Raw genomic sequence first — 57,671 nt, 5'->3', positions numbered from 1 at the left:
AAACATATGCTTAATTCAGGAGGCCAAAAAACGTTTTAGATGTACTATTTTTAAAAATTCACAAATAATTGTTAAATTAAAACATAAAAGACTACATTTGCACTCGAAATATAACAATAAATAAAACACAGTATCATGTCAATTCAACCAAACTACGATCTTTTAGAAGGATTTTTTCCGGCTAATGACTTTGGATGTGATAGTATTTTTATAGAATTGAAATGTAAATTATAGTTTTAACTCAGCATAAAAACAAAAAAGCGTCCTCGAAATAGGACGCTTTTTTGTTTTACGGTATTTGGATTTAGATAAATAGGATCAAAAAAACACTCGGAATTGGGTCAGTATGGTACCAAAAAGAATTAAAATAAAACGCTAAATTAAAAATAAACAAAAAATAAATGATCAAATGTTTAATGCATAACCTAAATATTGAAATATAATCTTGAAAAGTAATCTGATGAGAGACAGTCATTTGATACAAACAGAATCTGCCAAAGGAAGCGGACAGGATTTTTTATGTTTAATATTTAATTGTAAGTGATTGATGGTTAGTGAAATAAGTCTTAAAAAGATTTGGATAAGTGATTTTTTAGACTTTATCTTTGCCGAAGAAAATCTGAAAAAGATTTTCAGATAAGAATGATTTCAAAATATAATACAGCATATAAAATGAATTTCAATTATAAAATATATAACGCAGTAATGCAAACACCGGGTTTCGATCACGGGTGTTTAACCAAGGTGCATAACTATAGGGATTAGGATACTTATGCGGTATCAAATCTTATGGAGCACCTTTAAACGGGTGCTTTTTTTATGCCAAAAAAGAAAATGATTTTGTAGCTCAATTGGCAGAGCAATTGGATACTACCCAGGAGGCTAAAGGTTCGAACCCTTTCAAAATCAAAGAAATGTTCTCTAGAAGGAACTGGCTTATTGGGGTTACTGGCTAACCTTCCCGACTGTCTCTCGGGAGAAACGGGTTCGATTCCCGTATGAGCCGCTTTTGGGAGGTTCTAAGTTGCAGAGGTAAAAAGCTTCAAAACTTAAAAAAAACTTAGTGACTTAGAATATTAACCTCTTCAAATGAAGTTAATTAAAAAATGAAAATATAGAAATCATGGTATTATATGATAAAATTATAGTGATTGATATTGAAGCAACTTGTTGGGAAACTAAGGAGGAAACAATATTAAATCAGAGGGAAATTATCGAGATAGGAGTATGCAAGTTAATCTTATCATCTGGAAAAATTGAAAATAAACAAAGTTTTTATATCAAACCAGAAGTTTCTCAAGTTTCTTCTTTTTGTAGCCAATTAACCGGAATTACAAATGAAAAGCTGCAGTTAGAAGGAACTTCTCTTGAGAAAGCATTGAAGAAAATTAATTCCAGGTATTCAGCAAAGTATAGAATATTTGCTGGTTATGGTGATTTTGATCAGGAAATATTAGAAAAAGAATGTGAAGCAAAAGCAATTGAAAACCCATTTAGAAATGACTATTTGAATATAAAGACACTTTTTAATTTAGTTTACCTTCAGGAGAAACCTCAGGGATTATTGAAAGAACTAGAGCTGGTAGGAGAATCTTTTGAAGGAAAGAATCATAACGGAGCTGATGATGCTTACAATGCAGCCAAACTACTGTATAAAGTTTTAAAAAAATAAAAACTGCGCAAAATAATAGCGTAGTCGTTTTAAAATCTTTGTCAAGGAAATAAAAGAACTTCTATAAAAGAGTTATTGAAAATGAATTGAAGGAGGAAGACAAAATTTTATTTTAGAAATTGAAAAAGATGAGTTTTAAAAATCGCTGATTTTGGGGGATCATGATTAAAAACACATATTATCAGTCAGCTAAAAGAGATTTCGTTAAATGAGAAAAACCGCCAGTTTTAGGGCTGGTGGTTTTAGAATTAAAAAAAAAATAAAATTAAAATGAATCAAAAAATATTTTTTACGTCTGATCATCATTTTGGTCATACGAATATAATCAGGTTTAGTGAGCGTCCGTTTGCTACAGTAGAAGAAATGGATCAGGAGCTCATTAAGCGTTGGAATGAAAAGGTAAGTCCGCGGGATATTGTCTATCACTTAGGAGACATTTCGCTGGCAAGACCGGAACGAACAAAAGAAATTTTAGACCAGTTACACGGTTCTGTTTTTCTGGTAAAAGGCAATCACGATAAGTCGGCTTTGAGCTATGCAAAACGATTTGAATGGATCAAAGATTACTATGAATTAAGTGTACCTGATGAAGAAGCGACAAATGGAAGGCAAAAGATTATTCTTTTTCACTACGCCATGAAAGTGTGGAGAAGTTCTTTTAGAGGAACCTGGCACTTGTATGGGCACTCACATGGTAACTTGTTTGATGACGAAACATCACGTTCGTTTGATGTTGGCGTAGATTGCCATAATTACGCACCGCTTTCTTATGATGAAGTAAAAAGCATCATTTTAAAGAAAGACTGGAAAACTCCTTTTGGAGACAGAGAATTATAAATTTAAAAAATTAAGAAAATGAAAGCTACAAATAAAATTATTATTATCGATTTAGAAGCCACATGCTGGCAGGGAGCAGTCCCGAAGGGGCAGGAAAATGAAATTATAGAAATCGGTTTAGCGGTTTTAGATGCTGAAACAGGAAAAATTACCCAAAACAAAGGCATTCTCATAAAACCGCAACGCTCAAAGGTGAGTCCGTTTTGTACAGAACTTACGACTATTACTCAGGAGTTGTTAGATAATAATGGCGTTCTTTTTGAAGACGCCATTAATGAACTGATTGATGAGTATAGTCCCGATTTGTATACTTGGGCAAGTTACGGGCAATATGATTTAAACATGTTGAAAAAGCAATGCAAATCGTTTGGTGTTGCCTATCCAATGGGAGAAGAGCATATTAATGTAAAAGTACATTTTGCCGAAAAATTCGGTTTGCAGAAACCAACCGGAATGAATGGTGCGCTGCATCTCTTAAATATTCCGTTAGAAGGAATACATCACAGAGGCATTGATGATGCTAAAAATATTGCTAAAATATTGCATTGGTGCCTGAAAAATTAGAATTTAATTTGTTATCGCAGCAATCAGAAAAGATAGCTGTAGGAAACTGCAAATATTTTTTATTTGCAGTTTTTCGTATTTTAATAATTTTTGATACCAGGTTATTATATAAAAACGGCTGTTCTAATTAAAGACAGCCGTTTTGGGTTGGTTATATTATTTTGATTAATTATGATCGTAGATTTTAGCGTAAAGATTTTTGTATATCTCTCTGATGTTTTTACGTTTTAGTTTCAGGGTAGGAGTAAGTTGTCCGCCATCGATAGACCACACATCTGGAGTAAGCTCAAAACGCTTTATTTTTTCCCAGTTACCAAACTTTTCATTGATACTTTCAATTTCTTTGTCAATACGTTTGATAACCTCAGGATTTGAAGCAATTTCAGCAGTTGTATTACCCAAAGTAACTTTATTGATTTTAGCCCATTCTTTTACAAATTCAAAATTAGGCTGAATAAAAGCAGCCGGCATTTTTTCGCCATCGCCAATTACCATAATCTGTTCAATAAAACGGGATTGTTTCATGGCATTTTCAATAAGCTGGGGCGCAATGTACTTTCCGCCGGAAGTCTTGAACATTTCTTTTTTACGATCGGTAATTTTCAGGAAACCTTCGCTGTCTATTTCACCAATATCTCCCGTATGGAAATATCCATTCTGTAAAGCTTCTGCCGTTTTTTCTTCATCTTTATAGTAGCCCAGCATTACGTTTGGGCCTTTGCAGAGAATTTCACCGTCTTCAGCAATTTTTACTTCAATATTACGGATTGGTTTTCCAACAGTTCCGATCTTGAAACCTTTATTTCTTTGGTCATTTACGGCAATTACAGGCGAAGTTTCAGATAAGCCGTAACCTTCCATCACAGGAATTTCGGCGGCGGCAAAAACTCTTGATAAACGCGGTTGTAAAGCAGCACTTCCTGATACCATAAGGTCTAGTCTTCCGCCCAAACCTTCTTTCCATTTGCTGAAAATTAGTTTGCGGGCAATTTTTAACTGAAATTCATACCAGAAACCATTAGCTCCGTACGGTTCATATCGCAATCCTAAATCAATAGCCCAGAAGAATAATTTTTTCTTGATTCCGGTTAGTTCAGCACCTTTAGCGTAAATTTTATCATAAACTTTTTCCAAAAGCCTTGGAACAGCTGTAATGACAGTTGGTCTAACTTCTTTTAGATTGTCGCTGATTTTTTCAATTGATTCCCCAAAATAAACAGAAACACCATAATATTGATAGATGTATAAAATCATTCTCTCAAAAATATGGCAGATAGGCAGGAAACTCAAAGCAGTACTTTTTCCGGCATCAAACGGAATTCTCGGGGCACTGTCTAAAACATTCGAGACAATATTTTTATGGGAAAGCATAACCCCTTTAGGTCTTCCGGTAGTTCCGGAAGTATAAATTATAGTAGCTAAATCGTCCTCTTTGATGCTGTCTTTTCTGGCTTCAACTTCTTGCTGATTACTTTCGTCAGCGCCCAGACTCAATAATTCTGTCCAGTGCTTGCAGCCTGAAATTTCATTGAAGGAATAGACATCTTTTAATGTTGGAACATTAGCTTTTATGGCATTTACTTTCTGAAGTACTTCTTCATCAGAAACAAAACAATAAATGCTGCCACTATGGTTTAAAATATATTCGTAATCTTCTTCAGAAATAGTGGGGTAGACCGGTACGTTCTGTGCGCCGGTTTGCTGGATACCAATATCCATGATATTCCACTCAGTACGATTATTAGAAGTGATTAAGGCAATTTTATCATCTTTTTGAACACCCAGGCGTAATAATGCCCTTGAAACCGCATTTGCTTTAGCAATATATTCACTGCTGGATGTTTTTTCCCAAACCCCATTTTTTTTGGTAGCCAATGCAACCGGAAGATTGTATGTTTCTTGTTGATAATAAGGAAAATCAAAAAGACGTGTGATTGTAACCATTTATATGATATATTGAAGTTTACTGCAAATTAAATAAAAATAAGGTATGATTTTTAATTTCATGAAATAAAAAACGAAATTTTTAGGCAGATTTATAAAACCAGCGAAAACGTTTCATTTTTGCTTAAACTTCAACTAAAAACGATAGTTAATTTGATTCAGTGTCCTTGACTTCTGTTTCCCCATAATTTTTTACACGATCACCCATAAGGTACATTTTTTTCTTTCCGGGAATAATCAAAAACTGCGTATAAAGCCATTCACCGCTTCCTTTTAATTTGTACCAGAATGTATAAGAAGAGCTGTCGTACCCTTCTTTAAATATAGGAATACCCTCATCACTACATTTGATTCCCCAGACCATCTCTTTTTTAGACAGGTTATCTAATTGATAAATACCTGTGCCATCAGCATTAATCTGGATAATAGGTTTGGTTGTTCCTTCAATTAAATAAGTACCGGCAACAGGCTGACCTATGTCTGTAGTCATAAAATGTTCGTGGAATTTGTAGATAATAGAAGTAACTTTAGCTTGTGCATGTATCTGCGTTGCTCCCATAAAAAGGGTAAGAAAGAGTAATTTTAAGATCTTCATAAATGTTGGGATTTAATATTTTGGCTACAATATTTTTTGGTATTATTTTTTTGCGAATATAGTTTAAATTGGAAAAGTTATTCTATAAATTGTAAAGCTTTTTAAAAAAATATTATATTTTTTAAAGTGTTTAATTTTGAGCTTTTTACGATCTTTTGTATGTTAAGTAAAAATGTTTCTCTTTAATGGTTATACATTTGCAATACTAAAAGGCAATATTTGTTGTTGTATAGAAAAAGAAAATATGAAAAATTTTTTGATTTTGTTTTTAATAAGCGCCACATGTTTTGCGCAGGATTTTAATAAAGTGGATGCCAACGGAAAAAAAGATGGTGTCTGGAAAGGTATTTATGAAGTTTCTAAGAGACCCCGCTATGAAGGTACATTCAGTCACGGAAAGGAAGTTGGAATTTTTAAGTTTTTTGATGATACTAAAAAAGGAGATGTAATAGCAACCCGTGATTTTAGTGCAAATGACGGTAGCGCCTATACTATTTTTTATGACCAGAAGAAAAATATAGTAAGCGAAGGGAAAGTTGTTGGAAAAAAGTATGAAGGGGAATGGAAATATTACCACAAGGCTTCTAAAGTTTTAATGACTGTTGAAAATTATAAAAACGGAAAGCTAGAAGGTAAAAGAACTGTTTATTATCCAAATGCAAAAGTCGCTGAAGAAATGACGTATAAAAATGGTCTGAAAGAAGGAGTTTATAAGAAGTTTGGACAAAACGGAATTATTTTAGAACAAACAACATATGCCAATAACCAGTTTAATGGTGATGCCGTTTTTTATGATTCAGATGGCGCGGTAGCTTCTAAAGGTAAATTTTTAAATGGTAAAAAAGTCGGAATGTGGCAATTTTACCTGAAAGGCAAATTAACGAAAGAAGTGAATATGAGTGATCCTAAAAGCAGCTATCAAGCCGACTCAAAACCTAAAATGCAATAATTAAATACTTCATAAGTTTTATCTGTAGCAGGATTATATAAACTGATTAAAACTACCATAATTATCTATAATTTGATTTATCTTTGCACCCTTGTAAAAATAAAAACAATTTAGAATGAAACGTGTAGTTGTTGGACTTTCCGGTGGAGTGGATTCGAGTGTTGCAGCTTATTTATTGCAGCAGCAGGGATACGAAGTTATTGGCCTTTTTATGAAAAACTGGCACGATGACTCTGTAACTATTTCAAATGAATGTCCGTGGCTGGAAGACAGTAATGATGCACTTTTAGTAGCTGAAAAACTTGGAATACCGTTTCAGACTGTTGATTTAAGCGAAGAATACAAAGAAAAAATCGTGGACTATATGTTCAACGAATACGAAAAAGGGAGAACTCCGAATCCTGATGTACTTTGTAACCGCGAAATCAAATTTGATGTTTTCATGAAAATTGCCTTAAGTCTTGGTGCTGATTATGTAGCAACGGGACATTATTGTCAAAAAGGTAAAACTGAAGTTGATGGAAAAACTGTCTATCAATTGATTGCAGGAGCAGATAACAACAAAGATCAATCATATTTTTTATGTCAGTTATCCCAGGAACAATTATCTAAAGCCTTGTTCCCAATTGGAGCTTTGACTAAACCTGAAGTTCGCGAAATTGCAGCAGAAATGGAATTGGTTACTGCCGAAAAGAAAGATTCTCAGGGATTATGTTTTATTGGAAAAGTTCGTTTGCCGGAATTTTTGCAGCAAAAATTGCAGCCCAAAGAAGGAAAAATTGTTCAGATTGATAAAAATGATCCAATTTATACTGTTGAAGAACCAGCCGGATTATCTTTGGAAGATGAATTAAAAGCTGAAGCCCAAAAATTGAATTATCGTCCGGAAATGGGGAAATTTATGGGTAAACATCAGGGAGCTCATTATTTTACCGTTGGACAAAGAAAAGGGCTGAATGTTGGCGGAACTACTGATCCGTTATTTGTGATTGCAACAGACGTTGAAACCAACACGATTTATACAGGTCTTACAAGCAATCATCCGGGATTGTTTAAAAAAGCCTTGTTTATAGAAAAATCCGAAGTACACTGGATTCGTACTGATCTGACTTTAAATGTTGGGGAAACCATGGAAGTAATGGCAAGAATCCGTTATCGCCAGCCTTTACAAAAAGCAACTCTGCACCAGTTCGCAGACGGAATGTATGTTCGTTTTGAGGAGCCGCAATCAGCGATTACAGAAGGACAATTTGTTGCCTGGTATTTAGAAAATGAATTAGCTGGTTCGGGAGTAATTTCATAGCTTTATACTTTTATCAGGCTTTGGCCTTAAAAAAGTAATACAATGAAGATACATTACGCTGTTATATTCTTACTGATTTCGACTGTGATGTTTTCACAGGAAGAGGCATGGGTTTATTTTAATTCAAAACCTAATGCGCAGACTTATCTGAATTCTCCGCTTTTAATACTATCACAGCGAGCGATAGATCGCAGGACAAATCAAAATATTGCTTTAAATTTTACCGATGCTCCTTTAGAAACTGCTTATGTCAGTCAGATAAAAACAAGTTCAGGGATTACCGTTATGGCAAAGTCTAAGTGGCTTAATGCTCTTCATATCAGAGGGACTCAGGCAAGTATTTCAGCTTTGACTGCGTTCGCATTTGTTGATAAAGTAGTTTTTGCAAATAAATCACTTAATTTAACCGGGAAAAAAGTTTTACAAAATAAAGTTTCCCAGACAAAAAATAAGCTTGAGACAGCGGTAAATTATAATTACGGAACTTCAGCAAACCAAATTCAGATGCTGAACGGGCATGTTTTGCATCAGCAAAATTATACAGGTTCGGGAAAAATAATTGCTGTTATGGATGCTGGCTTTCCGGGTGTTAATACAGCAGAACCTTTCAGGAAAATAAGAGATAATAATCAAATTTTGGGCGGATATGATTATGTTTCGCGAAATGCCAATTTTTATGCAGGTGGAAGTCACGGAACTATGGTGCTTTCTGCAATGGGTGGATATAAGGAAAATGCTTTGGTAGGAACAGCTCCAGATGCTTCTTATTATCTTTTTCGAACTGAAATTGATGCTCTGGAAAATCCTCTTGAAGAATCGCTTTGGGTAGAAGCAGCAGAAAAAGCAGATAGTTTAGGTGTTGATATTATTACCACTTCGTTAGGATATTTCGGTGACAGGAATAATCCGGATTACAATTACACTTATAGTGATATGAATGGAGTTACCACTTTTATTTCGCGTGGTGCAGAAATTGCATTTAGCAAAGGAATTATTGTAGTAGCTGCTGCAGGTAACGAAGGAGGCCAGACTGAAAAACATATAGGCGGACCTGCCGATGCAGTTTCTGTTATTGCAGTCGGTTCTGTTACGGGTACAAAAGTAAAATCATCTTTTAGTTCCATTGGCCCAAGTTATGATGGAAGGATAAAACCTGATATTATGGCGCAAGGTTCGTCTGCTGTGATTTCTGATATTTCGGGTAATATTGTTACCTCAGACGGGACTTCTTTTTCATGTCCAATTATGGCTGGAATGATTGCCTGTTTGTGGCAGGCTTATCCTGAAAAAACGAATCAGGAAATTAGAACTATGGTCATTCAGTCTGCTGATAAATATTTGACTCCTGATAATAACTATGGTTACGGAATTCCAAATTTTGGTGCTGCATTGGCAGTTGGTAATTTTGTAAATAATGATTTTGTTCTTTATCCGAATCCTGCTAAAACTAATGTTACATTTTTATTTTCAAATGAAGTACATAATGCTTCAGTCATTATTTATTCGATTTTAGGTGAAAAAGTACTTGAAAAAAAGATAACTGGGCAAAATCCTGATCTTTCAGTAGAATCATTAAAAAGCGGAATCTATTTTTATACTTTTGATGCAGATGGTTTGCATAAAACTGGAAAAATTATAAAACAATAATAATTCTTTAATGAATAAAATTACTCAGCTTTTTAATATAAAATACCCAATTATTCAGGGCGGCATGGTTTGGAACAGTGGTTATAAATTAGCTTCTGCTGTAAGCAATGCCGGTGGTTTAGGACTTATTGGAGCAGGTTCCATGTATCCTGAAGTCTTGCGGGAACATATTCAAAAATGCAAAAAAGCAACGGACAAACCGTTTGGTGTTAATATTCCGATGTTATATCCCAATATTGAAGAAATAATCAATATTGTGGTAGATGAAGGGGTAAAAATTATTTTCACTTCAGCAGGAAATCCTAAAACATGGACTTCATTTTTAAAATCAAAAGGAATTACAGTCGTTCATGTTGTCAGCAGCAGCATTTTTGCTTTAAAAGCCCAGGAATCCGGAGTTGATGCTATTGTTGCAGAAGGTTTTGAGGCAGGAGGACACAACGGACGTGATGAAACTACGACACTGACTTTGATTCCGATGGTAAAAGAAAAAATTCAGATTCCGATTATTGCAGCGGGTGGAATCGCAACCGGAAGAGGAATGCTGGCAGTGATGATTTTAGGTGCCGATGGTGTACAGGTTGGAAGCCGTTTTGCTGCATCAACAGAATCATCTTCACACAATAATTTTAAACAAAAAATAGTTGATACAAAAGAAGGAGATACTCAGTTGACATTGAAAGAATTAGCGCCTGTACGTTTAATTAAAAATAAATTTTATGAAGATGTTCAGGATCTTTACAAAAAATGTCCTTCAAAAGAAGATTTAGTACAGCTTTTGGGAAGAGCAAGGGCAAAAAAAGGAATGTTTGAAGGAGATCTTGAAGAAGGTGAACTTGAAATAGGACAAATAGCAGGGCTGATTCATGAAATTTTGCCTGCAGAAAAAATAATTAATGAAATAATAGCCGATTTTAAAGCTGCTTATCAGGAAAAAAGTAAATTTGAGTTTTAATAGCCGCTATAAAAACATTATGAAAATTTTACGAAACTATATAATACTTTTCTTTCTTGGATTAGGAATCCAGCAAGCTTACAGTCAGTCTTATCGTTTTAAAACATCAGGTTTTAGTATTTTAGAAAAAACCGATAAAGGAAAATGGGGCGAATGGTCAAAACTTGATCTGGTTAATCTTTCTGTTGTATTGGATACTGAGAAACATCGAATTGTAGTTTATTCTCAGGAAATACAGCTTTTTAATATCATTGAATATATTGAGCGGGAAGAAAATGATACCGATATAGTCTATTCATTTGTATGTAAAGATAATAGTGGTATTGACTGTAAAATTTCAATAATTACACGAAAAAAACAAGACTATCGTAAACAGCTTTATATTAATTATGATAAACACATTATTTTGTATAATATTTTTAATGTGTAGTTTAATCATGTACCTTATTCGATTTGAGATTTAAGAATCAATATCCTTGATAAACTCATCATATTCGAGATAAAACATTTCCAACGCATTCATTTTTTCGAAAAAGAAATCAAAAATTGTATCCCAGTTATTGCGGTTACTAAATCCGACTCCGAGTTTTTCAACCCAAATCCGACTGATGGTTTTGCCACTTTCAAGCGTGTAATTTTTTTCAAAAACTAAATCTTTAACGAATTCTTCTTCCAGGATGTTTTTTAGTGCTTCTAATTTTTCAAAATAAGCATTTCGTTTCTCATCACTTCGGTGTTCGATATCAATTAAAACCTGCGCTTTTTTATTATCTACATAAAATTTAAAAGAAAAGTCTTTGATCTTGGTATCATAAAGAACCCATTTTCTTGGGTATTTCCCGGCAAAAGCCACCCAGAATTCTCTTTTTAGTTTTTGTGATTCTTCTCTGCTGTACATTTTCAGGGTTTTGATTTTAGAAAACTTGTGCAACCGCGTTTTCTGGACTATATTTATATTTTATTTGAAAGTACAAAAATAAACTTTGATTATGGATTTTCAAGATTTTTTACGACATGTTCCTAATTTAATTCCGGTTGAACTCCCGGCAGAGAAAGCACATGTAAAAATGGCTCCTTTAGAAAGGATTCAGCTAATGAAAAACCTTGATATATCGACCAAAAGTCCAAGGATTGCTGCTGTTATGATGCTGTTGTATCCTAAAAATAAAACAACACATTTGGTTTTAATTGTTCGTAATGCTTATAACGGTGTACATTCCTCTCAGATTGCTTTTCCGGGCGGGAAGTATGAATTTTCAGATGCGGATTTTCAGGAAACTGCTTTGCGTGAAACGCATGAAGAAATTGGAATATCATCTGAAAAAGTAGAAATTATAAAGCAATTTACACCAATGTATATTCCGCCAAGTAATTTTTTAGTACATCCATTTTTAGGGATTTCAATGCAGGAATTGTCATTTTATCCGGATGTTAGGGAAGTAGCTGATATTATTGAACTTCCACTTTCCGTTTTTTTGAATGATGAAATTATAATTGAAGCCACTTTATCAACTTCTTATGCTGATAATATTTCGGTTCCCGCTTTTAACATTCAAAATCATGTCGTTTGGGGAGCAACTGCGATGATATTAAGCGAATTAAGAGAAGTTTTGAAAATTACTTTTGAAGAAAGGATTTAAAAACGTAAATTTAATGATTTGATATTCATTACGATAACTGTTTGTTTTTGGGATTGTATATAAAAAAAACCAAAAAAAATAATTTTTGTATGTTTGCGGCCTAACAAAAACAACATAATTCACTGCTATGGGATTGTTTAAGCGAAATCCTTTCGGACATATATTATTCATCAAAAAATGGCTGATCCGTATTCTGGGCGCCATAACACATAGACGATATAGGGGTTTTAATGAATTACAGATCGAAGGATCGGAAATCATTAAAACATTGCCGGATACCAATGTTTTATTTATATCCAATCATCAGACTTATTTTGCTGATGTGGTAGCTATGTTTCATGTTTTTAATGCAAGTTTAAGTGGCCGTCAGGATACAATTAAAAACATTGGGTATTTATGGCAGCCTAAAATGAATATTTATTATGTTGCTGCCAAAGAAACAATGCAGGCTGGTTTGCTGCCAAGAATTTTAGCATATGTAGGCGCTATTACAGTGGAAAGAACATGGAGATCTAAAGGTGTTGATATTGCAGAAAAGCGAGATGTTAATCCAAATGATACCGAAAATATCAAAATTGCCCTTAATGACGGCTGGGTCATTACTTTTCCTCAGGGTACTACAAAGTCCTTTAAACCTGTCCGTAAAGGAACTGCCCATATCATCAAACAACACAAACCAATCGTTATTCCAATTGTTATTGACGGTTTCCGCCGTTCATTTGATAAGAAAGGATTGCGGATGAAAAAGAAAAATATCCTGCAATCGTTTATTATCAAAGAACCTCTGGATGTTGATTATGAAAAAGATACAATAGAAGAAATTGTTGAAAAAGTAGAATATGCCATAGAGCAGCATCCATCATTTTTGAAAGTTATTCCGGCTGAAGAAATTAAGGCAGAAGAAGAGCTTAATGAAATGAGGAGATGGAGCTATAAACCTCCTGAAAATGAAAATTAGATTTGTAAATTATCAGTGTAGATTTTAGAACTTTGCTGTAACTTTCTTAGAAATCGATCTTCTTAAGTTCTTTATAATTGACATATAGACGACGTAATAAAGTTCCGTATAGTAGTCTGTAAAAGCACCAGAATATTCCGAGGAAACCTAATACAACCAAAATTAAAATGGCAATTGTAAGAAACATTGCTTTTCCGCTTTCAGCCAGTTTTTCCTTTAAAAAAGACATATCAGGATTATACACGAAGGCAGCAAAGATGCTCAATATTGTTGTTATTAAAATCATGCCTAAATTATACCAGACATAATACTGAACAGTTTTGCGGGTTCTTAAAATGGCACTCATTAGAGATTTAGTAGCTACTGTCGTTGAAATAGTTTTATAATTTTTATAAAATATAATTACAAAAATGAGGACCACAACATAATTAAAATAGGTTAGAAATTCTAAAGCAAATACAATTTCAGGATGATTCATCTTTTGTAAAACATCATCGGTATTGATAAATATATTTGAAAAAGTCCAAAACGAAATTTCTAAAATGCTTATAATCAAAATCCACTTCACAATAGAAGATGATTTTTTATGAATCATATTGTAAATTTCTATTTCTGAAATTTGTTGAAAAGAATTCGCATTCTTTTTCCAGTCTTTTTTTAATAAATCCAGTTCTTTCATAGTGGTATTTTAAGGATTTAATATTTTTTTAAGTTTACCTTTAATCCGGTTCATTTTCACGCGTGCATTCACTTCGCTGATTCCTAAGGTTTCGGCTATTTCCTGATAATCTTTATCTTCCAGATACATAAAAACCAAAGCTTTTTCAATATCGTTTAGCTGATACACTGCTTTGTACATCAGTTTAATCTGCTCTTCTTCTTCATAATTATAGTCAACATCTTTAACAAAATGCTGATGAGTTTCATATTCTACAGTCGATACGGTTCGTTTGGTTTTTCGGTATAAGGTAATGGCAGTATTTAAGGCAACACGATAGGCCCAGGTCGAAAATTTACTGTCACCTCTAAATTTAGGATATGCTTTCCAGAGCTGAATGGTTATTTCCTGAAACAAATCTTTATGTGCATCTTCGCCGGCAGTATATAATCTACAAATCTTGTGGATTATATTCTGATTTGCCTGCAATTGCGTAACAAATGACTGTTCTAGATTTTCGCTCATAATGTGTTAGTAGAGAGTAAAAGGATTTTGTTACAGTGTGAAAATAAAAATAATTTAGATTAAAATATAATTTTAGTAGTAATCTTAATAATTTTTAATTTTCTTTCCAACCTTTTAGCCGGATTCACACTCTATATATAAAAGCCAATTTTATGAAAACATTATTACTATTAGCCTTTGTTTTTTTTACTGCATCAGGATTTTCACAAAATTTATATTATGGTAATGTAAGTGAGGGTGGTATTCCGGTTCCCGGTGCTTCGATTTGTGTAATCAATTCTTCAAGATGCACTACCTCTGATTTTAATGGCAATTACTCCATCGAAGTTAAAATTGGCGAACAATTGAAGATTTCGTTTATCGGGATGAAAACTAAGATCATTAGCATTACGAATCTTAATGTTCAAAAAAATGAGCAAACTGTAGAACACATTTTAAGTGACGATTATAGTAAGAAATTGAAGAAGCCTACAGATTCGTTAAAAATTTCTGAACCTTCCGGAACTTTTAATTTCAATCTTCTGGACGGAATAGGGGAGGATTATCTAATGAAAATTGACAGAAGTGATGAGCACGTTTATAGTTTGAGATATAAAAATAAATATCATAAATTGTCTTTTGAAGCGAGTCAGGAAATGTTTGTTTCGTCGCCAATGCGAATGGCTCATTATCAAAAAACGTATGCACAGGGGAAAAGCGTAAACGGCAAATTAACTTATCAATCTCCTGAAACAAACCAAATTTTCAGCTGGGGACCAAATGTTAATACTTTAGAATATTCAGCAAATCCATCTGAATACTATGCACAGGGAAATATTGTAAACAAGACATTTGGTAATGAAAATTCACTACAATTATACAATCCGAATGGTTTCTTCAAAAATACAGTGGATAATAAATATTTGATAAACACTCAAATTGAAGGTCCAAAGGGGAATTTTCTAAAAATAAATTTTGCTTATAAAACAGGAAGAATCTCAATTCCATCAAGCAGAAATAATGAATTAGAGACATCTGTCAGATACTTCAGAAATGTCTCCAAAAACAGTAGAATAGAATCTATTTTATCTTTTGATGATTTCGAAAACAATCTTCCCAATTCAAATTTTATAGTCAATAAGATTGTTTTTGCCAATGCAGTTACGCCCATTCATTTTGATAATCGTTTTGCTTCGGCATTATCAAATGGTTTGCAGCGAAGTTTTGCTGTGTCTGAAAATAATCCATATTATTTGATACAGAATAATATGGATAAAAACAAAAGCAAAACAATCTCATTTAATTTTAATCATAAATATACCGGGCATAAAAACTCGAATACTGTAAATACCAGTTTTCAATCTTCTGAAATTACAAATACAAACGGACAGGGTTTTTATTTTTCCGGAATTACTACACCTAATTTTAATAAAAGAACCGAACGATTTACAAATTTTTCAGTTTCAGATGTTTTCAATCATACAATTGATAATGGATTTGTAGAATCAAAAATTGATTTGAGGTTTCAGGAAAGAAATTTAGAAAGAAATTATTTTAGCGGATTTGCATCTCCGGATGATTTTCCTAATAACAGTTTGAATCTTAGGAAATTAAATGTAGTTCAGCAGCGATTTGAAATTTTTTATAACGCTAACATATCCTATACTTTCCAGGATATTCTTTCTTATTATGATGAATTGGTTTTAAAAGCGAGCACAAACCTGAATCATTCTTCAACTGTTAAAGGAAAATTTATGCCCAATTTTCTTGCTTCTGCAGAAATAAAAAGACTTTTCGATGAGCAGCTTTCATTAAGCATAAGTCAGTCTTATAACCAGGTTGAGCCTTCTCTGCAAAATAATAATTTGAATTTTAATTCTTTGATATACAATTTAGGGCAGTTTAAAGAGCTTCAGAATAATTTAGAACTAATAACGCCTAAAAATGCCATACCAACAGAAGAAATTAATACAAACGTAGGTCTCGTTTATAATTTAAATTATCAATGGAATCTTAATTTTTCCTTCTATCATAAAAGGGTTGAAAATTTATATGTACCTATTTTTAGCCTGAATACTGCTAACTGGTCTCCTGATGTGAATTATAAGCAAAATGGTGTTGAATTTGAAATTCAAAAAACAATTTATGGCAGAGATCTTACTTATAATTTCAATTTCAATTTTACTCATTATAAAAATAAAGTAGTAAGCCTGAATAATAATCTGAGCCGAATTCCTTTTGCCGGTTTTAAAGATGTAAACAAAAATTATATTGTTGGACAGCCGCTTGGAGTTATTGTTGGGAACGGCTATTTAAGAGATAATAATCAAAATATAATAATTGATGATGATGGATTTCCTATGGAAGATTCAGAGCCAAAAATTTTAGGAGATCCAAATCCGGATTTTGTTGTTGGTTTTTTCAATACATTAAAATATAAAAATTTTGCATTAAACCTTTCTTTTGATTGGAGTAAGGGCGGGGAATTGTGGAATGGAACCCAACAAACTTTAAATTATTACGGTAAATCTGAAATAACTGAAAAACAGCGAAGTATAACCAATTATGTTTTTAAAGGCGTTACGCAAGACGGCGCGATAAATACAAAAGCAGTTTCTTTTTATGATGTCAGCCTTCCGGTAGAACAAAATCGCTGGACCAGATACGGAATTGACGGTGTTGCAGAAGATGCTATTGAAGATGCGACTTATTTTAGACTCAATTCAATCAGTTTATCGTATTCAAATTACTCAGGTTATAAAAAAATCAATTATACGCTTTCTTTTTTTGTACATAACGTATTTGTTTTGTCCAAAAGCAAGACCGCTTTCAGTAGTAATTCGATGTTTAATTCTTTGGATTCAGGCGGATTAGATTATTTCAATGCGCCCATGATGAGAAGTTTTGGTTCCTCTTTAACCATTAAATTTTAGTACGATGAAAAATTTAAAATACATATTGTTTTTGCTTTTGTTTCAGGCTGTAAAAGCGCAAAAAACAGAAAGTGACTGGAATACTGTTTACCAAAATCCAATTACAGAGAAAGTTTATCTTCAGCTCAATAATGTTTTATATGATCCCGGAGAAACCGTTTATTTTAAAGCATACATTGCTGAAAATGATAACAGCCCCACTACTTTGAGTGATTATCTTTATATTGATTTATTTGACGGAGCCAATAAAAAAATAACAACTCAAAATTATGTAATAGAGCAGGGAAGTATAACAGGTTCTTATAAAATTCCGGAAAATGGAGATGCAGGAATGTACAAAATAAAAGGGTATACGAGAATTCAGAATGAGACTTCGGAAAATATTTTCGAAAAAACCTTTTTTGTGCAGAAGGTCGTTTCACCCAGAATTTTAATGACACTCGATTTTAAGAAAAAAGCATATGGTAAAGGTGAAATTTGTGAAGCTGATTTTGAACTTAAAGACTTAGAAAGCCAGCCCATACGAAATTATGCTTTTAACTATGATATTTTCATTGCCGGAAAAAAGATAGATTCGCTTCACGGAAAAACCGATGAATCAGGAAAAGCAGTGGTACGATTCAGGCTCCCTGAAAACTTAAAATCTAATGACGGAATACTTAATGTAAAGCTGGATTATGATAATTTCAAAGAATCGGTAACGCGTTCAATTCCTATAAATTTAAATTTTATAGATCTGCAATTTTTACCGGAAAGCGGAAATTTTGTTTTAAACCAGGCTTCTACATTGTTTTTTATAACCAAAAACGAATTTGGCAGACCAATGGATTGTGCCGGTTTTATTGAAGATGAAAAAGGAAATAAAATCACCGGTTTTAAAAGTCTTCATAATGGAATGGGCAATGTGATTTTGAAAACCGAAGAAAACAAAAAATATTTTGCAGTGGTTACTTCGCCATTCATATCCGAAGAAAAAATAGAATTGCCATTAGCCAAAAAAAGTGTTTTTGTTATAAATGCAGTAAAAGACAAAAAAAATGTTGCTCTAAAAATTTATGCTCCGTTGGCTATTGATGCTAAAGTCTTAATTCGAAATATAGCTAAGGTTCATCAGTCAGTCAATTTAAATTTAAAGCAGGGCTGGAATTTATTAGATATTGAAACAAAAGATTTTCCTGTAGGCATTCAGTCATTTTCGCTACTGGTTGAAAATAAAATTGTAGCAGAAAGGCTTGTGTTTTTAAATTATCAGGATGGTCTCAAAATTGAAATCAGGACAGATAAACAAACTTATTTACCAAGAGAAAAAGTAAAGATTTCAATTGTTACAAAAGATAAAAATAATGCACCAATTGCATCAAATATCTCAGTTTCTGTAGTCGATTCAAAACTACTTACTTATATGGATGATAAGCAGGATAATATCTTGACATGGCTCTTTCTCGGAGCCGAGTTAAAAGGAAAAATTCATGAACCAAAATTTTATTTTGACATCAATAAAGAGCTGGAGGTAAAAGAACAGGCCATTGATTTGCTTTTAAATACACACGGCTGGAGAAAATACAATCAGGAAAATCTTGAAAAATTACTTTCTGAAAGAAAAAACTTTACACCCGAAAAAGGAAATGTAATTGAAGGCTTTGTGCAAAATAATAAACAAAAACCTGTTTCTGCAAAGGTGCTGTTTTTTACGGATAAAGGGAAAGTATATGAGACAAAAAGCAATTCAAGCGGTTATTTTATGTTCAATCGAATTCCGTTTACAGATTTGGCTTATTTGGCAGTTGAAAGTAAAAATAGCCGTCAATACACTATAACAAATTCAATTTCAAACGAAACTGCTTTTTTTATGATGAAAGATACACTTTCGAATAAAGATATTCTGGAAGTAAGTTATAATGATTTCAAGCCTAAGAAGGAGTCAGTAAATACAAAACCAATTGTAAATACGATTTTATTGGATCAGGAAAATAATTCTCTAAATGAAGTTGTGGTTGCAGGATATGCTTACCAAAGAAAATCATCATTGACAGGATCAATATCAGTTATTGCTCGTCAGGATATTTCTTCTTCGTTGAATGGCAGGGTTGCAGGTCTTCAAATTACATCTGCATCAGGTGAGCCAGGCGGAGCTAATGCTGTTAGAATTCGTGGCGCATCATCAATTTATGGAAGCAGGTCAGCAAGCCAGCCCCTGATTGTTGTAGATGGAATTCCATACGCAAACAATGAAAATTCTTCTATTTTAGGAAGATTGTCTCCTAATTCAATCGAATCAATTGTAGTATTGAAAGACGCTTCTGCCACGGCAGTGTATGGTTCGGGTGGTGCATATGGTGTTATTTTGGTGACTACAAAAAATAAATTGCTCAGTGGAAATATTATTTTAGGGAAAAAGCATCATTACACTTTTCAGAATATTTTAAAATCGGTTAAAAAAAAGCTTAATGAGGCAGATTGTTTTTATGCGCCAAAATATGCATCAACAATGGTTGAAGAAAAAAATGATTTTAGAAGTTGTATTTACTGGAATCCCGTTGTGCAGACGAATAATAAAGGTGAGGCTAATTTTGAATTTTACAATTCTGATGATAATACATCTTTCAAAATAGTGGCAGAAGGAACTTCTTATAAAGGAGATATCGGAAGAGCAGAAGCATCCTACTCTGTAAAAGAATTGATTCAGAGTGACGTAAAAGTTCCCGTTTATGCTTCACAGGAAGATATTATTCGCATACCAATTTGGTTGAAAAATAATTCTGAGAAGGATTTAAAACTAAATTGTAAAGTTGATTTTGATAATACAGCGTACAATAATCCATTTACAGAATTAAAATCAAATGAAGCCAAAACCATTTATATTTCAATAACTGCTAATAAAATTGGTAAAAAACTTCCTTTGGAAATTATACTGGAAGGAGAAAATTACAAAACCAAAATCCTAAAGTTTATAGATGTTTATGCAAAAGGTTTTCCGATGAATGTTGACATTGCCGGAACTAAATCACGTAATGCAGATTTCAGAATTACAGATGCGTTGCCTGGTTCGGTTGATGCTGGGGTTAAGCTATTATATAATCCATTTTCTTCAATTTTTGACGGACTGCAAAGTATGATGCGGGAGCCTTCAGGATGTTTTGAGCAGGTTTCATCATCAAATTATCCTAATATCATGGCAATGCAGTTATTGAAATTCAGAAATATATCACCGGAATTTAAAGAAAAAGCTTTGAAATACTTAGAAACAGGATACAATAAGTTAAGAAACTATGAATCAAAAGAAGGCGGTTACGAATGGTACGGCGGAAATCCGGGCAATGAAGCTTTAACGGCTTATGGCCTGTTACAATTTAATGAAATGAAGGAATTTATCAATATAGATAAAAACTTAATTGAAGGAAATTTAAAGTGGCTGAATTCCAGAAAAGACAATAAAGGCGGTTTTCATCAAAATCCGGCAAAATATGGCTTCTCGGGAATTAAGTATGCAGTAAATAATGCTTATATCGTATATGTTTTATCTGAAGTAGGTCAAAAAGATTTTGATAAACAGTACCAAAATGCTTTAACGGAAGCTTTAGAAAGTAAAGATTTGTACCGAATGGAGTTGATGGCTTTGACTTCTTTTAATTTAAATAAAACGCAGGAATATAAACAATTGATGAAATTAATTAAAGCTGCAATTGAGAAACAGAAAATCAAAGATTTAAAAGCGGAACAATCAATAATTAATAGTTATGGAAGGTCGATGAGTACTGAGATTGCATCACTCTATGCGCTGGCTTTACTGAAAGAAGGGCGAATTTCAAAAGAGATTTCAGACATATTAGATTACATTCAGTCATCTAAAAGTGTTTATGGGTTTGGATCAACGCAAGCTACGGCCCTTGCTTTGAAAGCGATTACAGAATATATTAAAATTGCTTTTTACACGACACCTTTAAGGGATGCAATACTGAATCTGAACAATCAGCCAATTGATGTTTCTCAAAAAGAAAAAGATGGAAATGTCATTTTGAAAAATCTCAACGTGAATGCAGGACATAATAATTTTTCTATCCAAATTCCGGATGAAGCTTCAGTACCTTATTTGTTTTATGTGCAATATCAAACATATACCCCAAATAATTCTAACAATTGTAAGTTAGCTTTAAAAACAAAGATTGCTAACAATACAGTAAAAATTAGTGAGACAGCAAGAGTTGAAATTGAAATACAAAATAAAAGTACTCAACAGCTTTCGAACCCAATTGCAAGAATAGGAATTCCGGGTGGAATGACGCCTGAACCTTGGCAATTAAAAGAACTTGTAGAGAAAAAAATAATCGATTATTATGAAATATTTGATAGTGAATTGGTATTTTATTTCAGAAAATTAGACAGCAGGGAAACCAGAAAAGTGAATATCGATTTAAAAGCAATTATTCCCGGAACTTATAAAGCAGTAGCTTCGTCTGTCTATTTGTATTATGAAAATGAACATAAAAATTGGAATCAGGGATTAGAAATGGAGGTGCTAAATTAATTAATTTTATGAGGGAAATTATTTTGAAGAGTTTTGTAGTTTTTTTTGGATTCTGTTCTGTTTTTTATGGTCAGAGTAAGAAAACCAGTTTTAATTCAGAAGAAAATGATAAATTAAATGTTGTTTTAAACGGAAAAGTAAAAACACTTAAAGTTAAAAGCGAAAATTTGATAAATAAAAGTTATGCCGACTCTATTGTTTATTTTTTTAGTAAAAAAGGAGACGCAGAAACTATTAAATATTACGGATTAGGTTTGGATGTATTTAATAAAAGACTGAGAGTAGAAGAGGTTAATTACACTTTTAAAAAGGCGAGGTTAATTTCAAAGTTAAATAAAATGGATTTTGGGATTGATGGGGATATTTATCAATATGACAGAAACTCGAATCTAATTCATCTAAAGAATTATATGAGTAATATTTTGGTCAAAGAATACTATTATAAATACGACTCTAAAAACAGGAAAATTGAGCAGACGTCTTATTCATATGGAGGATTTAGTAATTATAACGAAAAGACCCAAGAAAATAAATCTAATTTTTTATATGAAACAGAAGAATATCAGTATAACGATAATGATAAAATAGTATTGAAAAAAGTTTCGAATTTTCGAAATAATAAAACTATTAAAATCAGTAACTATCAATATGATGAAAATGGGAATTTGATCAAAGAAGGATACTGTGTAGTTTATGGCAGCGGAGATTGTGATCCTAATCCTTTATTTGGTTATGAGTATAATTTTAATAATCAGCTTATTAAAAAATATCAATTGACAAGTTTTTCGCCACACAATACAGATGAATATTTTATTTATGATAACAAAGGGAATAAAGTAGAAAGCAAAGGAATGTATGTTTACACTGATAAATTACCTTTTTGGGGTTACCATTTCATTTATGAATATGATGAATTTGGAAACAAAACAAAAGATGAAGAAATAATCGGTAAATATAGAATGTTAGGACGTGAAAGGTACAAAACGCAAATTACTCAGTATGATAAGTTTCATAATATAATTTCAGAACAATATGTAACAGAGGAAGGATCAACTATAAAAGTTATAATTAAAAAATATATTTACGATAAAAATGGAAATTGGATAAGCATGCAAAAGGTTGAGGGTAAAGACAGGAATAATTTGATATCTACTGAAATTTGTAAAAGAGAAATTATATACTACCGTTAAAAATCTTTTTCCCTATAATAATTCACCATCAAATCTACAAATTTGCTATAACCCTCCATTCCGTCTTTTTGATTGTTTGTTTTTAAGAAATTATCATAGAGAAAATGAAAGCCTTTATCGATAAAAGTGTCGTATTGTCTCCAGAAATCATGGCTTTCTTTGTAATTTTTTAAAATACCTGTATGAGTTTGTTTTTTTAATAGTTTGAAAATTTTTTCGTTTTTAACCTGCCAGATTCCTAAACAATACCGCAGGGCAAAACTATAACCTGAGTATTGGTAATATACATTTTCATTCTTAACTGATGCAAGGACACCAATAAAATTACATTCACTTTCACTTGCAAAACCGATTTGGTGAGCCATTTCATGCGCACTTGTCACAGGAAAATTATACATAGGCAATAAATCGTTTACCTGTGCTTCGTTAGTAAACGGATTAAGATATCCTCCAAAGCCCATATAGGTGAGAGGAACGCTGAATAATGATTTTTTTATACTCAGGGTTTTGTATTTAAAATAAGGATGTTCTTTGGCTAAATTGTCATAACCGTTTAAATTCATCTGAAAAACCTCTTTCTGAGAATAAGGGAAAACGACTTTTGCACTATCATTTTTGGTGATCTGAAACTGAATTTCATTTGTTTTAGAAATTAATCTTTTGGTAAAAGCTAAAAGTTCAGCATCTGTATATTCTTTTTTAATATTCATCTTTTGAAAAAGCGGCTCACGATAATAATTGAAAGCCCATAAAAAATGAAAGAAAAAGTAAAAAATAGATATTTTGCCTAAAATTGTAAGAACATGATTTTTCCAGTCAGCCTTCCATCTTTTCCTAATTTTCCAGAACCAGCTAATTATAGAAATAATTAGAATCGCATAAATGCAGTCGCCAACAGAAAACGGAATTTTTCCTAAAAGCGTTCTGGAGAAATGTGAAATTCTGATGTATAAATTGTTGCTGTAACCTCCTTCAACAAAATCCGGGAAAAAAGGAAGGATTTTTAAAAAGATAATCTGAATAAGAAGAAATAAAGGTAAAATGTATTTTGATTTCACGATGTATATTTTGGATACGTAAATATAAATACAATATTAATTAGTATCGAAAAAGAATTTAAACTTTGTAACTTTGGAGCTCTTAATTGTTAAACATCAAACAAAATATATGAGTCAGGAAATAAGAAATCTGGAACCAAAACCACTTTGGAATAAATTTGCAGATTTAAATGCCGTTCCGCGTCCGTCAAAAAAGGAAGAACGTGTAATTGAGTTTATGAAAAACTTTGGCAAGAGCTTAGGTTTAGAAACTTTTGAAGACGAAATCAGAAATGTAATCATCAGAAAACCGGCAACTCCGGGAATGGAAAATCGCAAACCAATCGTAATGCAGGGGCATCTTGATATGGTACATCAAAAAAATGCCGATACCGTTTTTGATTTTGATACTCAGGGAATCGATATGTATGTTGATGGCGATTGGGTCCGTGCGAGAGGAACTACACTTGGAGCTGACAATGGGTTAGGGGTAGCTACAATTATGGCAATTCTGGAAAGCAAAGATATTCAGCATCCAGCAATTGAAGCTTTGTTTACAATTGATGAAGAAACCGGAATGACAGGTGCTCTAAATTTAAAAGGAGGAATTTTGCAAGGTCAGATTTTGTTGAATCTGGATACTGAAGAAGACGATGAAATTGATATTGGATGTGCCGGAGGAATCGATGTAACGGCAACAAGATCTTACCACGATGAGGAAGTTCCGGAAGGTTCTGTAGGGTACACCATTACAGTAAAAGGATTAAATGGCGGACATTCAGGAATGGATATTCATAAAGGATTAGGGAATGCCAATAAAATTATGAACCGTTTGTTGTTTGATGCTTTTGAAAATTTTGGATTGCAGATTGCAGAAATTAACGGAGGAAGTTTACGAAATGCAATTCCGAGGGAAAGTGTAGCGAAAGTGATTATTTCTGAAATGTTTGATGAAGCTTACATTTTCGATATGCAGGAAATCATCAACGATATTAAGGCTGAATATAAAACGACTGAGCCAAACCTGGCTATTGAAATTGTAAAAGGGGATCTGCCTGAAAAAGTAATGGATTTAGGTGTTCAGGAAGGGATTATAAGAGCAATTTATGCAGCTCACAACGGAGTTTACAGAATGAGCGCAGACATGGCTGATTTAGTAGAAACTTCAAATAATATTGCCCGTGTTGTTGTAAAAGATGGTGAAATTTTAGTGGGATGTCTGACCCGTTCTTCTGTTGAATCATCCAAATTTGATCTGGCAAATTCATTGCGTTCTGCTTTTGAATTAGTGGGCTGTGAAGTAGAACTTTCAGGTTCTTATCCGGGATGGACACCAAACGTGAATTCTGAAATATTAGAAGTTTTAAAAGATATTTACGAAAAACAAAATGGTGAAAAACCTAAAGTGGTTGCTTGTCACGCAGGCTTGGAGTGTGGAATTTTAGGAACAAATTATCCTGATATGGATATGATTTCTTTTGGACCGACAATTCACGGAGCACATTCTCCTGATGAAAGAGCAAGTATTTCTTCAGCTCAGAAATATTGGAAATTTGTTTTGGAAATTCTTTCGAATATACCGGTTAAATAAATAAATTAGTCCTGAGTTTTTTAGTCCTTAGTGATTAGTAAATTGTGTATGAAATTGTAGTATTTGCGTTTTTAATTAACAACTAAAGCAAATGAGGTTTGTAAGCCAGAGTCGACTAATAACTAAGGACTAATAACTAATAACCTGAGGATTTTTAATTTCGTTTTAATACCTTATATTGCTCATAACAGGCACTGATGGCATCCATAATCTGTAAATCATTTGCTTCCTGAATAAAAGCTTCTGAATAGCTGCAACGCTCTAAAATTTGAGGAATTTCATCTTTGCTTATCCCTAAAAGAACAGCTACTGTTTCACGATCGTATTTTGATTCCAAAAGATTTCGGACAGTATCATCTTTCCTCATTTCTTTGAGTTTCTTAAGCTCTCTTCCGTTCTTTCCAAAGAAATTATAGAGCATGTCGGCCGGGTTAAAAATAGAACCCAAAACTTTTCCGAAAGCATTTGGAGAATATTCACCTGCTTCGTAGCCTTGTGTAAGTCCTGAAATACTGTAACGGTAGTTTTCTTTGGTTGGGATTAATTTCGAATCCACTTCAAGATAACCGGTTAAATGAAATGGAGCAATAACAACTTCTTCAAGGGCAATTGCTTTTTCTGTAAGCTGAATTCTTGTAACTTTATTTTTTACCCAGTCATTTGTTACTCTGATTCTTAGAGATTGAAAACCTAATATAGAAAAATGAAGGGTGTCATTAACCTGAACATCTATTTCAAAATACCCTTTCGCATCAGACATAGCACCACGTACTTTGTTAGTGTTAATGACATTTACATTGGGAATAGGCTCTTTACTATTGTCATTATATATGTAACCGGAAACCCTTTGAGGTATCGTAGATGTCGTTTCCTGTGACAAACCAATCGCCGACAATAGTGTAAAAAAGAAAACTGTGAAATATTTCATATACTGATTTAAAGCACTAAAAGTAGTAAATCGGGATTAAATATTTCGTAGTATCTGAATATTATTATCAGAAAATTAACAAAGACGGTGGTGGGATTCTTAGATATAAGAAAAAATCCCAAATTCCAATTATATATGGAATTTGGGATTTGTATTTTAAGATAATTAAATAATTAATCTCTTCTTGGTCTTCTTGGTCTTGGCGAATCACCAAAACTTTCTGAACGTCTTGGAGCCCTGTCTGAACTTCCTTCGCTTCTTCTGAAACCTCCTTCTCTTGGCGCAGAATTTCTTTCGCTTCTAAAACCTCCTCCAGAACCTTCGCGTCTTGGAGCTGAGCTTCTGTCGCTTCTGAATCCACCACCTGAACCTTCACGTCTTGGAGCAAAGTTTCCATCTCTTCTTCCTGAATCTCGTCTTCCTCCACGGTTGTTGTGATCTCGTCTTCCTCCACCGTCATTTTTAGAAATTTCAACATTAATACGACGTCCTTCTAACTGAACGTTGTTTAATATATCCATAACTTTATCAGTATGCTCAGGGTCTGTGTTGAAGAAAGAGAAACCTTCTTTTACATCTACCTTGAAAACATCATCGCGACCTAATTCTAATGTTTCTTTCAGGTAATCTTTAAGAGTCATCCAGTCAAAATTGTCTCTCGAACCAATGTTTACAAAATAACGAACAGCTCCGTTATTATTGAATTCTCTTGGTTCAGAATCACCTCTTTCACGTCTTTCGTTAGAAGACTGAACAGAAATATCCCTGTTCTTTTTGTAGTAAGTAATGAAACGGTTGAATTCTACTGAAACCATTTTCTTAATCAGTTCTTCTTTAGATAAATCTTCAAGAACATTGTTGATTGCCGGTAAATAGTTGTCAATTTCATGATCAACTTCAGTATCTTTAATCTTATTAGCTAGGTGTAATAACTGAATTTCGCAGATTTCGATTCCGGATGGAATTGATTTTTCTTCGAATTTTTGTTTGATGATTCTTTCGATAGAAGAAATTTTACGTAACTCACTTTTTGTAACAATAACAATAGAAGTTCCTAATTTTCCGGCTCTACCGGTACGTCCTGAACGGTGGTTGTACGTTTCAATTTCATCCGGTAACTGGTAGTTTACAACGTGCGTTACGTTATCAACATCAATTCCACGTGCAGCAACGTCAGTAGCAACAAGCATCTGGATTTGTCTTCCACGGAAAGATTTCATTACACCATCACGCTGTGCCTGAGATAAATCTCCGTGTAACGCAGCAGCACTATATCCATCTTCAATTAATTTTTCGGCAATTGCCTGAGTGTCTCTTTTTGTACGGCAGAAAACTACTGAGAAAATGTCCGGATTTGCATCAGCTAATCTTTTTAATGCTTCGTAACGATCACGTGCATTAACTAAGTAAAATTCGTGAGAAACCGTTGCTGATCCTGAGTTTTTAGTACCTACTGTGATTTCTAATGGTTCGCTCATGAATTGTTTTGCAATTCTGGCAACCTCTTGCGGCATAGTTGCAGAGAACAGCCATGTACTTTTTTCGTCCGGAGTATCTGATAAAATAGATACTATGTCCTCATAAAATCCCATGTTCAGCATTTCGTCAGCCTCATCAAGAACACAGTAATCTATACTCTTAATGTTTACTAAGCCTCTGTTGATCATGTCCTGCATTCTTCCAGGAGTAGCTACAATAATCTGAGCTCCTCTTTTAATTTCTCTGGCTTGCTCTGTAATACTAGCCCCTCCGTAAACTGCTACCACATTAATACCTTTTTCGTACTTTGAGTAGTTTTTAAGTTCGTTAGTAATCTGTAAACAAAGCTCCCTTGTTGGCGATAAAACTAATGCCTGTGTATTTCTGTTGTCAGCATCAATTTTTTGAATTAGCGGAAAACCAAAAGCTGCCGTTTTCCCTGTCCCTGTCTGAGCCAACGCAACCATATCTGTATCTTTTTCCAATAATAGGGGAATCGCTTTCTCCTGTACTTCTGACGGATTCTCAAATCCTAGATCTAAAATCGCCTTCAGTAACGATTCATTCAATCCTAATTGTTCAAATTTGTTCATATGTATTTTTAAAATAGGGTGCAAAATTACTGTTAATATTTCAGATAAACTAATCCATTTTTAAGAATTATGTATTTGTTATGATTTGATAATCAAAAAGTTATGGTTGTTGTGAAATCACTTTCATGAATAAATGAATAATTTTACGTCTGATAATATCAATTTTGCTTCTTAAAATGTTGTATTTTAAACAATTATTTGATGGAATTCAGAAAATCAATTAGTTGTCCGGTAGCTTTTGCGCGATGACTGATTTTATTCTTTATTTCTGATGCTAATTCAGCAAATGTTTCCGTATAATTTTCAGGCTGAAAAACCGGGTCGTATCCAAATCCATGGTTTCCTGTTTTGTCGAAAGTAATATTTCCTTTGACAATTCCTGTAAACAAATGTTGGGAGCCATTTAAATTTAATGCAATAACAGTCTTGAACTGTGCGCTTCTGTCTGACTCATCTTTTAAGGCCTCCAAAAGCTTATTCATATTGTCATTAGAATCTTTGTGTTCTCCTGCATACCTCGCCGAATAGACGCCCGGTTCTCCGTTTAAGGCAGTAACTTCCAGACCGGTATCATCTGCAAAGCAATCATAACCGTATTTTTTGGTAACATAATTAGCTTTTAAAACAGCATTTCCTTCAATAGTATCTGCGGTTTCAGGAATTTCTTCATGGCAGCCAATTTCTTCTAAACTTAATATTTGTATAGATCCGTTTAAAATGCTTTGGATTTCTTTGATTTTATTTTTGTTGTTGGATGCGAAAACGAGTTTCATAGGTGTGATTTTTTAAAATAATTTTTTTCAATAATAAAGGAGAAAGCAACTCCGAATGTATATGCAACAAGATCTGTCCATAAAAATCCCTGACCAAGAACATATCTTCCAAAAAGTGTTTCTCGAAGGGTAATAATCCAGTCTGCCTGATAAAGCTGTAATATTTCAATGCTGTAACAGATAAGTAAAGAAATAATTGCGACTTGAAACGGTCTATGTTTAAAAAGAAAGATTCTTATCAAAATATAAATCATAACCGCGTAAAGAAAATCTCCGAAACAAAGAGGAATAAAATTAATTTTTCGTGAAATAATTCCAAGAAAAACTACAATAATCAGGGATATGATATAATGGATTCGGGGATTTTTCAAAGGAAATGTTTGCTTGTTTTAAAGAAAATTTGGCATAAACAAAGTTACGAAGAAGTTGTAATTGATTTACTAAATCAGATAATTTTATAGATTGGAATAAATTAAATCCTATTTTTACAATAAAAAATCAACTCAATTTACAATAGAATTATGATTATAGATTCATTAGAAAATGCCGCAAAATATGAAGTTTTGCATCCATCGTTTAAAAAGGCTTTTGATTATTTGCGTGAAAATGACCTGCAAAATCTTTCAGCCGATTTTAAGTATGAAACTGAAGGAGTTAAATTTTTTGGATTTCAGGGTAAGGGAAAAACAATAGAAGAAAGCCTGACAACTTTTGAATGTCATGATAAAAATATTGATATTCAGTTTTGTATCAGTGAAACGGAAACTTTTGCATGGAAACCAAGAGCAAATTGTAAAACGCCAAACGGAGGTTATAATGAAGACAAAGATGTGCGTTTTTTTAGTGATGCACCGGATATGTTTTTTCAGCTAAAAGAAAATCAATTTGTAATTCTTTTTCCAGAGGACGTTCATGCACCAATGATAACTGATGGAGTGTTAAACAAAATTGTAATAAAAGTTGAAATTTAGAATTGCTTAAAAATCAAAGTCATGATCAAAAGAATATCCTTATTAATATTTGCTTTTTTGGTAGTAATGTTGATGGTAAGCTGTAAAAATACAAAGCAAAAGTTGCAGGAATATGTAGTAAGTTATAATGCTGAAGCTCCAAATTTTAAGAGCGATGTAGTAACACTTACTACGGCAAGAGGTTATATCAATGATAATAAAATTGAATTACGATTTGAAACAGATTTAGAACAGAATGAATCAAATAAGAAAATGTCGGAAGCAAGTTTTCCGCTTTTGCTGAAAGAAATGTTTAAGAAAAATCAAATTCCTAAAGAGTTAATTGAAGAAGGTGTCATATTTCATGTTTATTTTTTAGCTGATGACAATACAGTTTTTGTTCATGAGGTTATCAATAAAGAAGTATTAAGTAAATTTCTGTAAAGCACTGTTTTTTATAAAAGAATTTTAAAGTTTTGAAAGAGTCTCTTTAATTTTTATTATTGAGGCTTTTTTATTTTCCTTCGATGTAAAGGTTTGTTAATCTTATTCTTATATAATTTGTTGTTTGTAATTTTGTGTTTTGTTAAATTTTAATAAATATTGTTTTTGTGTTAATATTTTATTATGTTTGAGTTGAATCTAACAAAATTAACCTAAAAACCTAAAAAATTATGATTAAAATTACTCAAATCGCATTTGCTTTTGCAGTTGTATTGATGCTCGTAAGCTGTAAAAACACAAAACAAAAAATTCAGGAACATGTAACAACCTACAATACTACAAGTTCTATAAAAGGTAATAATATTACCAGTACAGCTGCAAAAGCATTTTTAGAAGATAACAAAATTGAGATTAGAATTGAAACTAATCTTGAGGAAACAGATGAAAATAAACAGACTTATAGCGAGTCATTTCCTGATTTGCTGAAAGGAATGATTGAGAATAATCAGATCTCTAAAGAATTAATTGGAGAAGGTGTTAAGTTTGATGTTTACTTTCTAGCTTATAACAATTCCATAATTGCACAAAAATTGATTGGACAGGAAGAACTGGCTGCTTTAACATCAGGTAGTTCTTCGGATAAGAAGGTGACTGCAAAACTTTGATTTAAGCATTTTGTACGACAGACAGATAAAACGAAGCCTCTTTGAACTAACAAAGAGGCTTTTGTATTTAACTCCGCCCGGTAACATTTTTTAAGTTATCCGGGAAATATAATTCTGAGAGATTGGTAAATTCATCTCCCCTCATGAAGATATTAATGTCAACATCTGCGAAAGAAGTCTTTCCGGCTGCCGCCAAAAGTTCGTTTGCGGCATGCAGTGTATTTTTATGAAAATGGTATACTCGTTCTGATTTATCGGTAACCACCAGACCTTTCATGAGCATTTTGTTTTGAGTAGCAACACCAGTAGGACATTCATTATTATGACAGCGTAATGCCTGAATACATCCCAGTGAAAACATAAAACCCCTTGCACTGTTACACATATCTGCCCCTAAAGCGACAGCGTGAAGAATTGAATACCCGGATATGATTTTTCCGCTTCCTATTATACGTATTTTATCACGGATATTTAATCCTGTCAAAGTTTGGTTCACAAAGATTAAAGCCGGTTCAAAAGGCATTCCGACACCGTCTGCAAATTCAAGTGGGGCAGCTCCGGTTCCTCCTTCGGCGCCGTCAACGGTAATAAAGTCCGGATAAATATCTTCTGCAATCATTTCGTGACAGATGGCTTCAAACTCAGCTGTGTTTCCGATACATAATTTAAATCCGATAGGCTTTCCGTTTGATAAATCACGTAATTGCTTAATAAAATGAATTAATCCTTTCGCATCAGAAAAAGCATGATGACCTGGAGGAGAAAGAATCGTTGTATGTGGTTCTACACCTCTGATCTTTGCAATCTGCACGGTGTTTTTGGCAGCGGGAAGTACACCGCCATGTCCAGGTTTTGCACCTTGCGAAAGTTTTATTTCAATCATTTTTACATTTGGAAGATTAGCTTTTTCTGAGAATTTTTCAGGACTGAAATTCCCCTCAGCATCACGACATCCAAAATATCCGGTTCCAATCTGCCAGGTAATATCACCGCCTCCTTCTAAATGATAATCCGTTAAACCTCCTTCTCCTGTATTTTGGTAGAAATTACCTTTTCTGGCACCAATGTTTATGGCACGGACTGCATTTTCGCTCAGCGAACCAAAGCTCATAGCCGAAACGTTAAATAAAGAAGCAGAATAAGGCTGTTTGCAGTCTTTTCCGCCAACCCATACACGAGGCAGTTCTTCGTTGACTTTTGCTGGGAATATCGAATGTTTAATTCCTTCGTAGTTATCCGTATTTAAATTCTGTTGTGTTCCAAAAGGGGTATTGGAATCGATGTTTTTGGCTCTTTGATAGACCAAGGAACGCTGATTTCTGGAGAATGGTTTTCCGTCTGTTGATCTTTCAATAAAATACTGCTGGATTTCAGGCGCAATCATTTCGAATAAATATCTGAAATAACCTAAAACGGGGAAGTTTCGTAAAATAGCATGTTTCTTTTGCGAAGCATTATAAGCTCCAATAATCAATAAAACAGGAATAATAAAAACGAGTAAATAACCTCGTCCGGTATAATAATAAATTGCGGCAACAATTATAAACAATAAGAATCCGTAAATGAAGAATTTTTTTCTCATGTTTTTTGAATTAGAATAGGTAATAAATGTAATTTTAGTTGAATCTTAGCCTGACATACACATGCTTAATGCCTTTTTTGTCTGAGTCTCTTTCGTCTATTTCGAGAATATCGGTTAATGATTTTAGCATAGGGGTAAGTTTGGAAAAACCGTAATTTCGAGGGTCGAATTCAGGTTTTTTCTTCACAATCAGGTTTCCGACATCACCTAAAAAAGCCCAGCCATCATCATCTTCAATATCTTCGATTGTGGCTTCTATTAAATCAATGGTTGATGGGTCTATTTTATGTAATGCTTTTGCTGCTGGTTTTTCAACAGGTTTTTTTGAATCAGCTGTTGTGGCTGGTTTTGGTTTTTTCTTCTGAATTGCGCCATCTAAGACTTCAATATAGATAAAGCGGTCACAGGCAACGATAAAGGAATTCGGCGTTTTCTTTTCTCCAATGCCAATTACTTTCATGCCCGATTCACGAAGCCGTACTGCAAGACGTGTAAAATCACTGTCGCTTGAAACAATACAAAATCCGTCTAATTTTCCCGAATACAGTAAATCCATCGCATCAATGATGAGAGCTGAATCTGAAGAGTTTTTTCCAACCGTGTAGCTATATTGCTGGATAGGGGTAATGGCATGTTCCAGCAATACTCCTTTCCATCCGTTAGAATTTGGTTTGGTCCAGTCGGCATAGATTCTTTTTGTAGTTGGAGTTCCAAGTTTTGCGATTTCTTCCATCATCCCTTTTACATTGCTGTAAGGAACGTTGTCAGCGTCTATAAGAACAGCCAGTTTTAAATCTTTTGAGTTGCTCAGAGCCATTGTTTAGATATTATAACATTAATTACATTCAAAGTTAAAATTAAAATTGGTTTTTATTAGAATTTAAAGCTGAATAAGTGCCGGCAGGAGCAATAATTATTTTGGTTATAAATAAATTTTGCTTGATTAAAAATTAATTAAAGATAAATTTGTCTTTTATTAAAAACCTCGTTACCTTTGTATAGAAATTAAATCATCAAAGTATGTTTTCAAAAGCATGTGAATACGGAATCAGGGCTTCTATTTTTATTGCGACCAATTCTTCTAAAGGGATTAGGGTTGGAATTAAAGATGTTGCGAAAGAAATTGATTCTCCGGAACCTTTTACAGCGAAAATTATGCAGATTCTCACTAAAAACGGAATCATTCATTCGGCAAAAGGAGTAGGAGGCGGTTTTGAAGTTTCTGATGAAGCTGTAAAATCCATCAAGCTGATTCAGATTGTAGATGCCATTGACGGCGATAAAATTTACAGAGGATGTGGAATTGGATTAAAAGAATGTTCTGAAGATCATCCGTGTCCGGTACACCATGAATTTAAAAAAATAAGAGGGCTCCTTTTAGAAATGCTTGCCAAAACCACTTTAGAACAGCTGGCTTCAGGTGTAAAATCCGGTGATTTCTTTTTAAAAACACTGAATATTAACGATTAACATTTAATAAATATTTTAATAATGAATACTAAAACCAAACTTTCACTATTGATTCTAATGGGATTTTTAACAATAACTTCTTGTGGAAAAAAAGAAACTGTTCCGGCAGAAGAATCAACAGAAGTAACGGAAACATCAGCAGAGGGAGTACAGCCTGCAGTAACTGAAGAAAATGTTTTGATTATCGAAGGAAACGACCAGATGCAGTTTAACACAAATGAATTGAAAGCTGTTGCCGGAAAACCAATTAAGCTGACTCTAAAACATGTTGGTAAAATTCCGAAAGAATCGATGGGGCACAATCTGGTGGTTCTTCAGGAAGGAACAGATCAGTCAGCCTTTGCTTTAAAAGCTAATGAAGCCCAGGCAACAGATTATATACCGGAATCTGAAAAAGCTTCGATTATTGCTCATACCAAATTATTAGGAGGCGGTGAAGAAGATACAATAGAATTTACAATTGATAAAAAAGGATCTTATCCATTTATCTGCTCTTTCCCAGGTCACGTAGCCATGATGAAAGGCGTATTACTTGTTGAGTAAATAACAAAGACTCCGGATACTTTAAATAGATTTTGGAGTTTTTTTAAAAACTAATAAAAGATAAAAAAGTCTTTTATTGAATACAAAAAAGATGAAAAGAGAAAAAAAATTATGGCTGGTTTTTGCATTGGTAATGAGTATATCTTTTGCCGTGCTGGGTTATTACGGTTACGAGATTTATCAGCAGGCGCCGCCCGTTCCAAAAGAGATTGTAACGGATTCCGGAAAAGTTGTTTTCAGTGAAAGCGAAATTAAAGACGGACAAAATATCTGGCAGAGTATAGGTGGTCAGGAAGTAGGGTCTGTCTGGGGACATGGGGCCTATGTGGCTCCTGACTGGACCGCAGACTGGCTGCATAGAGAAGCCGTTTTTATATTAGATATTTATGCTCAGAAAGATTTCAATAAAAAGTATGAGGAATTAGATTCTGAGAAACAATCGGCTTTAAAGATTCGTCTTCAGAAAGATTTGAGAACCAATCGTTACAATGCAGATACCGGAATTCTTACGATTTCCGAAAACCGTTTGGCAGCAATTGAAAGCTTAAGCGAATACTATAAAGGTCTTTTTACAAATGACCCGAAATTTGATAAACTAAGAGGCGACTATGCGATTCCTAAAAACTCTATTACAGATGTAGAGAGAATGCATAAAATGAATGCCTTTTTCTTCTGGGCTACCTGGGCAACTGTTACCAATCGCCCTGATGGAAATATCTCATACACACATAACTGGCCTTCTGATGAATTGGTTGGAAATACAGCCACAACAGAACTTTTGGCCTGGTCCGGAGTAAGTATCATTTTACTGATTTTAAGTGTGGGAATACTGGTTTTCTATCACGCAAAATCAGGTGAAGAAGAAGAATTTCCGCTTCCCAAAGAAGACCCGCTTATTAAGCAAGGCAAAACAAAATCGATGGGATTAGTTACCAAATATTTCTGGATTGTGAGTCTGCTTATGGTTTTGCAAATGGTTTTTGGAATTATCACAGCACATTATGGTGTTGAAGGAAATGGTTTGTACGGAATTCCCATTGATCAGATTTTACCATATGCTGTAACAAGAACCTGGCATACACAACTGGCAATTTTCTGGATTGCAACGGCATGGCTGGCAACTGGTTTGTATATTGCTCCGGCGGTTTCCGGTAAAGATCCTAAATTTCAGTGTTTTGGAATCAATTTCTTGTTCATTGCTTTGTTGATCATTGTTTTAGGTTCGATGGCCGGACAATGGTTTGGGGTAATGCAAAAACTGAATTTAGTTCAAAACTTCTGGTTTGGGCACCAGGGTTACGAATATGTTGATTTAGGCCGTTTCTGGCAGATTTTCCTTTTAGTAGGATTGTTTTTATGGTTAGCACTGATGATTCGTCCTTTAATTCCGGTTTTAAAACAAAAAACAGAAGAGAAAAACTTAATCATATTGTTCTTAGTTTCCTGTACCGCAATTGCGATGTTCTACGGAGCGGGATTAATGTGGGGAAGACAAACCAATTTAGCAATCGCCGAATACTGGAGATGGTGGGTCGTTCACCTTTGGGTTGAAGGTTTCTTCGAAGTGTTTGCAACAGTTGTAATTGCGTTCTTATTTGTTCGTTTGGGATTATTAAAAACCAAAACAGCGACTTTAAATGTGCTTTTTGCTACCATTATTTTTATGTCCGGAGGTATTTTAGGAACATTCCACCACTTGTATTTCTCCGGAACACCAACAGCAATTATGGCTTTAGGAGCAACATTCAGCGCATTAGAAGTTGTGCCTTTAACTTTAATCGGGTTTGAAGCTTATCAAAACTATAAAATCTCAAAAGCAACACCATGGATTGCCGATTACAAATGGCCGATTTACTTTATGATTTCTGTAGCATTTTGGAATTTCCTAGGAGCCGGAATCTTCGGATTCATTATTAATCCGCCAATTGCGCTTTATTATGTGCAAGGATTAAATACAACGCCTTTACACGGACATACTGCTTTATTTGGAGTTTACGGAATGTTGGGAATTGGTTTGGTCTTATTTGTATTAAGGAGTTTGTACCGAAATGTACGCTGGAACACCAGACTTCTAAGCATTACTTTCTGGTCTTTAAATATCGGTTTATTCCTGATGGCAATTCTGAGTATGCTTCCAATTGGTGTCTGGCAGGCAATTGAAAGTATTAATCACGGAATGTGGTACGCCCGTTCATCAGAATTGATGCAGCAACCCGCAATGATTACTTTGAAATGGCTCCGTGCTATTGGAGATTCAATTTTCGGAATCGGATTTATTACAATGGCCTGGTTTGTCTTTGAACTGACATTAAAAAACAAAAAATAATATAAAATTAATTATCATGGAAAATTTAAAAAACAAAACAATAGGATCATTTGTAGCTGAGGATTTTAGAACAGCCGCAGTTTTTTCAAAATATAAAATTGATTTTTGCTGTAAAGGAAACCGAACAGTAACTGAAGTCTGCGAAAAACAAAATATTGATGCTGATACTTTATTGGAAAACGTTTATGAAGTTTTAAAATCAGGAAGCAGCGAAAGTATCGATTTTAATTCATGGCCTTTAGACTTACTGGCAGATTATATTGAGAAAACCCATCATCGTTATGTCGAAGAAAAGACAAATGTACTGCTTCCGTTTTTAGATAAATTATGCAAAGTTCACGGGGCACATCATCCCGAATTATTTAGAATTAATGAATTGTTTACTGGCTGTGCGGGTGAATTATCTCAGCACATGAAAAAAGAAGAATTGGTTTTGTTCCCTTTTATAAAACGAATGGTCAAAACCAAAGAATCTGACGGGATCTTATCTCAGCCATCTTTTGGAACCGTTTTAAATCCGATTGCGATGATGATGGATGAGCACGATAATGAAGGAGAGCGTTTTAGGGAAATTGCAGCTTTAACAGATCATTATACTCCGCCGGCAGATGCCTGTACGACTTACAAAGTTACTTTTGCAATGCTGAAGGAATTCGAAGAAGATTTGCACAAACACATTCATTTGGAAAACAATATTTTATTTCCAAAAGCTTTGATTTTAGAAAAAGAATTTGTTGAAGTAGAATAAAGGTTAATTTTAATAGTTCGAAAAGCACCGATAAAATATCGAAACATGATAATTATCGGTGTTTTTTTATATCAGGAAAACTTAATTTTAACGAATAACTATTTAAACCATATAAGAAATATAAGTTCATTTAAGCCAAACTTATAATTTTTAATATGAACTTAGTATGGTTATAAAACTTAATATTATGAATTCACAAAAAGTCTGGATACTCTGCTGTTTTTTTAATTTTCTGATTGCCTGCGTTTTCGGATTATTGATGAGATTTATGTATATTTTTCCTTTAGATTTTCTAAACTATAGTTTTCTGCTTCATGCGCATTCGCATGTTGCTATGCTGGGCTGGATTTATATGATTGTTTATGTTTTGGTGGTTCATTTTTTTATTCCAAAAGAAAAAAGCCAGAAACCTATTTACAACCGTTTATTCTGGCTGACTGAATTTTCAGTAATCGGAATGATGATTGCTTTTCCTATTCAGGGATATGCTTTGTTTTCGATTGTTTTTTCGACACTGCATATTTTACTGAGTTATGTTTTTTGCCGTTTGGTATGGAAAGACAGTTTAAGAGATAAATCTCCGTCGCAAAGACTTTTATTGGCTTCAGTATTATTTATGGCTTTGTCGACTTTAGGGGTTTGGTGTCTTGGACCGGCTGTAAGTACACTAGGAAAACAAAGTGCTTTTTATCAGATTGCGATTCAGTTTTTTCTTCATTTTCAGTTTAATGGATGGTTTATTTTGGCAATTTTAGCTTTGTTTTTAAAACAATTTCAGAATAAAATTGATGAGGTACAATTTAATAAGTTTTACTTTTTGATGATTATTTCTATTGTATTGACAGCTTGTTTTCCTGTTCGATGGTTCATAGAAAATAACATTTTGAGTTATATCAACGGCTTAGGAGTTTTAATTCAGCTGGGAGCTTTTATTTATTTTTATAAAATGCTGAGACCTCAAATTCATCATTTTAAAAACACTTTAGATAAAACCACAAAAATAGTTTATGCTTTAGCCCTGTGGTCTTTATTTCTTAAAGTCGGAATTCAGTTATTGACTATTTTTCCTAATCTGGCTGAAGTTTCACATCAGATCAGGAATTTTGTAATTGGATTTATTCATTTGACGACATTAGGAATCATAACCGGATTTTTGTTTGGAATTCTGCTTCACAATAAAATGCTTTCTGCTGGTTGTTCAATATTAAAAACAGGAATGAAATGCTTTATTTCAGGATATATTGCAACAGAAGTTTTGTTGTTTCTTCAGGGCTGGTTATTCTTTTTTGAAGGAGGAACAATTTCAGGTTATTACCAAAGTATTTTGATGTTTAGTATTCTTCTGGTTCTTGGGCTGGCTTTAATTATGGTATCCATTTTAAATAAAAAACAATTGTGATTTGGAGCTGTATTTGGGAGCGGTAGTGTTTATTATTGTAATTGTATATTCCTTTTTTATGAATTATTTCAGGGTTAGTCTTGTTAAATGGATTTTCCTGAGTATTTTTCAATAAAAATAAATGACTCTCTGAATTTTAGAATAATAATGATTATTTTTGCTCGCTGATTAAATTAAAATTATTACGACACTATTATATTATGGTAAAAGATTTATTCGAAAGAATCCAGAACAATAAAGGACCATTAGGAAAATGGGCTTCACAGGCAGAAGGATATTTTGTATTCCCAAAATTAGAAGGGGATTTAGGACCAAGAATGAAATTTCAGGGAAAAGATATTTTGAACTGGAGTCTGAATGATTATTTAGGTCTTGCCAATCACCCTGAAGTTCGTAAGGCAGATGCTGATGCGGCGGCTACTTTCGGAGCAGCTGCTCCAATGGGGGCACGTATGATGTCAGGACACACGACTTACCATGAACAATTAGAAAATGAACTGGCTGCTTTTGTAATGAAAGAATCGGCTTATTTATTGAATTTTGGATACCAGGGAATGGTTTCTATTATTGATGCTTTGGTGACAAGAAATGATGTGATTGTTTATGATGTTGACGGTCATGCCTGTATTATTGACGGTGTACGTCTGCATAGTGGTAAGCGATTTACTTACAAGCATAACGACATTGATAGTATGGAGAAAAACCTGAAGCGTGCGACTAAAATAGCTGCAGAAACAGGAGGAGGAATTCTTTTTATTACTGAAGGTGTTTTTGGAATGCGAGGCCAGCAGGGAAAACTGAAAGAGATTGTAGCAATGAAAGAAAAATACAATTTCCGCCTTTTGGTTGATGATGCACATGGTTTTGGAACTCTTGGAAAAACAGGAGCCGGAGCAGGTGAGGAACAGGGAGTTCAGGATGGTATTGATGTTTACTTCTCTACTTTTGCAAAATCAATGGCAAATATTGGTGCTTTTGTAGCTGCTGATAAAGATGTAATTGATTATTTAAAATACAACCTGCGTTCTCAAATGTTTGCAAAAGCACTGCCAATGATTCAGACAATTGGTTCATTGAAGCGTTTAGAGTTATTGCGTAATTCATCTGAAATTAAAGATAAACTTTGGGTAAATGTAAATGCATTGCAAAGTGGTCTTAAAGAAAAAGGTTTCAATATTGGAGACACCAATACTTGTATTACGCCGGTTTATTTGGAAGGAAGTATTCCTGAAGCTATGGTGATGGTGAATGATTTGAGAGAGAATTATGGTATCTTCCTTTCTATTGTAGTGTATCCGGTTATTCCAAAAGGAATGATTTTACTTCGATTGATTCCAACGGCCTCACATACTTTAGAAGATATTAATGAAACTCTCGCCGCTTTCGAAGCGATTCGTGAGAAATTAGTAAACGGTACTTATAAAGAAATTGCTGAGCGCACTACAGTTGACGTTTCCTAAATAAAATTACATAAATTCCTGTATGGGAATTATATAAAAGAATCCATTCGTAATACGAGTGGATTTTTTTTTATTTCGATTAATTTTAGGAGTAAGTTTAACAGTAAAATAAAAAATTATGAAAAAAGTATCAGCGATAATGATTATCATGTTAGGGGTTTTGGCTTCCTGTAAAAAAGAAACAACCCTGCCTCCTCCGCAAATAACGCCAAGCGCTCCTAAAGAAGCAGAAATTGTAGAACCTGCCGGAGATCAGTGTTATACATGGAATGCACAAGGAAGTGTTGTTAAAATGAGTTTTAATGTAAATTCTCATCAGGAAGTAAACGGAAAACTAAGTTACAACCTGGTAGGAAAGGATAAAAACGAAGGAACACTTATAGGAAATATGAAAGGGGATACCTTAATTGCAGATTATACTTTTGCATCTGAAGGCACAACTTCTGTAAGGGAAGTGGTTTTTCTGCAAAAAGACGGGACTTTTATTGAAGGATATGGTGAAACTGTACAGGCAAACGACAAGGTAGTTTTTAAGAATAAAAAGACATTAAAATTTGATGCGAAAAATACACTTCTAAAAGTTGATTGTACGGAATAAAGAAACAATTTATTACTAAACATAACAGCAAAGCGTCCGAAAATTTTCGGACGCTTTGCTGTTTTAATAGTTTTGCCAACTCAATTTAAGCAAGTTGACAAAAATATTAAGAATATACTATAATAAATGTTTTTTTGTAAAACCGCAAAAGTAATCTTGCAAAATAGTAAGTTTTTCATTTATTTTTGCCCAATAATTCATGCAAAAAAAGCAGTTATGAGATTCAATAAAATACTTCTTACTCTTTCTTTTCTTTTAATTAATACAGTTTCTTTCTCACAGCAGATAGGCAGTGGCTATGCTTCTTCTCTTAGCAATTTTAACATAGAATTGCCATCAGGGTTTTATCAAGGATTAAATCCCAATGGTAAAGTTGATCCAAATTCTCACGATTGGAACCATCTTATAAATTTGAGGCATGCAAATCCCGACAATAACAGTCAATTACAAATAGCAAGTGGTTATGCTGAAAATGACAGATTATTTTTTAGAAAATTTGCCCGTGTACTAGGTTCTAATAATCCTGACTGGCATGAAATAGCTACACGTGGGACGAATACTTTTAACGGTAATCAGTCTGTTAATGGGCAACTTTTCGTCTCAACATCTTCACCAGAAGGTGGAAAGTTATCATTAGTAAATCCTTCCAAAAGTTCTGTTAATGGTGCAACTGAATGGGCATTCTATAATATGACGGGCGGATATGGTAACAGTTTACAATTCTGGAATTATGGAAGCGGTTTTAATGAAGGTCCTAAATTTACTATATTAGATGGTGGTAATGTAGGTATTGGAACACAACAGCCAAGTTCAAAACTACAAATCAATGGAGGAATAACTCTGCCTGTAACCGCTGGTACTACTGAAACTTCAGAAGAAGGGATATCGCCAATTCCTAATCACAGATTTAATTATGATGGAAAATATTTAAATCATTATGGTTTTGGCTTTTACTCTTATTCTAAATCATTTGATGCAGGAGGAATTAATACTTATATGGCTGGTTATTATGGAGTTGATTTTTTTACAAATGCGACTAATAGAATGAAAATACTTTTTAATGGTAACGTTGGTATTGGCACGACAACTCCCGATCAAAAGCTTACAGTAAATGGTACCATCCATTCTAAAGAAGTAATTGTAGATACCAGTATTGCACCTGACTATGTTTTCCAGAAATACTACACTGGAAAATCCGAATTGAAATCAGATTACAGAATGCCAACTCTTGCTGAAATTGAAGATTTTACCCGAAAAAATAATCATTTACCTAATGTTCCATCGGCAAAAGAAATGCAGGAAAATGGGATTTTGGTAGCAGAGATGTCTAATATACTCCTTCAAAAAGTGGAAGAACTGACACTTTATATCATAGAGCAGCAAAAAGAACTTGAACGTTTGAAAAAAGAAAATGACAACTTTAAAGAGTTATCTGTGAGACTAACAGAAATTGAGAGCCGACTTAAAAACTAAACAAAATTTTTATGAAAAAAACAACTACGCTATTATTTACATTAATCTTTCATTTTTTTTGCTTTTCACAGGTAAATGAGTTAAATTTTAATCATCAAAACTTTGATCCTTTACTTCCGCCTCGTACCAATATTAATCCTATGTCTATTAGATTATTGGATAATTACGGAAATGGTGGTCCGACTTCTTATGGCTCGGTTTTAGAAATTTATGGACTCGTACACCATCAAACCAGTCAATTGTATTTTGGTGGCTGGGATAATTCAAAAATTAAATATCGCGAAGCATTTTACAATCAAAATACATGGAGTGAGTGGATCACCTTACTTGATTCTAAAAATGATGTAGAATCGAATGGAAACTTGAAAATTAATGGAAATACAAATAGCTATATTTTAAATGGCAATATCGGTATTGGCACAACAGATCCAAAGGCAAAATTAGATGTTGTTGGAGATATTTATATTGATAATCTTGATTGGGCAACTGATAATGCATTAAGAATTCGTGAAGGAGGCAGTAGCTCTTACGGCGCATTTTTTAAATATGGTTTAAATGATTTGTTAACTATTGGAACACGAAATGCTGATTTAGACTATATTGCTTTTCAGATACCTCGTGGCTCTTCAAATGTTACATTTAACGGCAATGTAGGTATCGGAACTGCAAATCCTGACGAAAAGCTCACGGTAAATGGGACTATTCATTCTACTGAAGTAAAAGTAACACAAACTGTTCCGGCTGATTATGTTTTCCAGAAATACTACACCGGTAAATCCGAATTAAAATCAGATTACAGAATGCCAACTCTTGCTGAAATTGAAGATTTTACCAGAAAAAATAATCATTTACCAAATGTTCCATCAGCAAAAGAAATGCAGGAAAATGGAATTTTGGTAGGAGAAATGTCTAATATCCTGCTTCAAAAAGTGGAAGAACTGACATTGTATGCTATTGAGCAAAATAAAAAAACACAATCTCAACAAGAAGAAATAGAACGTCTAAGAGCTGAAAACGAGCAATATAAATTACTTGCAGAAAGATTAGCAGCAATTGAAAAGGAATTAAAAAAATAAATTGAATGAAATATTATTTTACAATATTAGTATTGGGATTTTCATTATTGTCTAAAGCCCAAAACCAAACGAAGATTAAGTTTAGTTATGATAACGCCGGGAATCAAATCAGCAGGACATTGTGTGTCAACTGCCTGCCGGAAACAGGTAAACAAGCCAAAGAAATAGAGGCTATTGTAGAGGATGATCTGGAAAATATTCCCGGAGAGGACATGATTTCGTATTATCCTAATCCGGTAAAAGAAGAACTGTACCTGAAATGGGAACTCACTGATGAGAATTATGTCACCTCGATCCAGCTTTTTTCACTTACAGGGCAGGTCTTAAAAACGTTTGAGGGAATTAAAAATACAAATACCCAGAACATTTTGTTTCAGTCATACCCTTCAGGAGTGTATATTGTTCTGCTTAACTACAAATCAGGTGCCCCAAAATCATTTAAAATTATCAAGCAATAAATTTTAGTTGAAATTTTTAGATTTATAATCTTCTGAAAAGAGTATAAATTATTCTAAAAGTTCAATTTATTAATAATTAATTTACTAATAACATTTAGTTCTGCTGCAATTTATGGAAGTGGAACTGGAAGTGATAAAACATTGTAATGAAACATTATTTATTTACTTATTTTTCGTTATTATTTATAAACTTAAGTTTTTCTCAGCAAATTCTTAATAAGGCAGAAACCGTATCAAGAACCGTTTCTGATCCTAAAACTATTATTTTATCAAATGGTTTTACTGCCAATTCTGCAATAACGGGTTCATTTACGGCTACTATTGGAGCGAGTTCAGACCCTTTTTCTAGTGGAGGTACAACGAATTCAACTGCAGGAGAAAGTAATCTTTCCGGAGAAGTAGGAACAGGTAATTTTCATGATACTAAAGGAACAATTGCTGTTGGTGGGGATGGGCAGTTACAATTTACTCTGCCAATCGCATTACCTCCAAGTATCAATGGGGTAGCACCGCAAATGAATTTGTTTTATACAAGTGGTTCCGGTATAGGGATTGCAGGTATGGGTTTTTCGCTTTCGGGTATTACTAGCATTAGAAGACTTGGTAAAAATATCGAAAAAGATGGCGATTCAAAAGCAGTTCAGCTTGACTATACTGATTTTTATGAGTTTAATGGACAAAAGCTATTACTAAAGACGCCGGGAGATGAAACGACATATGGCAAAGATGGTACAGAATATGTTACCGAAAAATTTTCCACTTTAAAAATAAAATCTGTAGGAAGCATAACAGGAGAAGTTTATAAAGGTCCACAATCTTTTGAAATAACCTTTGATAATGGCGCCCAAGCTTGGTATGGTACAACCAATGAATCCAGAACACCTATGGAGTATAACCTTGTAAAATGGAAAGATGCACAAGGGAACTACATTACATATAACTATACAAAAAATAATAATGTATCACTAATTACCAGTGTACAATGGGGAGGCAATGAATCTGTTGTTACAGAACACTTTAATAGCATTGTTTTTAATTACACGACAAGGGATTATAAGGAAGTTTCTTATATCTATGGAGCAAAATTTTTGCAGGATAAATTACTCGCTAATATAGTAGTAAATGCCAATGGAAATCAATTTAAAAAGTATATAATTAATTATATCAAAGATGATAATAATACCAATTATCAGTATGTTGATAAAATAATAGAGTATAATTCTCAAAATCAGGCTGCAAATCCAGTTTCTTTTGAATATCAAAAATCTTCTAATTCCAATTGGGATTCAAGAGAATTTTTAGATAATACCAGCAATAAGGTAGTGGGAGATTTTGATGGAGACGGTACAATAGATTATTTACAATATCACGATCAATACAGTACCTGTTTAAATCGTAGTAGACCTGAAGGCTGGTGTTTAGAATGGATAACAATACCAAAAGGTCTCACATTTTCAAAATCATATTTAGGAGATAAAATTGAGCAGAATGTACCTATGGGTTTATCAACATTAACTAAAGAAGATTTGAATAAAGCTGTGGCTGTAACATTTAGAAATAGTAATGGAGAAATTAGTTCCAGACAAGGAATACTTGTACGAAAACTAATACCAATTCCGGACTCGTTTAAAAAAGATCTTCTTTTAGAAGTGTATGCTATAGAGGATGGAGTTGTGAAATTGCAAACATCTAAAACTATACCTGGCGAAATGTATGATGAAGCCATGCAGTATTTTGAACAGCCTTATGAAGATAGTATGGATGCATATTATTCAATTACAAGGGACACATGGATCAAAAGTATGATGCCACTTGATGTAGATGGCGATGGTATTTCAGAAGTTGTTATTTTGGGCACAAAAAGATATTATCAGGATATTCGCCATGCTAATGATCAATATGAAACTACAAATAACGAAGAAAATTTTTCAATAATAGTAGATCTAAGTCCTACTACAACTCCAGAAAATTCTTTTTTAATAACTAGTTTGTATAACCAGATTGAAAAGGGTAAAATTGGAGATTTTAATGGGAATAGTAAATCGGATATTTTGAACTTTTACAGTAATGGATCTCCTTATCTTACAGAGTTTTACAGGGAAAAGACTACGCAAAAGCTAAATTACACCTATAAGCATTTTCCATTAACAACAATTAACGGACTAAGGGACAATGCTGTTTTAGGAGATTTTAATGGTGATAAAAAAACAGATTTAATGGTGCCGGTAGCATTAGGGAATCCGGTATCTGTTATGGGAATGCAAGGCAACTATAAAGCAGATGCACTTTCAGGAGACTGGAGACTTTATCTGTCTACCGGTGATGGGTTTAAAGAGGAGTATAAACCAGGATTAGGTAAATGGTATCCTTCTCAAGTGTTACAATTATCGAATGTGGGAGCTTTGAGAAGAATAAACTATAAAGCCATAGACCTCGATAAGGATGGAAAAAGTGAATTTGTTCAGTTTGATTACTACATTATAGATTCTAAATTATCGGCAGGTCGAAAGACTGAAACTAATATAAAAGTTTTTAGAAATAATGGGGCGAGTAGTACTATTGATGTTAATTTCACAAATCTTTATAATTATAGTTTTAGTAATCCGGGAGAATTGTATGATTATGGGGAAATGGTCGGTGATTTTTTAATGAATGAGATAAATAATAACATATTGCTTTTAGGAACAAATCGATTGGATAATTCTAAAGGTTTGATGTATACTTTTAATCTTTATGATACCTCGAAAACTGCACGTATAAATACGATCAAACAAGGCAATATCTCTACAGTAATAAACTATAAAGAGCTAAATTCACAAAGTGATCCTGATTTTTATTCAACTTCTAAAAAGGAAAAATACCCTTTTGTAGAATTAGAAAATGTTTCGCAATTTTTTGTTGTTTCGCAACTTACCCAGCTAGACAGGAAGCAGGATTTTAAATACCGTGGACTTTTAGCCCATGTAAATGGGAGAGGAATGATTGGTTTTCGTAAATCGGCTCGTTCCAATTGGTATGCATCAGGTTTCGAAAATACCAAAATTTGGTCGGGTCTGGAGATTGATCCTTTACTAAGCGGTTCAGTGATAAAAGAATGGAGTACAAGACAAGATAGCGACGTTTTTCCAACAGATGTTTCTGTGAATAATTCACAACTCTTGTCTTTTAAATTTTTAGAATATACAACAGATAAATCGGCAGCTACCGGCGTAGAAACGATAGTGCCATACCGATCGACAGAAAAAGATTTCTTAAAGAACAGAACTGAAACCGCTACTATGACATATGGAGATTTTAATTTAATTAAAAAAATTGAAACTAATATCAATAACGGTTTTGCTAAAATGACTTCTAATACAACATATCTGGATAACGCTTCTGGAACTGGAAAAGATTATTATGTAGGCAGAATTAAAGAAAAAGAAGATATTGTAACGGTTTATGGGGATACTAAAAAAAGTAAAACAGCCTATACATATGAAAATGGTTTACCTAAAACAATAACAACTTTTAATCAGGATTATTCGAAGTCTGTTACAGATACGTACTCTTACGACGGTTATGGTAATGTTACTGAAAAGACAAAGACGAATGATAAGGACAGTCAGACTCAATCTGTCAAAAACGAGTATGATGCTAAGGGATTGTTTGTTATAAAAACTACCGATAATTTAGGTTTGATTACACAGACTACTACTAATGACTGGGGACAAGTCCTCACGCAAACTGATCCACTTGGAAACGTACTTACGAATACCTATGATGGATGGGGTAAAATGACAAAATCTAAGCATAATTTAACTGGTACTACAACTTACACCTATCAAAAGCAAGGTGATGATATTATTGCTACCGAATACAGCCCGACGGGTAACATAAAAGAAACTCACACCAATAAAAAAGGCGAGCAATACCTCGTAAAAACCAAAGGATTTGAATCAGGATCTTATATTGCTAAACAAGTAGAATATGATGCAGTAGGCAGAAAAATAAGAGAAAGTGAACTATATGATCAGGCTGAAACACCAAAATGGAACGTATTTAGTTATGACGATTCGGTTTTCCCTGCAAAAGTAACGGTAACAGGATTTAATGGAAAAATTATAGAAACAGAAGTTACAGGACTCACTACAAAAGTAAAAGAATCAAATGGTTACAATCGTACCAATCGAAAAACTACAGATGTCTTAGGCAATGTGACAGAATCTGAAGATACAGGTGGAATTATAAAATTCACCTATAATGCTGCAGGACAAAATACTTCGGCTGCTTACGGTCAAAATAATGTGATTACAAAGTACGATTTATGGGGAAGGAAGTCCGAATTTACAGACCCTTCTAATGGTACTTATAGATATGAATATGATGGATTTGGTCAATTATTAAAAGAAATCAGTCCAAAAGGAACTAAAGAATATACATACGATACCCAGGGGAAGCTGATTACCCAAAAAGAGCTGTCCACTGGGGATAGTGGTAAGACAACCAATAAAATTATCAGTTTTATTTATAATGCATCAGGAATGATAACGGATAAAAAAGGGACCGCCAATGGTAAAAGTTATCTGACCTACATGACTTATGATGCAAATGGTCGTGTACTCACAACAAGTGAAGACAGCAACGGGAAATTATTTTTTAAGAAGAATATCTCGTATGATGATAAAGGACGTGTTATTAGTTATGATAAAGGACTCTATTCATCGGGGCAAATGACCCAGACGACTCTGGAAAATATTTACAGTGCATGGAATGGTGCCTTGTATCAGATAAAAGATAAAAACACCGGAAAAGTATTATGGCAATTGAACAAAGTGAATGCCAACGGACAAGTACTAAAAGCCAATTTAGGAGCCGTAACTATAGAAAATAAATATGATACAAATAATTTTCTGACTTCAGTAGCACATACATCATCAGTACAGCCTAATGTACTTCAAATGACGTATGCTTTTGATGCTATAAAAAATGAATTGAAAAATCGATCGAGAAAAGGAGGAATAGCGGTTGACGAAGTATTTACTTATGACGATAATAACCGATTAAAAAGCTGGACAAATCCAAAAACAGGATTATTATCCAGTAATACTTATGACGATAAAGGCCGTATCGTTGAAAACGACCAAACGGGAACAACCACTTTTAGAACAGATAACATATACCAGGCCGACACGCAGCTGCTTAATGCTGTAGGCGTTCAAAATTATGACGATAATATACCACAATTCATAACCTATAATGAAAATAATGACCCAATATATATAGATGGCCAAAAAGGAGACGCTCAATTTAGTTACGGACTAACTAAAATGAGGCAAATGGTGACCTATGGAGGTAATTTCATAGAAGACAAACAGGGGAAATTCACAAAATACTATAGTGAAGACGGCAGTTACGAAATAACGACTGACAATACTACAGGAAAGGAAAAACATGTACTTTACATAGGAACCCCTTATGACAGTGACATTATTTATGTAAAGAATTATGCTGATGCTAATGCAAAATACCTATTTTTACATAAGGACTATTTAGGCAGTATATTGGCTATAAGTGATGAAGCAGGTAATCTGGTAGAGCAGCGCCATTTTGACGCCTGGGGTACCCTTACAAATGGAGCATTAAGTATATTAGACCGCGGATATACAAGTCATGAGCATTTTACAGAGTTAGGTATTATACACATGAATGGAAGGTTGTATGATCCATTACAAAGACGTTTTCTCAATGCTGATGAAAATATTCAGGACCCTTATAATACCCAGTGTTACAATAAATATGGTTATGTAACGAATAATCCATTATTGTATAACGATCCGAGCGGAGAAATTTTTGGTTTAGGTGAGGGGCTTCTTGCTGCTGTTATTATTGGGGCAATGATAGGAACCGCAAGTTACATGATAGGGGTTACGGCCGCCATAATGAATGGTGCCGATGCGAGTTTAAGTTTGTCCGGAATGCTGAAATCTGCCTTTTGGGGTGCAGTATCAGGAGCGGTTACCTTTGGGATAGGAAGTTGTTTTACAGTCGCAGCAACAGGAGCGAACACAGCATTTGCTTCGAGTTTGCAAAGTGCCAAATTTCTCGTTCAGGCAGCAGCACACGGTGTAGCACAAGGTGCTTTGGCAATGATGAAATCAGGAGGTGCAGGTTTTCTAAGTGGAGCAGCCGGAGGATTTTTTGGTAGTTTAGGAGCATCTGGATGGAGTGCTGGAGCTGGTAAATTTGCAAATAGTACAGTTGGTACTATTGCCTTTGGAGCATTAAGCGGAGGTGTAGGGGCAGAACTAACAGGAGGGAATTTCTGGCAGGGAGCTGTAACTGGGGGTATTGTAGCTGGACTAAACCATGTTTTGCATAGTAGGCCTAACAAAAGCTTAATAAAAAAATTAAATGAAGATCTTGATAAAGAGTTTGGAAATGAAGGGAATGGTAAAGCACCTGCAAATCAAGAAACATTAAATAGATTAATGAAGTTAAGAACTTTTAAAGCTTTAAATAAGGTAGCGGGAGGAAAAGTTCAGGTTGATTTTAAAGATTCTTCTTGGGCACCTGATGGCTCCTCTGCACAGTATATGACTTTAAGAGAAAGTAAAAACGAAACTTACACGGGATCGGATGATGGTTTTATAAATATTTATAGAAGTGCATTTACTACATATCGAGGAACAGCAGAAAAGTTAGTACATGAGTTTGGACACGCCATATCAAGATACACAGGTTTTTTTGCGAATAGTTTTAACTATTATAAAGATTGGAATAAATCAATTGCTTTAGATGAAGTCTTTGCCTATCAATTCCAAGATCGATTTGGATTTTCGTTTTATCAGCCGAATTCAAATTTGTATTTGGTTGGTTTACAAAGAGCACTAAATAAACTTTAAACTATGTTTGTGAGATATATTACTTATTGGATTTTGTTTTTAACATTATTTGTCTCATGTAAAAATGTAGACATAAAAACAATAAAAAATATTGAAATAAGAGTTTTTAATTTCTCTGAAATTAGTCCTAACTATAAAATATTTAATTCAGAAATGATAAAAAATGTAAAAAGTACTGGATGTTATTATGTCTATAAGTTTGACAAGCATATAGATACTCTACGATATTCTGATAATAGTGTTTATTTTAATTCTAACATTTTAAAAAGAATTGATTCTAAAGAATTGCTTTTAAATGGAAACCCTATAATTATTTCAAAATATTATTATGAAGATAAAAAAAATTATAAAAGTGACCGTTACCTCTTTATTAATAATGAAGAAGGAATACTATTTATTGAATTACTTAATTCAGGTAATATGATTGAGTATAATATTAAAAAATTTAGTAAAATTCATAAAGCAATAGCATTGAGAGAAATAGGTTTTAAAGATGGCCCTTTTGAGGTACAATATGCAAAAAGGAATTATAAAAAATTAAAATGATTCATTAAAAAAGAATATAGTTAATATAAATAAAAAAGAGGAGTCTACAGTAGACTACCAGATGCGGAAATTCTTTCCATGCCCGCAAAGAGAATCGGCAAAGAATAGAATATAAAACCTTGCAGGAATGCGAGGTTTTGTTATTTCAGGACGGGTCAGAACGGATAACAGTAAATAAATGAGGCATGGATATTGTATAAAAATATATACTCGTGTAGAATTGGAGACAAGCTTTATTTCCCAATAAGATAAAATTAATTGATGCCGCACAAAAAAACTACACAGCAGGATACAGCTCAGTATTCATAAAAATTTTATATATTTTAGAAGGGTAACAATGATATCAGCTGTTATATTTTAAAACAGTAAAATTTTCTATGAAGGATAATTTAAGGCAATATGTATCTAAATCAATATCGCTTTCAGATAGGGAACTGGACGAATTTTGTGATTTGTTTCAAAGTTCAACTGTTAAAAAGAAAAGCTTTTTATTAAAAGAAGGCGAAGTATGCGAGTTTGAAGGTTTTGTAACGAAAGGGCTTTTCAGAGTTTACAGGGTTCATTCAAACGGTGTTGAGCAGATTCTCTATTTTGCTATTGAAAATTGGTGGGTAACTGATCTTGATAGTTTTACCAATGCCAGTGTATCAAAATTGCACATTCAGGCCTTAGAAGACAGTGAAGTCTTGCTCATATCCAGGAAAGATAAAGAATATGTCTATGAACATATTCCGAAAATAGAAAAATTATTCAGGGTAATGACACAGAAAACACATATTGCCCTGCAACAGCGAATGATGGATAACTTAAGCAAAACCGCTGACCAGCTTTATCTGGATTTTATTGAAAAATACCCACAGCTTTCACAGCGGCTTAACAATCTTCAGATAGCGTCTTATCTCGGAATCAGCCATGAATTTTTGAGCAGGATCCGAAAAAAAATATTCATCAAATAAAAGTTATTTATTGACCTTGTTCAATGTTTTTAAAGCTGAACCGGCTGCATATTTGCATAAAAGCAATTAAAAATAGTGAGAGGATCTTCACTTGCTCGAATCTTGCGATCAATAATAAAAAAAATCATGGATAAAAGACGATTCTTAAAAAAAGGACTATTAGGTTTAGGTACGATGGCTGTAATGCCTGCATTTATTTCATCCTGCTCTAAAGATGAAAAGGAAAACGAAACTGAAGCTGATCCCGGAACTGATTCAAATAGCTGTCTGGTTTCACCGGTTGAAATGGTCGGGCCTTTCCCGATTAAAACTCCGGCACAGCTAGTACAGGCCAATATAATTGGCGACAGGACAGGTATACCTTTGCTGATCAAAATAATAATTCAGGATCAAAGTAACGGATGTCTGCCGCTTTCTAATGTTATGGTAGACATCTGGCAGTGTGACAAAGATGGAAATTACTCACAGTATGGGGGCAATCAGCTTCAGTCAGCAAATTACACTAATCAAAATTTTCTTCGTGGCAGACAAACCACTAATGTAAATGGGGAGGTTTCTTTTTTAAGTATTTTTCCTGGCTGGTATCCTGGAAGGGCGCCACACCTGCATGTTCAGGTATTAACTTCAGCAGGCAGTTCGCTTTTAGTCACACAAATTGCTTTTCCGACTTCCGTTTATTCCGCAGTATATGCGGCCAATGGCTATAAAGGAGAACCGGACAGATCCAATACACAGGATTCGCTTTTTTCAGATAGTTTAACCCAAAATATGGCTGATACCGTAACTGGCAATAATATTGATGGCTATACACTTTCAAAAGTTATAACTGTTTCCTGAAAAAATAATTTTATTTAGTACATTTTTTTAGTAAAAAGTGTTGAGTATTCTGAGCCAGTTCATGAAGCCCTGTTTTAGTGTTCGATACAAACCATTTGACTCGTTCGCGATTAGTAACAACTTAAATCTAAGGCTTATAATTTGAAAAAAGCGAGTAATGATGAAGTTTAATTTTAAGTGACCCAAGCCCTTATTGTACGTTATAATCTTCGTAAATTTTGATTCTTTCGCCCATTAAATACATTTTTTTCTTAAGAAAATGAATAGAGAACTGGCTGTACATCCATTCATCGCTATCTTCCGTTCTGTACCAAAATGTATACGAAGCACTATTGTATCCTTCCTTACGTATAGCAGCACCTTCCCAATTGCACTCTATTCCCCAGTTTATTTTTTTCCTGGTCATATCATCGTATTGAATCACTCCGGTTCCATCTTCATTTAAAACCGTGCTTGGTGATTTTTTGTCCGGAGGCAGGAATGTACCGGTAATATGGTAAGGAAGCGTAGTAGCAATATAATGCTCTTTTGATTTATATACGATTTTATCAACCTGAACTTGAGAATGTGATTTTGTAGTAACAAAAAATAAGATAAAAAGGAATGCTTTGAGGATTTTCATTTTACGTAGGTTTTAGGTTTTGGAACTTTTTTAAAAATGGGGGCATTTCTTTGGCTAATATACTTTAATTTTTGCAGGAAAATAACCATTCATTTTTGAATTTAGCTTAAAGTTAAACTCAGAAAAATAATTATCTGATATAAGCAAAAAGTGTAATAATTGAAAAAGAGATAATCGTAAAAAAAACTGCCTCAGCAACATATATTGCTGAGGCAGTTTATATTAATGAAAACTAAGTTTTAGTTTTTCTCAATCCATTTTCTGGCGTTGATGAAAGCTTCGTGCCAAGGCGTGTATTCATCATTTCTGTCTTTTGGATAATGAGCCCAGTTCCATTGGAAAGTAGAGCGCTCAATATGAGGCATTGTCACCAAATGTCTTCCTGTTTTGTCACACAACATAGCTACGTCATAATGAGAACCATTCGGGTTTGCCGGATATCCTTCATAAGCATATTTAGAAACAATATTATAGTTTTCTTCTCCCATTGGTAAATTGAATTTACCTTCTCCGTGAGAAACCCAAACCCCCAGAGTACTTCCTGCCAATGTTGATAACATAACCGAATTATTTTCCTGAATTTTTACAGAAGTAAAAATACTTTCGTGTTTGTTACTGTCGTTGTGAAGCATTTTTCCGTGAACTTCATGTTCCGGATTAATAACTTCTAATTCCATAAACAACTGACATCCGTTACAGATTCCCACAGATAAAGTATCTTCTCTTTTGAAGAAATTGTCCAAAGCTGTTTTTGCTTTTTCGTTGTATAAGAAAGCTCCGGCCCATCCTTTAGCAGAACCTAAAACGTCTGAGTTTGAGAATCCTCCAACTGCTCCAATAAACTGAATATCTTCTAAAGTTTCACGACCCGAAATTAAATCCGTCATGTGAACGTCTTTTACGTCAAATCCTGCTAAGTACATAGCGTTTGCCATTTCACGCTCAGAATTACTTCCTTTTTCACGGATAATAGCTGCTTTTGGTCTTGGCTTAGAAGCATCAATTACTGGTGCTTTTCCTGTAAAATGTGCAGGGAAAGTATAGTTTAGAACCTGATTTTTATAGTTTTCAAAACGTGCTTTTGCAGTTCCGTTTTTAGATTGTTTCTGATCTAATAGATAAGAAGTTTCAAACCAAACATCTCTGTAAGTTGGAATATCCAATTTATAATCTCCAAATTCTAAAACTGCTGTATTTTGTACAGATCCAATTTTGAAGAATTCGATATTGTTTACTTTCAATTTAGCTTCAACTGCTTCGTTTGAGTTTGCCTGGAAAACGATTCCGATGTTTTCTGAGAAAAGGATTTTCAATAAGTCTTTTTCCGCGAAAGCGCTGAAATCAATTTTTGCCCCCAAATTTACATCAGCAAAACACATTTCTAACAAAGTAGTGATCAAACCACCGCTTCCGATATCGTGTCCGGCTAAAATTTGATTTTCACCAATTAACTCCTGAATGGTATTAAATGCATTTTTAAAGAAAGCAGAATCTTTAATAGTTGAAGTTTCGTTTCCGATTGTATTTCTAATTTGTGCAAAAGAAGAACCTCCTAATTTGAAATTATCCTGAGACAAATTGATATAATAAATTGAATCTCCGTCTTTCTGTAAAACAGGTTCAACTACTTTTTTAATATCTGTACAGTTTCCGGCAGCAGAAATAATAACCGTTCCCGGCGCAATTACTTCGTCATTTGGATATTTTTGTTTCATTGAAAGTGAATCTTTTCCTGTCGGAATATTGATTCCCAATTCAATAGCAAAATCTGAACAGGCCTGAACCGCTTCGTATAGACGAGCGTCTTCACCTTCATTTTTACAAGCCCACATCCAGTTTGCAGAAAGTGAAACGCCTTTGATTCCGTTAATAATTGGAGCCCAAACTAAGTTTGATAATGATTCTGCAATAGCATTTCTGGAGCCTGCAGCAGGATCAATCAAAGCCGCGATAGGAGCGTGCCCGATAGAAGTTGCGATTCCTTCTTTTCCTAAGAAATCTAAAGCCATTACACCCACATTGTTTAATGGCAATTGTAACGGACCTGCATTTTGCTGTTTTGCTACTTTTCCTCCAACACAACGATCAACTTTATTGGTTAACCAGTCTTTTGAAGCAACTGCTTCTAAACGTAAAACGTCTTTTAAATACGATTCAAAATCTGCTGAATTGTAAGCAACATCAGCATATTTTCTGTCAACAGTTTTGTCCGTCATGATTGTTTTTGGAGAACTTCCGAAGAAATCTTCCAAAGCATAATCCATCGGTTTAGAGCCGTTAGATTGTGACTGGAATGTAAAACGGTGATCGCCCGTTACATCTCCAACTTCGTACATTGGCGAACGCTCTCTGTCGGCAATTCTTTGTAATGTATCGATATCTTTTTGACCAATAACCAATCCCATTCTTTCCTGAGATTCGTTACCAATGATTTCTTTTGCAGAAAGCGTAGGGTCTCCAACTGGTAATTTATCTAAATCGATTAATCCTCCAGTTTCTTCCACTAACTCAGAAAGACAGTTTAAGTGACCACCCGCACCGTGATCGTGAATCGAAACAATTGGGTTATTGTCGCTTTCTACCAAACCACGAATTGCGTTTGCAGCACGTTTTTGCATTTCCGGATTCGAACGCTGAATTGCGTTTAATTCGATTCCTGAACCGAACGCTCCTGTATCTGCAGAAGAAACCGCAGCACCACCCATTCCGATTCTGTAATTTTCTCCACCCAGAATTACGATTTTATCGCCTTCTTGTGGTTTTTGTTTAATAGACTGATCCAATTTTCCGTAACCGATTCCGCCCGCCTGCATGATTACTTTATCGTAACCAATTTTTCTGTTTTCTTCTTCGTGTTCGAAAGTTAAAACAGAACCTGTAATAAGCGGTTGTCCAAATTTGTTTCCGAAATCAGAAGCTCCGTTTGAAGCTTTGATTAAGATGTCCATTGGAGTTTGGTACAACCATTTTCTTTCTTCAACTGCATTTTCCCATTTACGGTCTTCTTTCAAACGAGAATAAGAAGTCATGTAAACTGCAGTTCCTGCTAAAGGCAATGAACCTTGTCCTCCCGCTAAACGGTCACGGATTTCTCCTCCGGATCCAGTTGCAGCTCCGTTGAAAGGTTCAACAGTTGTTGGGAAATTGTGTGTTTCTGCTTTTAATGAGATAACCGAATCAAATTCTTTTATTTCGTAAAAATCAGGTTTATCAGCTGATTTTGGTGCAAATTGCTGCACTTTTGGACCTTTCACAAAAGCAACATTGTCTTTGTAAGCAGACACAATATCGTTAGGATTTTCCTGAGATGTTTTTTTGATTAATTTGAAAAGTGAAGTCTCTTTTTCTTCGCCGTCAAT

Annotated in this window: 45 protein-coding genes, 2 tRNA genes and 1 pseudogene (2 of these 48 cut by a window edge); 34 read left to right on the top strand and 14 right to left on the bottom strand. The window is 33.9% G+C overall.

Going from position 1 to position 57,671, the window contains the following annotated elements; all coding sequences use genetic code 11:
• The 6 genes from GXM16_RS09945 to GXM16_RS09920 form a co-directional block, all read left to right on the top strand.
• Window positions 1-14: the 3' end of a DUF4132 domain-containing protein gene (locus GXM16_RS09945; RefSeq protein ID WP_163394226.1), read on the top strand. Its footprint begins 5,053 nt before the window's first position; the window shows 14 of its 5,067 coding nt (coding positions 5,054-5,067); its start codon lies off the left edge, out of view; it ends in the stop codon at window positions 12-14.
• A gap of 822 nt (window positions 15-836) precedes the next feature.
• A tRNA-Ser gene (locus GXM16_RS09940) sits at window positions 837-909 on the top strand.
• 24 nt (window positions 910-933) lie between these two features.
• Window positions 934-1,006, top strand: a tRNA-Asp gene (locus GXM16_RS09935).
• A 117-nt stretch (window positions 1,007-1,123) separates the two neighbouring features.
• Window positions 1,124-1,672: a 3'-5' exonuclease gene (locus tag GXM16_RS09930; RefSeq protein ID WP_163394225.1), complete on the top strand. Its 549-nt coding sequence runs from the start codon at window positions 1,124-1,126 to the stop codon at window positions 1,670-1,672.
• A gap of 270 nt (window positions 1,673-1,942) precedes the next feature.
• Window positions 1,943-2,509, top strand: coding sequence for a metallophosphoesterase family protein (locus GXM16_RS09925; RefSeq protein ID WP_163394224.1), 567 nt, complete (start codon window positions 1,943-1,945; stop codon window positions 2,507-2,509).
• 18 nt (window positions 2,510-2,527) lie between these two features.
• Entirely contained in the window at window positions 2,528-3,073 is a 546-nt protein-coding gene (locus tag GXM16_RS09920; RefSeq protein WP_163394223.1) for a 3'-5' exonuclease, read from the top strand.
• A gap of 165 nt (window positions 3,074-3,238) precedes the next feature.
• Here the strand turns inward: GXM16_RS09920 and GXM16_RS09915 are convergent, their stop codons facing one another.
• Together GXM16_RS09915 and GXM16_RS09910 are read right to left on the bottom strand one after the other, a co-directional pair.
• On the bottom strand, window positions 3,239-5,017 hold the full coding sequence (locus GXM16_RS09915; protein WP_163394222.1) for an AMP-dependent synthetase/ligase: 1,779 nt from the start codon (window positions 5,015-5,017) through the stop codon (window positions 3,239-3,241).
• A 148-nt stretch (window positions 5,018-5,165) separates the two neighbouring features.
• Window positions 5,166-5,612 (bottom strand): hypothetical protein, encoded by a 447-nt coding sequence (locus tag GXM16_RS09910; RefSeq protein ID WP_163394221.1) that lies wholly within the window; start codon window positions 5,610-5,612, stop codon window positions 5,166-5,168.
• Window positions 5,613-5,856: 244 nt separating this feature from the next.
• Between GXM16_RS09910 and GXM16_RS09905 the strand changes: the two genes are divergently transcribed.
• The 5 genes from GXM16_RS09905 to GXM16_RS09885 all read left to right on the top strand — a co-directional run bounded on the left by GXM16_RS09905 (window position 5,857) and on the right by GXM16_RS09885 (window position 10,896).
• A complete protein-coding gene (locus GXM16_RS09905; protein ID WP_163394220.1) occupies window positions 5,857-6,561 on the top strand; it encodes a toxin-antitoxin system YwqK family antitoxin in 705 nt (234 codons plus the stop codon).
• A gap of 115 nt (window positions 6,562-6,676) precedes the next feature.
• Window positions 6,677-7,864, top strand: coding sequence for a tRNA 2-thiouridine(34) synthase MnmA (gene mnmA / locus GXM16_RS09900; RefSeq protein WP_163394219.1), 1,188 nt, complete (start codon window positions 6,677-6,679; stop codon window positions 7,862-7,864).
• A gap of 42 nt (window positions 7,865-7,906) precedes the next feature.
• Window positions 7,907-9,511 (top strand): S8 family serine peptidase, encoded by a 1,605-nt coding sequence (locus tag GXM16_RS09895; protein ID WP_163394218.1) that lies wholly within the window; start codon window positions 7,907-7,909, stop codon window positions 9,509-9,511.
• A 10-nt stretch (window positions 9,512-9,521) separates the two neighbouring features.
• Complete coding sequence (locus GXM16_RS09890) at window positions 9,522-10,466, top strand: NAD(P)H-dependent flavin oxidoreductase (RefSeq protein WP_163394217.1); 945 nt, start codon at window positions 9,522-9,524, stop codon at window positions 10,464-10,466.
• A 19-nt stretch (window positions 10,467-10,485) separates the two neighbouring features.
• On the top strand, window positions 10,486-10,896 hold the full coding sequence (locus tag GXM16_RS09885; RefSeq protein WP_163394216.1) for a hypothetical protein: 411 nt from the start codon (window positions 10,486-10,488) through the stop codon (window positions 10,894-10,896).
• A 30-nt stretch (window positions 10,897-10,926) separates the two neighbouring features.
• Here the strand turns inward: GXM16_RS09885 and GXM16_RS09880 are convergent, their stop codons facing one another.
• Window positions 10,927-11,364, bottom strand: coding sequence for a DUF4268 domain-containing protein (locus GXM16_RS09880; RefSeq protein WP_163394215.1), 438 nt, complete (start codon window positions 11,362-11,364; stop codon window positions 10,927-10,929).
• Between the two features lie 91 nt (window positions 11,365-11,455).
• Between GXM16_RS09880 and GXM16_RS09875 the strand changes: the two genes are divergently transcribed.
• Window positions 11,456-12,106 (top strand): NUDIX hydrolase, encoded by a 651-nt coding sequence (locus tag GXM16_RS09875; protein ID WP_163394214.1) that lies wholly within the window; start codon window positions 11,456-11,458, stop codon window positions 12,104-12,106.
• Window positions 12,107-12,233: 127 nt separating this feature from the next.
• Window positions 12,234-13,064, top strand: coding sequence for a lysophospholipid acyltransferase family protein (locus GXM16_RS09870; protein WP_163394213.1), 831 nt, complete (start codon window positions 12,234-12,236; stop codon window positions 13,062-13,064).
• Between the two features lie 46 nt (window positions 13,065-13,110).
• Here the strand turns inward: GXM16_RS09870 and GXM16_RS09865 are convergent, their stop codons facing one another.
• Both GXM16_RS09865 and GXM16_RS09860 read right to left on the bottom strand, forming a co-directional pair.
• A complete protein-coding gene (locus tag GXM16_RS09865) occupies window positions 13,111-13,743 on the bottom strand; it encodes a hypothetical protein (RefSeq protein ID WP_163394212.1) in 633 nt (210 codons plus the stop codon).
• 9 nt (window positions 13,744-13,752) lie between these two features.
• Window positions 13,753-14,247: an RNA polymerase sigma factor gene (locus GXM16_RS09860; protein ID WP_163394211.1), complete on the bottom strand. Its 495-nt coding sequence runs from the start codon at window positions 14,245-14,247 to the stop codon at window positions 13,753-13,755.
• Window positions 14,248-14,399: 152 nt separating this feature from the next.
• On the opposite strand from GXM16_RS09860, the gene GXM16_RS09855 reads away from it, so the two are divergent.
• Genes GXM16_RS09855 through GXM16_RS09845 form a run of 3 tightly spaced genes read left to right on the top strand, consistent with a single transcriptional unit; the run spans window position 14,400 to window position 22,874 of the window.
• Window positions 14,400-17,159, top strand: a complete 2,760-nt coding sequence (locus GXM16_RS09855) for a carboxypeptidase-like regulatory domain-containing protein (RefSeq protein WP_163394210.1) — start codon at window positions 14,400-14,402, stop codon at window positions 17,157-17,159.
• Between the two features lie 4 nt (window positions 17,160-17,163).
• Complete coding sequence (locus GXM16_RS09850) at window positions 17,164-21,684, top strand: TonB-dependent receptor plug domain-containing protein (protein ID WP_163394209.1); 4,521 nt, start codon at window positions 17,164-17,166, stop codon at window positions 21,682-21,684.
• Between the two features lie 8 nt (window positions 21,685-21,692).
• The gene (locus GXM16_RS09845) at window positions 21,693-22,874 is read left to right on the top strand and encodes a hypothetical protein (protein WP_163394208.1); all 1,182 of its coding nucleotides are present in this window, start codon (window positions 21,693-21,695) and stop codon (window positions 22,872-22,874) included.
• Here GXM16_RS09845 and GXM16_RS09840 read toward each other — a convergent pair.
• Window positions 22,871-23,932, bottom strand: a complete 1,062-nt coding sequence (locus GXM16_RS09840) for a DUF3810 domain-containing protein (RefSeq protein WP_163394207.1) — start codon at window positions 23,930-23,932, stop codon at window positions 22,871-22,873. The genes GXM16_RS09845 and GXM16_RS09840 overlap by 4 nt on opposite strands.
• Window positions 23,933-24,041: 109 nt before the next feature.
• Between GXM16_RS09840 and GXM16_RS09835 the strand changes: the two genes are divergently transcribed.
• Window positions 24,042-25,502: an aminoacyl-histidine dipeptidase gene (locus GXM16_RS09835; RefSeq protein ID WP_163394206.1), complete on the top strand. Its 1,461-nt coding sequence runs from the start codon at window positions 24,042-24,044 to the stop codon at window positions 25,500-25,502.
• Between the two features lie 154 nt (window positions 25,503-25,656).
• Here the strand turns inward: GXM16_RS09835 and GXM16_RS09830 are convergent, their stop codons facing one another.
• The 4 genes from GXM16_RS09830 to GXM16_RS09815 all read right to left on the bottom strand — a co-directional run bounded on the left by GXM16_RS09830 (window position 25,657) and on the right by GXM16_RS09815 (window position 29,529).
• Window positions 25,657-26,430 carry a carboxypeptidase-like regulatory domain-containing protein gene (locus GXM16_RS09830; protein ID WP_163394205.1) on the bottom strand — a complete coding sequence of 258 codons (774 nt, stop codon included), beginning with the start codon at window positions 26,428-26,430 and terminating at the stop codon, window positions 25,657-25,659.
• A 173-nt stretch (window positions 26,431-26,603) separates the two neighbouring features.
• Window positions 26,604-28,502: a DEAD/DEAH box helicase gene (locus tag GXM16_RS09825; protein ID WP_163394204.1), complete on the bottom strand. Its 1,899-nt coding sequence runs from the start codon at window positions 28,500-28,502 to the stop codon at window positions 26,604-26,606.
• 194 nt (window positions 28,503-28,696) lie between these two features.
• A complete protein-coding gene (locus GXM16_RS09820; RefSeq protein ID WP_163394203.1) occupies window positions 28,697-29,275 on the bottom strand; it encodes a non-canonical purine NTP diphosphatase in 579 nt (192 codons plus the stop codon).
• Window positions 29,272-29,529, bottom strand: coding sequence for a ribosomal maturation YjgA family protein (locus tag GXM16_RS09815; RefSeq protein WP_229684333.1), 258 nt, complete (start codon window positions 29,527-29,529; stop codon window positions 29,272-29,274). Before GXM16_RS09815 ends, GXM16_RS09820 begins: the two co-directional genes overlap by 4 nt.
• Before the next feature lie 267 nt (window positions 29,530-29,796).
• On the opposite strand from GXM16_RS09815, the gene GXM16_RS09810 reads away from it, so the two are divergent.
• The 3 genes from GXM16_RS09810 (at window position 29,797) to GXM16_RS09800 (ending at window position 31,334) form a co-directional block, all read left to right on the top strand.
• Entirely contained in the window at window positions 29,797-30,246 is a 450-nt protein-coding gene (locus GXM16_RS09810) for a NanQ anomerase/TabA/YiaL family protein (RefSeq protein WP_163394201.1), read from the top strand.
• Window positions 30,247-30,267: 21 nt separating this feature from the next.
• Window positions 30,268-30,669 carry a hypothetical protein gene (locus GXM16_RS09805; protein ID WP_163394200.1) on the top strand — a complete coding sequence of 134 codons (402 nt, stop codon included), beginning with the start codon at window positions 30,268-30,270 and terminating at the stop codon, window positions 30,667-30,669.
• Between the two features lie 230 nt (window positions 30,670-30,899).
• On the top strand, window positions 30,900-31,334 hold the full coding sequence (locus GXM16_RS09800; RefSeq protein ID WP_163394199.1) for a hypothetical protein: 435 nt from the start codon (window positions 30,900-30,902) through the stop codon (window positions 31,332-31,334).
• A gap of 67 nt (window positions 31,335-31,401) precedes the next feature.
• Here the strand turns inward: GXM16_RS09800 and GXM16_RS09795 are convergent, their stop codons facing one another.
• Window positions 31,402-32,916, bottom strand: a complete 1,515-nt coding sequence (locus GXM16_RS09795; RefSeq protein WP_163394198.1) for an FMN-binding glutamate synthase family protein — start codon at window positions 32,914-32,916, stop codon at window positions 31,402-31,404.
• A 34-nt stretch (window positions 32,917-32,950) separates the two neighbouring features.
• The gene (locus GXM16_RS09790; RefSeq protein WP_163394197.1) at window positions 32,951-33,733 is read right to left on the bottom strand and encodes an NYN domain-containing protein; all 783 of its coding nucleotides are present in this window, start codon (window positions 33,731-33,733) and stop codon (window positions 32,951-32,953) included.
• Between the two features lie 203 nt (window positions 33,734-33,936).
• On the opposite strand from GXM16_RS09790, the gene GXM16_RS09785 reads away from it, so the two are divergent.
• The 14 genes from GXM16_RS09785 to GXM16_RS09720 all read left to right on the top strand — a co-directional run bounded on the left by GXM16_RS09785 (window position 33,937) and on the right by GXM16_RS09720 (window position 53,690).
• The gene (locus GXM16_RS09785; protein WP_163394196.1) at window positions 33,937-34,386 is read left to right on the top strand and encodes an RrF2 family transcriptional regulator; all 450 of its coding nucleotides are present in this window, start codon (window positions 33,937-33,939) and stop codon (window positions 34,384-34,386) included.
• A 21-nt stretch (window positions 34,387-34,407) separates the two neighbouring features.
• Window positions 34,408-34,929, top strand: coding sequence for an azurin (gene azu, locus GXM16_RS09780; RefSeq protein ID WP_163394195.1), 522 nt, complete (start codon window positions 34,408-34,410; stop codon window positions 34,927-34,929).
• 91 nt (window positions 34,930-35,020) lie between these two features.
• Window positions 35,021-37,255, top strand: a complete 2,235-nt coding sequence (locus GXM16_RS09775) for a nitric-oxide reductase large subunit (protein WP_163394194.1) — start codon at window positions 35,021-35,023, stop codon at window positions 37,253-37,255.
• 16 nt (window positions 37,256-37,271) lie between these two features.
• A complete protein-coding gene (gene ric, locus GXM16_RS09770) occupies window positions 37,272-38,003 on the top strand; it encodes an iron-sulfur cluster repair di-iron protein (protein ID WP_163394193.1) in 732 nt (243 codons plus the stop codon).
• Window positions 38,004-38,190: 187 nt separating this feature from the next.
• A complete protein-coding gene (locus GXM16_RS09765; protein WP_163394192.1) occupies window positions 38,191-39,402 on the top strand; it encodes a hypothetical protein in 1,212 nt (403 codons plus the stop codon).
• A 200-nt stretch (window positions 39,403-39,602) separates the two neighbouring features.
• The gene (gene capB, locus GXM16_RS09760) at window positions 39,603-40,862 is read left to right on the top strand and encodes a cysteate-C-fatty acyltransferase (protein ID WP_163394191.1); all 1,260 of its coding nucleotides are present in this window, start codon (window positions 39,603-39,605) and stop codon (window positions 40,860-40,862) included.
• Window positions 40,863-40,980: 118 nt separating this feature from the next.
• Window positions 40,981-41,460 (top strand): hypothetical protein, encoded by a 480-nt coding sequence (locus GXM16_RS09755; protein WP_163394190.1) that lies wholly within the window; start codon window positions 40,981-40,983, stop codon window positions 41,458-41,460.
• 216 nt (window positions 41,461-41,676) lie between these two features.
• Window positions 41,677-42,933: a hypothetical protein gene (locus tag GXM16_RS09750; RefSeq protein ID WP_163394189.1), complete on the top strand. Its 1,257-nt coding sequence runs from the start codon at window positions 41,677-41,679 to the stop codon at window positions 42,931-42,933.
• A gap of 11 nt (window positions 42,934-42,944) precedes the next feature.
• Window positions 42,945-44,009, top strand: a complete 1,065-nt coding sequence (locus tag GXM16_RS09745) for a hypothetical protein (RefSeq protein WP_163394188.1) — start codon at window positions 42,945-42,947, stop codon at window positions 44,007-44,009.
• Between the two features lie 5 nt (window positions 44,010-44,014).
• Window positions 44,015-44,467 carry a T9SS type A sorting domain-containing protein gene (locus GXM16_RS09740; protein WP_163394187.1) on the top strand — a complete coding sequence of 151 codons (453 nt, stop codon included), beginning with the start codon at window positions 44,015-44,017 and terminating at the stop codon, window positions 44,465-44,467.
• Window positions 44,468-44,613: 146 nt separating this feature from the next.
• The gene (locus GXM16_RS09735) at window positions 44,614-51,351 is read left to right on the top strand and encodes an RHS repeat-associated core domain-containing protein (protein ID WP_163394186.1); all 6,738 of its coding nucleotides are present in this window, start codon (window positions 44,614-44,616) and stop codon (window positions 51,349-51,351) included.
• 9 nt (window positions 51,352-51,360) lie between these two features.
• Complete coding sequence (locus tag GXM16_RS09730) at window positions 51,361-51,897, top strand: hypothetical protein (RefSeq protein ID WP_163394185.1); 537 nt, start codon at window positions 51,361-51,363, stop codon at window positions 51,895-51,897.
• A 377-nt stretch (window positions 51,898-52,274) separates the two neighbouring features.
• Window positions 52,275-52,853 (top strand): Crp/Fnr family transcriptional regulator, encoded by a 579-nt coding sequence (locus GXM16_RS09725; protein WP_163394184.1) that lies wholly within the window; start codon window positions 52,275-52,277, stop codon window positions 52,851-52,853.
• 126 nt (window positions 52,854-52,979) lie between these two features.
• On the top strand, window positions 52,980-53,690 hold the full coding sequence (locus tag GXM16_RS09720) for a dioxygenase family protein (RefSeq protein WP_163394183.1): 711 nt from the start codon (window positions 52,980-52,982) through the stop codon (window positions 53,688-53,690).
• Between the two features lie 190 nt (window positions 53,691-53,880).
• Here GXM16_RS09720 and GXM16_RS09715 read toward each other — a convergent pair whose 3' ends face one another.
• Window positions 53,881-54,312 (bottom strand): hypothetical protein, encoded by a 432-nt coding sequence (locus GXM16_RS09715; RefSeq protein ID WP_163394182.1) that lies wholly within the window; start codon window positions 54,310-54,312, stop codon window positions 53,881-53,883.
• 239 nt (window positions 54,313-54,551) lie between these two features.
• Window positions 54,552-57,671 (bottom strand): annotated as a pseudogene (purL, locus tag GXM16_RS09710) (phosphoribosylformylglycinamidine synthase) (its annotated part continues 537 nt past the right edge of the window); the annotation flags it as partial.

Source organism: Flavobacterium limi (genome assembly GCF_010645075.1).
Lineage (GTDB): Bacteria > Bacteroidota > Bacteroidia > Flavobacteriales > Flavobacteriaceae > Flavobacterium > Flavobacterium limi.
Note: the sequence above shows the minus strand (reverse complement) of the source record. Positions and strands in the feature narration are given on the sequence as shown.

Coding starts and splice junctions, on each gene's coding strand:
- GXM16_RS09930 (WP_163394225.1), top strand. CDS start 1,124: ATGGTATTATATGATAAAATTATAGTGATTGATATTGAAGCAACTTGT.
- GXM16_RS09925 (WP_163394224.1), top strand. CDS start 1,943: ATGAATCAAAAAATATTTTTTACGTCTGATCATCATTTTGGTCATACG.
- GXM16_RS09920 (WP_163394223.1), top strand. CDS start 2,528: ATGAAAGCTACAAATAAAATTATTATTATCGATTTAGAAGCCACATGC.
- GXM16_RS09915 (WP_163394222.1), bottom strand. CDS start 5,017: ATGGTTACAATCACACGTCTTTTTGATTTTCCTTATTATCAACAAGAA.
- GXM16_RS09910 (WP_163394221.1), bottom strand. CDS start 5,612: ATGAAGATCTTAAAATTACTCTTTCTTACCCTTTTTATGGGAGCAACG.
- GXM16_RS09905 (WP_163394220.1), top strand. CDS start 5,857: ATGAAAAATTTTTTGATTTTGTTTTTAATAAGCGCCACATGTTTTGCG.
- mnmA (WP_163394219.1), top strand. CDS start 6,677: ATGAAACGTGTAGTTGTTGGACTTTCCGGTGGAGTGGATTCGAGTGTT.
- GXM16_RS09895 (WP_163394218.1), top strand. CDS start 7,907: ATGAAGATACATTACGCTGTTATATTCTTACTGATTTCGACTGTGATG.
- GXM16_RS09890 (WP_163394217.1), top strand. CDS start 9,522: ATGAATAAAATTACTCAGCTTTTTAATATAAAATACCCAATTATTCAG.
- GXM16_RS09885 (WP_163394216.1), top strand. CDS start 10,486: ATGAAAATTTTACGAAACTATATAATACTTTTCTTTCTTGGATTAGGA.
- GXM16_RS09880 (WP_163394215.1), bottom strand. CDS start 11,364: ATGTACAGCAGAGAAGAATCACAAAAACTAAAAAGAGAATTCTGGGTG.
- GXM16_RS09875 (WP_163394214.1), top strand. CDS start 11,456: ATGGATTTTCAAGATTTTTTACGACATGTTCCTAATTTAATTCCGGTT.
- GXM16_RS09870 (WP_163394213.1), top strand. CDS start 12,234: ATGGGATTGTTTAAGCGAAATCCTTTCGGACATATATTATTCATCAAA.
- GXM16_RS09865 (WP_163394212.1), bottom strand. CDS start 13,743: ATGAAAGAACTGGATTTATTAAAAAAAGACTGGAAAAAGAATGCGAAT.
- GXM16_RS09860 (WP_163394211.1), bottom strand. CDS start 14,247: ATGAGCGAAAATCTAGAACAGTCATTTGTTACGCAATTGCAGGCAAAT.
- GXM16_RS09855 (WP_163394210.1), top strand. CDS start 14,400: ATGAAAACATTATTACTATTAGCCTTTGTTTTTTTTACTGCATCAGGA.
- GXM16_RS09850 (WP_163394209.1), top strand. CDS start 17,164: ATGAAAAATTTAAAATACATATTGTTTTTGCTTTTGTTTCAGGCTGTA.
- GXM16_RS09845 (WP_163394208.1), top strand. CDS start 21,693: ATGAGGGAAATTATTTTGAAGAGTTTTGTAGTTTTTTTTGGATTCTGT.
- GXM16_RS09835 (WP_163394206.1), top strand. CDS start 24,042: ATGAGTCAGGAAATAAGAAATCTGGAACCAAAACCACTTTGGAATAAA.
- GXM16_RS09830 (WP_163394205.1), bottom strand. CDS start 26,430: ATGAAATATTTCACAGTTTTCTTTTTTACACTATTGTCGGCGATTGGT.
- GXM16_RS09825 (WP_163394204.1), bottom strand. CDS start 28,502: ATGAACAAATTTGAACAATTAGGATTGAATGAATCGTTACTGAAGGCG.
- GXM16_RS09820 (WP_163394203.1), bottom strand. CDS start 29,275: ATGAAACTCGTTTTCGCATCCAACAACAAAAATAAAATCAAAGAAATC.
- GXM16_RS09815 (WP_229684333.1), bottom strand. CDS start 29,529: ATGATTTATATTTTGATAAGAATCTTTCTTTTTAAACATAGACCGTTT.
- GXM16_RS09810 (WP_163394201.1), top strand. CDS start 29,797: ATGATTATAGATTCATTAGAAAATGCCGCAAAATATGAAGTTTTGCAT.
- GXM16_RS09805 (WP_163394200.1), top strand. CDS start 30,268: ATGATCAAAAGAATATCCTTATTAATATTTGCTTTTTTGGTAGTAATG.
- GXM16_RS09800 (WP_163394199.1), top strand. CDS start 30,900: ATGATTAAAATTACTCAAATCGCATTTGCTTTTGCAGTTGTATTGATG.
- GXM16_RS09795 (WP_163394198.1), bottom strand. CDS start 32,916: ATGAGAAAAAAATTCTTCATTTACGGATTCTTATTGTTTATAATTGTT.
- GXM16_RS09790 (WP_163394197.1), bottom strand. CDS start 33,733: ATGGCTCTGAGCAACTCAAAAGATTTAAAACTGGCTGTTCTTATAGAC.
- GXM16_RS09785 (WP_163394196.1), top strand. CDS start 33,937: ATGTTTTCAAAAGCATGTGAATACGGAATCAGGGCTTCTATTTTTATT.
- azu (WP_163394195.1), top strand. CDS start 34,408: ATGAATACTAAAACCAAACTTTCACTATTGATTCTAATGGGATTTTTA.
- GXM16_RS09775 (WP_163394194.1), top strand. CDS start 35,021: ATGAAAAGAGAAAAAAAATTATGGCTGGTTTTTGCATTGGTAATGAGT.
- ric (WP_163394193.1), top strand. CDS start 37,272: ATGGAAAATTTAAAAAACAAAACAATAGGATCATTTGTAGCTGAGGAT.
- GXM16_RS09765 (WP_163394192.1), top strand. CDS start 38,191: ATGAATTCACAAAAAGTCTGGATACTCTGCTGTTTTTTTAATTTTCTG.
- capB (WP_163394191.1), top strand. CDS start 39,603: ATGGTAAAAGATTTATTCGAAAGAATCCAGAACAATAAAGGACCATTA.
- GXM16_RS09755 (WP_163394190.1), top strand. CDS start 40,981: ATGAAAAAAGTATCAGCGATAATGATTATCATGTTAGGGGTTTTGGCT.
- GXM16_RS09750 (WP_163394189.1), top strand. CDS start 41,677: ATGAGATTCAATAAAATACTTCTTACTCTTTCTTTTCTTTTAATTAAT.
- GXM16_RS09745 (WP_163394188.1), top strand. CDS start 42,945: ATGAAAAAAACAACTACGCTATTATTTACATTAATCTTTCATTTTTTT.
- GXM16_RS09740 (WP_163394187.1), top strand. CDS start 44,015: ATGAAATATTATTTTACAATATTAGTATTGGGATTTTCATTATTGTCT.
- GXM16_RS09735 (WP_163394186.1), top strand. CDS start 44,614: ATGAAACATTATTTATTTACTTATTTTTCGTTATTATTTATAAACTTA.
- GXM16_RS09725 (WP_163394184.1), top strand. CDS start 52,275: ATGAAGGATAATTTAAGGCAATATGTATCTAAATCAATATCGCTTTCA.
- GXM16_RS09720 (WP_163394183.1), top strand. CDS start 52,980: ATGGATAAAAGACGATTCTTAAAAAAAGGACTATTAGGTTTAGGTACG.
- GXM16_RS09715 (WP_163394182.1), bottom strand. CDS start 54,312: ATGAAAATCCTCAAAGCATTCCTTTTTATCTTATTTTTTGTTACTACA.